The organism is Alteromonas genovensis (genome assembly GCF_010500895.1).
GTDB classification, from domain to species: domain Bacteria; phylum Pseudomonadota; class Gammaproteobacteria; order Enterobacterales; family Alteromonadaceae; genus Alteromonas; species Alteromonas genovensis.
The window spans coordinates 1-57671 of sequence record NZ_JAAAWO010000015.1 but is presented as its reverse complement, the minus strand read 5'-3'; the positions used below and the strand labels follow the sequence as shown (position 1 = coordinate 57671).

Annotated in this window: 58 protein-coding genes (1 of these 58 running past the window's edge); 17 read left to right on the top strand and 41 right to left on the bottom strand. The window is 43.3% G+C overall.

Features of this window, described 5'->3' with window-relative positions:
• From GTQ48_RS16270 to GTQ48_RS16260, 3 genes are all read right to left on the bottom strand, one after another.
• Positions 1-107 carry the beginning of a YiaD family glycine zipper/OmpA-like lipoprotein gene (locus GTQ48_RS16270; protein ID WP_163107610.1) on the bottom strand. 535 nt of this gene lie to the left of the window's left edge, so only the first 107 of its 642 coding nucleotides appear in the window; the start codon lies at positions 105-107; its stop codon lies off the left edge, out of view.
• A gap of 486 nt (positions 108-593) precedes the next feature.
• Positions 594-1796, bottom strand: a complete 1203-nt coding sequence (locus GTQ48_RS16265) for a cyclic di-GMP phosphodiesterase (protein ID WP_163107609.1) — start codon at positions 1794-1796, stop codon at positions 594-596.
• A 46-nt stretch (positions 1797-1842) separates the two neighbouring features.
• Positions 1843-2184 carry an MGMT family protein gene (locus GTQ48_RS16260; RefSeq protein WP_163107608.1) on the bottom strand — a complete coding sequence of 114 codons (342 nt, stop codon included), beginning with the start codon at positions 2182-2184 and terminating at the stop codon, positions 1843-1845.
• Positions 2185-2270: 86 nt separating this feature from the next.
• Here GTQ48_RS16260 and GTQ48_RS16255 point away from each other — a divergent pair, with 86 nt between their 5' ends.
• Positions 2271-2870, top strand: coding sequence for a tRNA-uridine aminocarboxypropyltransferase (locus GTQ48_RS16255; protein ID WP_163107607.1), 600 nt, complete (start codon positions 2271-2273; stop codon positions 2868-2870).
• A gap of 21 nt (positions 2871-2891) precedes the next feature.
• Here the strand turns inward: GTQ48_RS16255 and GTQ48_RS16250 are convergent, their stop codons facing one another.
• From GTQ48_RS16250 to rpmH, 24 genes are all read right to left on the bottom strand, one after another.
• Entirely contained in the window at positions 2892-3827 is a 936-nt protein-coding gene (locus tag GTQ48_RS16250) for a hypothetical protein (RefSeq protein WP_163107606.1), read from the bottom strand.
• Between the two features lie 45 nt (positions 3828-3872).
• Positions 3873-4799 carry a hypothetical protein gene (locus tag GTQ48_RS16245; RefSeq protein WP_163107605.1) on the bottom strand — a complete coding sequence of 309 codons (927 nt, stop codon included), beginning with the start codon at positions 4797-4799 and terminating at the stop codon, positions 3873-3875.
• Between the two features lie 190 nt (positions 4800-4989).
• A complete protein-coding gene (locus GTQ48_RS16240) occupies positions 4990-5403 on the bottom strand; it encodes a F0F1 ATP synthase subunit epsilon (RefSeq protein ID WP_032095253.1) in 414 nt (137 codons plus the stop codon).
• Between the two features lie 58 nt (positions 5404-5461).
• Positions 5462-6847 carry a F0F1 ATP synthase subunit beta gene (gene atpD, locus GTQ48_RS16235; protein WP_163107604.1) on the bottom strand — a complete coding sequence of 462 codons (1386 nt, stop codon included), beginning with the start codon at positions 6845-6847 and terminating at the stop codon, positions 5462-5464.
• Positions 6848-6880: 33 nt separating this feature from the next.
• Positions 6881-7741: a F0F1 ATP synthase subunit gamma gene (gene atpG, locus GTQ48_RS16230; RefSeq protein ID WP_163107603.1), complete on the bottom strand. Its 861-nt coding sequence runs from the start codon at positions 7739-7741 to the stop codon at positions 6881-6883.
• 64 nt (positions 7742-7805) lie between these two features.
• Positions 7806-9347 (bottom strand): F0F1 ATP synthase subunit alpha, encoded by a 1542-nt coding sequence (gene atpA, locus GTQ48_RS16225; RefSeq protein ID WP_032095250.1) that lies wholly within the window; start codon positions 9345-9347, stop codon positions 7806-7808.
• Positions 9348-9360: 13 nt separating this feature from the next.
• Positions 9361-9894, bottom strand: coding sequence for a F0F1 ATP synthase subunit delta (gene atpH, locus GTQ48_RS16220; RefSeq protein WP_163107602.1), 534 nt, complete (start codon positions 9892-9894; stop codon positions 9361-9363).
• 14 nt (positions 9895-9908) lie between these two features.
• The gene (gene atpF, locus GTQ48_RS16215) at positions 9909-10379 is read right to left on the bottom strand and encodes a F0F1 ATP synthase subunit B (protein ID WP_032095248.1); all 471 of its coding nucleotides are present in this window, start codon (positions 10377-10379) and stop codon (positions 9909-9911) included.
• Positions 10380-10424: 45 nt separating this feature from the next.
• Positions 10425-10646, bottom strand: coding sequence for a F0F1 ATP synthase subunit C (atpE, locus tag GTQ48_RS16210; RefSeq protein WP_032095247.1), 222 nt, complete (start codon positions 10644-10646; stop codon positions 10425-10427).
• Positions 10647-10740: 94 nt separating this feature from the next.
• Positions 10741-11574, bottom strand: coding sequence for a F0F1 ATP synthase subunit A (gene atpB / locus GTQ48_RS16205; protein ID WP_032095246.1), 834 nt, complete (start codon positions 11572-11574; stop codon positions 10741-10743).
• Positions 11575-11650: 76 nt separating this feature from the next.
• On the bottom strand, positions 11651-12037 hold the full coding sequence (locus GTQ48_RS16200) for an ATP synthase subunit I (RefSeq protein WP_163107601.1): 387 nt from the start codon (positions 12035-12037) through the stop codon (positions 11651-11653).
• Between the two features lie 206 nt (positions 12038-12243).
• Positions 12244-13122: a ParB/RepB/Spo0J family partition protein gene (locus tag GTQ48_RS16195; protein WP_032095244.1), complete on the bottom strand. Its 879-nt coding sequence runs from the start codon at positions 13120-13122 to the stop codon at positions 12244-12246.
• Between the two features lie 45 nt (positions 13123-13167).
• Positions 13168-13962 (bottom strand): ParA family protein, encoded by a 795-nt coding sequence (locus GTQ48_RS16190; protein ID WP_032095243.1) that lies wholly within the window; start codon positions 13960-13962, stop codon positions 13168-13170.
• Positions 13963-13975: 13 nt separating this feature from the next.
• Positions 13976-14620 carry a 16S rRNA (guanine(527)-N(7))-methyltransferase RsmG gene (rsmG, locus tag GTQ48_RS16185; protein ID WP_163107600.1) on the bottom strand — a complete coding sequence of 215 codons (645 nt, stop codon included), beginning with the start codon at positions 14618-14620 and terminating at the stop codon, positions 13976-13978.
• 31 nt (positions 14621-14651) lie between these two features.
• Positions 14652-16553, bottom strand: coding sequence for a tRNA uridine-5-carboxymethylaminomethyl(34) synthesis enzyme MnmG (gene mnmG, locus GTQ48_RS16180; RefSeq protein WP_163107599.1), 1902 nt, complete (start codon positions 16551-16553; stop codon positions 14652-14654).
• A gap of 704 nt (positions 16554-17257) precedes the next feature.
• Positions 17258-18082 carry an ATP-binding protein gene (locus tag GTQ48_RS16175; protein WP_163107598.1) on the bottom strand — a complete coding sequence of 275 codons (825 nt, stop codon included), beginning with the start codon at positions 18080-18082 and terminating at the stop codon, positions 17258-17260.
• A 6-nt stretch (positions 18083-18088) separates the two neighbouring features.
• The gene (locus tag GTQ48_RS16170; protein WP_163107597.1) at positions 18089-18757 is read right to left on the bottom strand and encodes a DnaT-like ssDNA-binding domain-containing protein; all 669 of its coding nucleotides are present in this window, start codon (positions 18755-18757) and stop codon (positions 18089-18091) included.
• A complete protein-coding gene (gene mioC / locus GTQ48_RS16165; RefSeq protein WP_163107596.1) occupies positions 18754-19191 on the bottom strand; it encodes an FMN-binding protein MioC in 438 nt (145 codons plus the stop codon). The genes GTQ48_RS16170 and mioC overlap by 4 nt, the downstream gene beginning before the upstream one ends.
• A gap of 3 nt (positions 19192-19194) precedes the next feature.
• Positions 19195-20583 (bottom strand): tRNA uridine-5-carboxymethylaminomethyl(34) synthesis GTPase MnmE, encoded by a 1389-nt coding sequence (gene mnmE / locus GTQ48_RS16160; RefSeq protein ID WP_163107595.1) that lies wholly within the window; start codon positions 20581-20583, stop codon positions 19195-19197.
• A gap of 2 nt (positions 20584-20585) precedes the next feature.
• On the bottom strand, positions 20586-21068 hold the full coding sequence (locus tag GTQ48_RS16155) for a YajQ family cyclic di-GMP-binding protein (RefSeq protein WP_163107594.1): 483 nt from the start codon (positions 21066-21068) through the stop codon (positions 20586-20588).
• Positions 21069-21132: 64 nt separating this feature from the next.
• Positions 21133-22791 carry a membrane protein insertase YidC gene (gene yidC, locus GTQ48_RS16150; protein WP_163107593.1) on the bottom strand — a complete coding sequence of 553 codons (1659 nt, stop codon included), beginning with the start codon at positions 22789-22791 and terminating at the stop codon, positions 21133-21135.
• A 10-nt stretch (positions 22792-22801) separates the two neighbouring features.
• A complete protein-coding gene (gene yidD / locus GTQ48_RS16145; protein WP_081926608.1) occupies positions 22802-23071 on the bottom strand; it encodes a membrane protein insertion efficiency factor YidD in 270 nt (89 codons plus the stop codon).
• Positions 23035-23394, bottom strand: coding sequence for a ribonuclease P protein component (gene rnpA, locus GTQ48_RS16140; RefSeq protein ID WP_032095234.1), 360 nt, complete (start codon positions 23392-23394; stop codon positions 23035-23037). Before rnpA ends, yidD begins: the two co-directional genes overlap by 37 nt.
• A 17-nt stretch (positions 23395-23411) precedes the next feature.
• Positions 23412-23546, bottom strand: coding sequence for a 50S ribosomal protein L34 (gene rpmH, locus GTQ48_RS16135; RefSeq protein WP_014290886.1), 135 nt, complete (start codon positions 23544-23546; stop codon positions 23412-23414).
• 589 nt (positions 23547-24135) lie between these two features.
• Between rpmH and dnaA the strand changes: the two genes are divergently transcribed.
• The 4 genes from dnaA (at position 24136) to gyrB (ending at position 30629) form a co-directional block, all read left to right on the top strand.
• The gene (dnaA, locus tag GTQ48_RS16130) at positions 24136-25863 is read left to right on the top strand and encodes a chromosomal replication initiator protein DnaA (protein ID WP_163107592.1); all 1728 of its coding nucleotides are present in this window, start codon (positions 24136-24138) and stop codon (positions 25861-25863) included.
• Positions 25864-25896: 33 nt separating this feature from the next.
• Positions 25897-26997, top strand: coding sequence for a DNA polymerase III subunit beta (gene dnaN, locus GTQ48_RS16125; RefSeq protein ID WP_163107591.1), 1101 nt, complete (start codon positions 25897-25899; stop codon positions 26995-26997).
• 114 nt (positions 26998-27111) lie between these two features.
• Positions 27112-28200, top strand: coding sequence for a DNA replication/repair protein RecF (gene recF, locus GTQ48_RS16120; protein WP_163107590.1), 1089 nt, complete (start codon positions 27112-27114; stop codon positions 28198-28200).
• Positions 28201-28208: 8 nt separating this feature from the next.
• A complete protein-coding gene (gene gyrB / locus GTQ48_RS16115) occupies positions 28209-30629 on the top strand; it encodes a DNA topoisomerase (ATP-hydrolyzing) subunit B (RefSeq protein ID WP_163107589.1) in 2421 nt (806 codons plus the stop codon).
• Between the two features lie 154 nt (positions 30630-30783).
• Here the strand turns inward: gyrB and GTQ48_RS16110 are convergent, their stop codons facing one another.
• From GTQ48_RS16110 to glyQ, 3 genes are all read right to left on the bottom strand, one after another.
• Positions 30784-31242, bottom strand: a complete 459-nt coding sequence (locus GTQ48_RS16110) for an early set domain-containing protein (RefSeq protein ID WP_163107588.1) — start codon at positions 31240-31242, stop codon at positions 30784-30786.
• Between the two features lie 82 nt (positions 31243-31324).
• Complete coding sequence (gene glyS / locus GTQ48_RS16105; protein ID WP_163107587.1) at positions 31325-33403, bottom strand: glycine--tRNA ligase subunit beta; 2079 nt, start codon at positions 33401-33403, stop codon at positions 31325-31327.
• Positions 33404-33405: 2 nt separating this feature from the next.
• A complete protein-coding gene (gene glyQ / locus GTQ48_RS16100; protein WP_032095227.1) occupies positions 33406-34311 on the bottom strand; it encodes a glycine--tRNA ligase subunit alpha in 906 nt (301 codons plus the stop codon).
• A 131-nt stretch (positions 34312-34442) separates the two neighbouring features.
• Between glyQ and GTQ48_RS16095 the strand changes: the two genes are divergently transcribed.
• On the top strand, positions 34443-35039 hold the full coding sequence (locus GTQ48_RS16095; RefSeq protein ID WP_163107586.1) for a DNA-3-methyladenine glycosylase I: 597 nt from the start codon (positions 34443-34445) through the stop codon (positions 35037-35039).
• Between the two features lie 227 nt (positions 35040-35266).
• Here GTQ48_RS16095 and GTQ48_RS16090 read toward each other — a convergent pair whose 3' ends face one another.
• The 4 genes from GTQ48_RS16090 to GTQ48_RS16075 form a co-directional block, all read right to left on the bottom strand.
• Complete coding sequence (locus GTQ48_RS16090) at positions 35267-35719, bottom strand: DUF2489 domain-containing protein (protein WP_163107585.1); 453 nt, start codon at positions 35717-35719, stop codon at positions 35267-35269.
• Between the two features lie 14 nt (positions 35720-35733).
• Positions 35734-36240, bottom strand: coding sequence for a Der GTPase-activating protein YihI (gene yihI / locus GTQ48_RS16085; RefSeq protein WP_163107584.1), 507 nt, complete (start codon positions 36238-36240; stop codon positions 35734-35736).
• 53 nt (positions 36241-36293) lie between these two features.
• On the bottom strand, positions 36294-36926 hold the full coding sequence (locus GTQ48_RS16080; protein WP_163107583.1) for a class I SAM-dependent methyltransferase: 633 nt from the start codon (positions 36924-36926) through the stop codon (positions 36294-36296).
• Positions 36927-37319: 393 nt separating this feature from the next.
• Positions 37320-37943 carry a c-type cytochrome gene (locus tag GTQ48_RS16075; RefSeq protein ID WP_163107582.1) on the bottom strand — a complete coding sequence of 208 codons (624 nt, stop codon included), beginning with the start codon at positions 37941-37943 and terminating at the stop codon, positions 37320-37322.
• A 173-nt stretch (positions 37944-38116) separates the two neighbouring features.
• Here GTQ48_RS16075 and yihA point away from each other — a divergent pair, with 173 nt between their 5' ends.
• Positions 38117-38746 (top strand): ribosome biogenesis GTP-binding protein YihA/YsxC, encoded by a 630-nt coding sequence (gene yihA, locus GTQ48_RS16070; protein ID WP_163107581.1) that lies wholly within the window; start codon positions 38117-38119, stop codon positions 38744-38746.
• 423 nt (positions 38747-39169) lie between these two features.
• Here yihA and polA read toward each other — a convergent pair whose 3' ends face one another.
• A complete protein-coding gene (polA, locus tag GTQ48_RS16065; RefSeq protein WP_163107580.1) occupies positions 39170-41968 on the bottom strand; it encodes a DNA polymerase I in 2799 nt (932 codons plus the stop codon).
• A 409-nt stretch (positions 41969-42377) separates the two neighbouring features.
• Between polA and elbB the strand changes: the two genes are divergently transcribed.
• Both elbB and GTQ48_RS16055 read left to right on the top strand, forming a co-directional pair.
• Positions 42378-43031, top strand: a complete 654-nt coding sequence (gene elbB, locus GTQ48_RS16060; RefSeq protein ID WP_163107579.1) for an isoprenoid biosynthesis glyoxalase ElbB — start codon at positions 42378-42380, stop codon at positions 43029-43031.
• 146 nt (positions 43032-43177) lie between these two features.
• Positions 43178-44629: a TrkH family potassium uptake protein gene (locus GTQ48_RS16055; RefSeq protein WP_163107578.1), complete on the top strand. Its 1452-nt coding sequence runs from the start codon at positions 43178-43180 to the stop codon at positions 44627-44629.
• 25 nt (positions 44630-44654) lie between these two features.
• Here the strand turns inward: GTQ48_RS16055 and trkA are convergent, their stop codons facing one another.
• The 4 genes from trkA to def are packed head-to-tail and all read right to left on the bottom strand — an operon-like array spanning position 44655 to position 48852.
• Positions 44655-46034: a Trk system potassium transporter TrkA gene (trkA, locus tag GTQ48_RS16050; RefSeq protein WP_163107577.1), complete on the bottom strand. Its 1380-nt coding sequence runs from the start codon at positions 46032-46034 to the stop codon at positions 44655-44657.
• A gap of 18 nt (positions 46035-46052) precedes the next feature.
• Positions 46053-47381 carry a 16S rRNA (cytosine(967)-C(5))-methyltransferase RsmB gene (rsmB, locus tag GTQ48_RS16045; RefSeq protein WP_163107576.1) on the bottom strand — a complete coding sequence of 443 codons (1329 nt, stop codon included), beginning with the start codon at positions 47379-47381 and terminating at the stop codon, positions 46053-46055.
• The gene (gene fmt, locus GTQ48_RS16040; RefSeq protein ID WP_163107575.1) at positions 47378-48334 is read right to left on the bottom strand and encodes a methionyl-tRNA formyltransferase; all 957 of its coding nucleotides are present in this window, start codon (positions 48332-48334) and stop codon (positions 47378-47380) included. The genes rsmB and fmt overlap by 4 nt, the downstream gene beginning before the upstream one ends.
• Positions 48335-48342: 8 nt before the next feature.
• The gene (def, locus tag GTQ48_RS16035) at positions 48343-48852 is read right to left on the bottom strand and encodes a peptide deformylase (protein ID WP_032095215.1); all 510 of its coding nucleotides are present in this window, start codon (positions 48850-48852) and stop codon (positions 48343-48345) included.
• A gap of 207 nt (positions 48853-49059) precedes the next feature.
• On the opposite strand from def, the gene GTQ48_RS16030 reads away from it, so the two are divergent.
• The 7 genes from GTQ48_RS16030 to GTQ48_RS16000 all read left to right on the top strand — a co-directional run bounded on the left by GTQ48_RS16030 (position 49060) and on the right by GTQ48_RS16000 (position 54989).
• Positions 49060-50142, top strand: coding sequence for a LysM peptidoglycan-binding domain-containing protein (locus tag GTQ48_RS16030; protein WP_338023347.1), 1083 nt, complete (start codon positions 49060-49062; stop codon positions 50140-50142).
• Between the two features lie 40 nt (positions 50143-50182).
• A complete protein-coding gene (gene dprA, locus GTQ48_RS16025; protein ID WP_163107574.1) occupies positions 50183-51310 on the top strand; it encodes a DNA-processing protein DprA in 1128 nt (375 codons plus the stop codon).
• 1 nt (position 51311) lies between these two features.
• Positions 51312-51788, top strand: a complete 477-nt coding sequence (locus GTQ48_RS16020) for a DUF494 family protein (protein WP_032095212.1) — start codon at positions 51312-51314, stop codon at positions 51786-51788.
• A 100-nt stretch (positions 51789-51888) separates the two neighbouring features.
• Positions 51889-52431 carry a DNA topoisomerase family protein gene (locus GTQ48_RS16015; RefSeq protein WP_163107573.1) on the top strand — a complete coding sequence of 181 codons (543 nt, stop codon included), beginning with the start codon at positions 51889-51891 and terminating at the stop codon, positions 52429-52431.
• 23 nt (positions 52432-52454) lie between these two features.
• Positions 52455-53060: an L-threonylcarbamoyladenylate synthase type 1 TsaC gene (gene tsaC, locus GTQ48_RS16010; RefSeq protein WP_163107572.1), complete on the top strand. Its 606-nt coding sequence runs from the start codon at positions 52455-52457 to the stop codon at positions 53058-53060.
• A complete protein-coding gene (gene hemF, locus GTQ48_RS16005; protein ID WP_163107571.1) occupies positions 53057-53989 on the top strand; it encodes an oxygen-dependent coproporphyrinogen oxidase in 933 nt (310 codons plus the stop codon). The genes tsaC and hemF overlap by 4 nt, the downstream gene beginning before the upstream one ends.
• A gap of 325 nt (positions 53990-54314) precedes the next feature.
• Positions 54315-54989, top strand: coding sequence for an OmpW family outer membrane protein (locus tag GTQ48_RS16000; RefSeq protein ID WP_163107570.1), 675 nt, complete (start codon positions 54315-54317; stop codon positions 54987-54989).
• 160 nt (positions 54990-55149) lie between these two features.
• On the opposite strand, the gene GTQ48_RS15995 is transcribed toward GTQ48_RS16000, so the two are convergent.
• Positions 55150-55581, bottom strand: a complete 432-nt coding sequence (locus GTQ48_RS15995) for a group II truncated hemoglobin (RefSeq protein ID WP_163107569.1) — start codon at positions 55579-55581, stop codon at positions 55150-55152.
• On the opposite strand from GTQ48_RS15995, the gene aroE reads away from it, so the two are divergent.
• Positions 55580-56431: a shikimate dehydrogenase gene (aroE, locus tag GTQ48_RS15990; RefSeq protein WP_163107568.1), complete on the top strand. Its 852-nt coding sequence runs from the start codon at positions 55580-55582 to the stop codon at positions 56429-56431. The genes GTQ48_RS15995 and aroE overlap by 2 nt on opposite strands.
• Positions 56432-56640: 209 nt before the next feature.
• On the opposite strand, the gene GTQ48_RS15985 is transcribed toward aroE, so the two are convergent.
• On the bottom strand, positions 56641-57177 hold the full coding sequence (locus tag GTQ48_RS15985) for a DapH/DapD/GlmU-related protein (RefSeq protein ID WP_163107567.1): 537 nt from the start codon (positions 57175-57177) through the stop codon (positions 56641-56643).
• Between the last annotated feature and the right edge of the window lie 494 nt (positions 57178-57671).

Sequence of the window (57671 nt, the reverse complement as noted above, 5' to 3'; positions counted from 1 at the left end):
AACACAGCGCCAATTGCGGCACCTTTTTGTGTATTGTTCGGATCGGTCGCACAGCCTGCAACGGTGAGTGAAGCAGCAATCATACTTACAGCTAATGTTTTTTTCATAACGTCCTCTTTTTCGCTTGGCGCTGTAATCGTTTATTGAAATAAACGATTAACGTACCTGCCAAGCGCTCTGTTGATTCATCATTATTAGTCGTCATATGAAACTTTTTGTTCACGTCCGACGGTAATAAATTGACTTGTATATAAACTTGCTTATTTACAGTTAGCAGCAATAATTGATCCACTTTCAATTGCTGCGGGCATATACCTGGCGTTTATCGGTTTCCCTAAGTTTGCGTCGCCCCTTTATAGCTAAAGGCTTGACGGCGTATAGGGTTAGATTAAATGAATGAAGCTGAACCCACGATTAACACCGCATTATCACATGGAGGTGTTGCTAGATTCTTGTAAAAAGTAAACATATCTGAATTTTCAACGCACAATCGTTTGTAATCTCTACATACTAACTAACAACTGTTGCTCATTAACAACACCTTACTAGGGCGTATTAAATAAAAAGAGTGGGGGAAGTGGATAATAGCATGCTTAGCCGATAGACACTGAGCGCTCAAAGAAGCTATTCACATCTATCTTGTAGTCTGACGCAATAACCGCTTTTTGAATCTTTAATGAGTTATCGCTTGAGAGGTCAATATCCTTGGGCGTTAAATAATGACTGCTTTTCACTGAATAAAATACTTTAACAATAGGGGAAAGCGGAGAGTCGTTTTGTTTTAGCACCATAGCCAATCGGTCGTTTGACAACAGCACCAGACTTCCCACGGGATAAACGCCTAAGCATTTTATAAATTGCTGTACTAGCGCAACATCTAGCCTTGTTGGGGCATCGTTCATCAATATAGAAAACGCTTTCTGACTGGACATGCCACTCTTATAGACCCGATCAGCAGTTAAGGCATCATACATATCAGCAATGGCCAACATCCGGCCTGCTGTACTTATTTCATCACCTTTCTTACCTGCAGGGTATCCGAGTCCATCTAAACGCTCGTGGTGTTCGCTTATTGCTTGAATTAAGGGCTTTGCCACATCAGTATTCTGCAAGTAATCAACACCGTGATTCACATGACTTTTCATCACGTCCATTTCTGCATCGGTAAGCCTTCCCGGCTTATGTAGAATTTCGTCGGGAATGTTTATTTTTCCTAAGTCATGAAGAAAGCCTGCGTAAGATAGGTCCTGTACTTCTTCTTCAGACATCCCCATAAATGTTGCGAAATTAGCGAGCAGAATAGCAACGTTTAATGAATGCTCGAGAAGGTAGTCGTCTTTTTCACGAATTTTCGTCAAACACAGTAGTGCATCGGGGTTTCTATCTACCGACTCTACGAGTTTATTGGAAAACGCCTTGGGGATACTGGCATCGAAAGGAGTTTCTTTTTTGACATTATTAAGTAAAAGCTGTTGTATTGCTTTACCTTGAGTATGTAGTTTCTCTGCTCTGGTAAGCTCACTCTCTAATGAAACATTCGACTTCTTTGCAGCGCTTTTTTCTGCCAAGTGAGGTGCTACTGAGGAGGACTCATGTTCGCCCTTTTCTGGCACTGGCGTGAATGCTTTATCGGTATCAATAGCAAGTATTCTAACACCTTGCTTTTTAAGCAGCTTTACTACGTCTTGCGAAGTCACTTTACCCTGGTTTTTTACCGCCAACGAGCCTTTCTGTTCAAGAATCTTATGAACAAACATACCCGGCTTTAATTCATCAATACTTATTTTTTTTAGCATTCGTTGTACTGCGCTCTCGATAACTACAAAGGTGTGGCTAAGCTAACTAATACTCTAATTTAGAAAGTACGGTATACAAATCTGGTTGCCAACCGTAATCTTTAATCCTGACTCTGCCATTTTTTACCAACACTCCCTCATCTAAAAGACGTGTACTTTGCTCGTGCGCTAACTCTGAACCTTGAGGAAATGCTATTTTACCATCGGCTCTTAGCACTCGGTGCCAATTGTGTTGACCATCTAATGACCTTAAGCACTTTCCCATTAGTCTCGCTCTTCCTGGCAAACCGCACAAATCAGCGAGTTGACCGTAGCTAACGACGTTTCCCGTAGGGACCAGTGACAGTGTCTTTTCTATTCTTAATTTTACCGTGTTTATCTCTGTCATGTATATTAAACAATCTTCCTAACTACTGTATTTACCGATAAACTACACAGGTGTTGACTTCTATCAAATAGCTGCTTATCAAGACCATGTCAAAAAACTCGCTAAGAATTTACTGCCCGTCATGCAACTACCCACAAACCACCTGTGTGTGTAGCAATATAGACATCGTTAGCGTACCTGTGAATGTGGTCATTTTACAGCATGCAAAAGAACGAGAGCACGCGAAGAATACGGCACGCTTAGTATCATTGTGTATACCAACAGCAAAAATTATCAGTACAGAGGACTCTGAGGCCGTTAATGTGCTGCATAAGCAATGCAATGCAACAAATTCGGCGGTTATTTACCCTAGTGAAGAAAGTATAGCGATAGAAAGTAATTTAGTAACACCGCTTAAGGGTGTAGATACCGTTATTTTTATAGATGGAAGCTGGAAACAAGCTTTTGGTATGATGCAAAAATACAGTTGGCTTCAAACACTACCCGCCTATCATTTCAGTGAAGCACCTAACACTCACTACGCCATTCGGCATACCCGCGTTAGTAACGCGTTATCTACCCTAGAGGCTGTCGCGTACACTTTATCATATGCGTTTAACACCGACGCAGCCCCATTACATAATGCACAGCAAGCGATGCAGCAGCATTGGCAAGGTCCGAAGTCTCATCGTCGTGGTAATGAATAAAACGATAATGATTAAATAGATTTAGTAGGTGAAACTAAACTCTACAACAGATAAAAGAAGCCATGAAAAAGGGAGTGGTAAAAAGCAAAAATTCAAATACACAGCATGACCTCGCGTTAGCGGTGCTTTGTATCTTTCCATTTCATTCAATAATTCTTCTATTTTTCTACTCGCTTTATTAGAATCTGCGCTTTGTATAAGCTTTGTTATTTCCTGTTCATTAGCAGCTATCAATTGCTGCGACAAGGATTTCAAGCGCCTAATTAGCTGCAGCATGGGCCACAGAACAATCAAGGAAAAGCTCGTACCAAAGATAAAGATTACCGTTAAGTCAGATACATGTACGGGTTGATTAATCCAAAATACAGGCATTATCGCCATCGCAAATAATGAAGTAAAAGCTGTGGTTAATCCAAACGTAAGCAAATTTTGTAGCACTGAAATTTGTTTTGATAGGCTTTCTCTCTCTACTACCTTCGACAGGGTTCTTAAATATTGGCTATTGGTTAAAATTTGAAGGCAGAATAGAGAGGTAAGCACCCAGAAAGGAATAGCGGTAACAGCGATAAAAAACACCTCTGGTTCATTTATACGCGTGATTACACCTTCTGCAACCATATAAACAATAGGCATAATAAACCCAATCGATGTTGACCAGATTAGATGCTGTTTAAACTTTCGAGATATTTCGCTGCGATGATAATAGAAACTTTGGTACTGCCGATTCATCTCTAACATTTTATCTAAGTTCTGCGCCACTTTTCTATGAATATAGCGCAGAGCAAATAAGAAATAACAAGTCAATAAGCTAATACCTAGTGCAGTATTGAAGTCTCGCTGAGCATTTACGGATGGAATGGGAATACTGATAGTACCCACGAGTATGTGTACTGTTATTAGCACACAAAGCAGTGCAATAGGGTAAAGAATTAATGTGATATTTTGTGATTTCATCATTGGAAAAGCAGCACCACTACAGATTAATGCTACGTTGTTGCCTTTTTAACTATTGAAAATATGAACTGCAAGCCAGAAAAGTAATATGAGGCTAAGACTGGCAATATACTTTTTAACTTCAAGTAAACCTTTCGCACTTGAGCTTTCACTATTAGTGTCAATGGTATCAGCGCTTACTGAACCAGAAAAAATCCGACTACTATAGCCTGATTCATCAAATTTGTCTGAATTACGTAGTTTCTGTTCATACCAATAACAGTATAACTTCCAAGTTTTTTTTATGGGTCCGCAAATCACCAAGATAAAGAATATAAAGAAAATGAGTAACTCACTTACCATCATTTCTCTATGAATATAAAGCAACGGTATTACTAGCGCTAAGTAAATCAGTTTTGATATGTACGACATACCGAGCTTTACGATTACAAACAATCCATTTATATGGTCAGTCTCATTTGAGACATTTACAAGTACATCCTTTTTAAGATAATTGAGGTTAGAGCTTATCTGTACAATTGCTAAACCTAAAAAGAAGAAAAAGACAACAGTATTCATTAGATAAGCATATTGATGGAGGGTAGGCGGTGCTGACAATAGGTTTTCTACAAAAACCAAAAATGTAACTAAGATACATGCGACGACTAATGCGTTGAAAGCATCAAGTTTGTATCTGCTTCTTAGTTGTTTTCTCTTGAAACTAAATTCGCTCAATCGGTTAGTCTTTATCAATAATGATATCAATGCGCTAATTACATTTAAATTGTTAAACTTTAAACACAACCAAAAGTAGCCGCTACCTAAACTCATCAACAAGCCAAATGAAAAATTCGTACGCAAAAATTCATCAGTTTCAGTAGTGTTAAAACCGTAAGCCGTAAAAAACTGGAAGAAGATTAATACTGAAACAACCAAGCATGGAACTAGTGCAATCAGGAATATGTTTCTCGTACTGCTGTCAGGGATTAAATTCATTGTTTATTCAAACGTCTTTTCACTTTTTAACACAACCGTACTCTGGAATCGTCTAAGAGCAGACTTAAACGATACGCTTAAGACATAGCACCTGACAATAACAATATTTGCAATAAAAAATAAATACTTACTCTTTTTTCAAGAAACAAAAAACCCGCCTATTGGCGGGTTTTTTCATATAACTGCTCGCTTATTTACGTAACTTCTGAATAAGACGAAGTTGCGCGATTGCTTCAGCTAGCTGGTGAGCTGCCTCTGCATAATCGAAGTCAGCGCCTGGGTTGGCGATGTGCTCTTCTGCACGTCGTTTGGCTTCTTCTGCTGCCTGCTCGTCAAGATCTTCAGCTCGAACCGCGGTATCAGCCAGTACGGTAACGTTACCAGGCTGTACTTCAAGTACACCACCAGCAACATAAATTACTTCTTCTTCACCGAACTGTTTAACCAAACGCACCATACCAGGTTTTATAGCAGAGATAAGTGGCGCGTGACCTGGGTGTATACCCAATTCACCTTCGCTACCTGTCACTTGAATCGTTTCTACAAGACCAGAAAAAATTTGTTTTTCTGCGCTTACTACGTCCAAATGTACTGTCATTGCCATGTGAACCTCCTGATTAGGTACGTAAGCATTATAAGGGCTAGCGTAGCTAGCCACCTAATTATGCTTTATTGGCTTTCTCTCGCGCTTCTTCGATAGAGCCAACCATGTAGAATGCTTGCTCTGGAAGATCGTCGTATTCACCATCCAGGATACCTTTAAAGCCACTGATTGTGTCTTTAAGAGATACATACTTACCTGGAGAACCTGTGAATACTTCTGCTACGAAGAAAGGCTGAGATAGGAAACGCTGAATTTTACGAGCACGTGATACCACTTGCTTATCTTCTTCAGACAGTTCGTCCATACCTAGAATCGCGATGATGTCTTTCAGCTCTTTATAGCGCTGAAGAACAGTCTGTACGCCACGCGCAATATCGTAGTGCTCTTGACCGATTACTAGTGGGTCAAGCTGACGAGATGTTGAATCTAGAGGGTCTACCGCTGGGTAAATACCTAAAGATGCAATGTCACGTGAAAGTACTACCGTTGCGTCTAAGTGAGCAAATGTTGTCGCAGGTGACGGATCCGTCAAATCATCCGCAGGTACGTATACCGCTTGGATTGAAGTGATTGAACCAGTCTTCGTTGACGTAATACGTTCTTGAAGCACACCCATCTCTTCCGCTAGCGTAGGCTGATAACCTACCGCAGAAGGCATACGACCTAGAAGTGCTGATACTTCAGTACCTGCTAGTGTGTAACGATAGATGTTATCTACGAAGAATAGTACATCACGACCTTCGTCACGGAACTTCTCGGCCATTGTAAGACCAGTAAGTGCTACGCGAAGACGGTTACCTGGAGGCTCGTTCATCTGACCGTACACCAACGATACTTTATCAAGTACGTTAGAGTCGTTCATTTCATGATAGAAATCGTTACCCTCACGAGTACGCTCACCAACACCGGCGAATACAGAGAAACCACTGTGCTCGATTGCGATGTTACGGATAAGCTCCATCATGTTAACGGTTTTACCAACACCGGCACCACCGAACAAACCAACTTTACCACCCTTAGCGAATGGACAAACCAAGTCGATTACTTTAATACCTGTCTCAAGTATTTCTACTGAGCTAGACTGATCTTCGTAGCTAGGCGCTTCACGGTGAATAGACATACGCTCTTCTTCACCAATTGGACCTGCTTCGTCGATTGGGTTACCCAATACGTCCATGATACGACCTAGTGTGGACGTACCCACTGGAACCATAATTGGGCCACCAGAGTTTTCTACTGAAAGACCACGACGTAGTCCATCTGTTGTACCTAGTGCGATGGTACGAACAACACCACCACCTAACTGCTGTTGCACTTCCAGGGTTAAACCTGATAAGTCACCTTCGGTAACTCGTAGTGCGTCATAAACTCTTGGAACCGCATCTTGTGGAAACTCAATGTCCACAACGGCGCCAATGATTTGGACGACCTTACCTTGACTCATAATTTGTCCTCGTTATCTCTTTTAAACCTTTGCCTACACCGCTGCGGCACCGCTAACAATCTCACTAATTTCCTGTGTGATTGCAGCTTGACGCGCTTTGTTATATACCAGTTGCAGATCATCAATAAGATCGCCGGCATTGTCGGTTGCTGCCTTCATGGCAACCATTCGCGCAGCTTGTTCTGACGCTGCGTTTTCTACAACACCCTGGTACACCTGAGATTCAATGTAACGAACCATTAGTGATTCCAAAATTTCTTTTGGATCCGGCTCGTATATGTAATCCCAACGATGTTGATATTCTTCGTCTTTTGACTTTGGCAAAGGCAATAACTGATTGCTCACAGGTTTCTGTGTCATGGTGTTAACGAAGTCATTGAAAACCAAGAATACTCGGTCAATCTTGCCTTCGTCGTACGCCTTAAGCATAACGCGTACAACACCCACTACATCACTCACTGACGGCTTATCACCCAATCCTGACTCGGCTGCTAGCAAGCTACCGCCAAATCGATTGAAGAAACCACAAGCCTTCGCGCCTAATGCAGCGAAATCTACTTCAACACCCTGATCACGCCATTGTTTAACGTTCTGAGCGACAAGCTTAAATTCGTTGGTGTTTAAACCACCACATAAGCCTCGGTCAGTGGAAACCACAATATAACCAACACGCTTGACTTCACGCTCTTCCAAGTAAGGATGGCGATACTCAAGGTTACCGTTAGCAATGTGACCAATCACTTTTAGCATGTTTTGTGCGTACGGACGGCCGGTGGCCATACGTTCCTGCGCCTTTTTCATTTTAGACGCAGCAACCATTTCCATTGCACTGGTAATTTTTTGAGTATTTTTAATACTCCCAATCTTACCTTTTATCTCTTTACCGCTGGCCATGACTATCTCTCCGATTACTCAACGTGTTGCCGGCGATGCTATTACACATTACCGGCTGCATTGATTACCAAGTTTGTGTCGCTTTAAAACTAGTTAATGCGTCATTCAACTTAGAGGCAATCTCGTCGTTGTAGTTACCTGTTTCGTTGATAGTCTTCATAAGGTCAGCGTGCTCGCTGTTCAAATACGAGTGAAGAGAGGCTTCAAAATCTAAGATTTTGTCCAGCTCAACGCTCTTTAGAAACCCTTTTTCTACCGCGAACAGGGATGCACCCATATCAGCAATTGAAAGTGGAGCATATTGCTTTTGCTTCATCAGTTCGGTAACGCGCTCACCGTGCTCAAGTTGCTCACGAGTCGCATCATCAAGGTCTGAAGCAAACTGCGAGAACGCAGCAAGTTCACGATACTGTGCAAGTGCTAGACGAATACCACCACCTAGCTTCTTGATGATTTTAGTCTGTGCAGCACCACCAACACGAGATACCGATACACCCGCGTTTACGGCTGGACGGATACCTGAGTTGAACAAGTCAGTTTCTAAGAAGATCTGACCATCAGTAATCGAGATTACGTTTGTAGGTACGAATGCAGATACGTCACCAGCTTGCGTTTCGATAATTGGAAGCGCAGTTAATGAACCTGTTTTACCTTTCACTTCGCCTTTGGTGAAACGTTCAACGTATTGATCGTTTACACGTGCAGCGCGCTCTAATAGACGCGAGTGAAGATAGAAAACATCACCTGGATAGGCTTCACGACCTGGTGGACGCTTAAGTAGCAATGAAATTTGACGATAAGCAACAGCTTGCTTAGACAAATCATCATATACGATTAATGCATCTTCACCGTGGTCACGGAAAAACTCACCCATTGTACAACCAGAATACGGCGCTAAGTATTGAAGCGCAGCAGATTCAGAGGCAGAAGCAGCAACAATAATTGTGTGCTCTAACGCTCCGTGCTCTTCTAGTTTACGTACAACGTTTGCAATAGTTGATGCTTTTTGACCAATCGCCACGTACACGCACTTAACGCCTGTACCTTTTTGATTGATGATAGCGTCAATCGCCATTGCAGTCTTACCGCACTGACGGTCACCGATGATCAGCTCACGCTGTCCACGGCCTACTGGCACCATCGCATCAACAGATTTGTAACCTGTTTGGATTGGCTGGTCGACTGGCTGACGTTCAATTACGCCTGGTGCAATTTTTTCAACAGGTTCAAAACCCGCTGCTTCAATTGCGCCTTTTCCATCGATTGGCTCACCTAGTGTGTTAACAACACGACCAAGTAGAGCGTAGCCTACCGGAACTTCAAGAATACGACCTGAAGATTGTACTTTATCGCCTTCTTTCAGGTCCGCATATGGACCCATAACAACAGCACCTACTGAGTCACGCTCAAGGTTTAGTGCCATTGCGTAGCGGCTTCCTGGAAGCTCGATCATTTCACCTTGCATTACATCGGCAAGGCCATGAATACGGATAATACCGTCGGTTACTGCGACGATAGTACCTTCATTGCGTGCTTCACTGCTTACATTGAACTGTTCAATTCTTTTCTTGATCAGTTCAGCAATTTCAGTGGAATTAAGTTGCATGCTCTTATCCCCGTTATGCTTGCAACGCGTCTGCTAGACGGTTCAATTTCGACTTTACGGAACCATCAATTACTGTATCACCGGCATTTATTACCATTCCAGCGATCAGGGCAGGGTCCACGTTACAATTAAGCTTCACTTTACGTGCCAAACGTTTTTCCAACGACGCAATCAGTTCAGATTGTTGTGCGTCAGTCAGCGCTGAGGCTGACGTTACGTCAACTTCTATTTCTTTGTCATAATCTGCTTTAAAAGCATCAAATAACGCAGAGATTTCAGGCAACGCGGCTAAACGTTTATTTTCGGCCAGCACCTTCATCAGGTTTTGACCGTATTCATCGAGTTGCTCACCACAAACACTCACAAAAATGTCCGACAGCGTGTCAGCGGCAACGGCACCAGTTAATAACTCGTGCATTTCATCGTTAGCAGCAACTGCACCGGCGAAGGTGAGCATTTCTTGCCATTTTGCAACAGCACTTTTCTCGACGGCAAAATCGAAAGCGGCTTTAGCGTAAGGACGAGCAACGGTTGTCAATTCAGACATGGCTCATCTCCTTCTCAAAGCTCAGCGACAAGTTTTTCAACAATGTCGTTTTGTGCGTTAGCATCGATTTCACGTTGTAAGATTTGCTGCGCGCCAGCAACTGCTAATGCAGATACCTGCTTGCGCAAATCTTCTTTGGCACGATTGCGTTCAGCTTCAACTTCGGCATAACCAGACGCGATAATTTTTTCGCGTTCTGCATGGCCTTTCTGCGTTTCTTCGTCAACCAATTGGTTGGCGCGCTTTTTGGCCTGCTCGATAATTTCAGCTGCTTGCGCTTTCGCGTCTTTCATTTGCTCAGTGGCTTTCGCTTGAGCAAGTTCTAAGTCTTTCTCTGCGCGTTCAGAAGCTTCAAGCCCATCGGCTATCTTCTTTTGACGCTCTTCAATCGCTGCAATCAGCGGTGGCCACACATATTTCATGCAGAACACCACGAACACAGCGAAGGCGATTAATTGACCTATAAAAGTGGCGTTAAAATTCAAAATCGCCCCTCCTCTTAAAGTTCGCTAAAAAAGTGGTTAGTAGAATTAGGCACCAACAGCGAACAATAGGTATAGAGCGATACCAACACCGATCATTGCGATGGCATCGATAAGACCCGCTACGATGAACATCTTAACTTGTAGCTGAGGTGCTAGTTCAGGTTGACGAGCAGCAGATTCTAGGAATTTGCCACCAAGTAGACCGAAACCAATAGCGGTACCTAGGGCACCAAGACCAATCAGTAGTGCAGCAGCGATGTATAACATTTACGTCTCCGATTTTAAGTTAAATTTAAAGTTAAAAGTAAAACTCTGTAAAAACGGCGCCAATTTTCCAGGTTTAATCAGCGCTCGTTAATGCTTAATGTTCTTCACACGCCAAGCTTAAGTACACGATGGTCAACATCATGAAAATAAACGCTTGTAGTGGAAGTACCAAAATATGGAATACAGCCCACATGAAATGTAGTGGAAGCTGGAAGTAACCGATAGTGGCTATCAAAATAAAGATTAGCTCACTAGCATAAAGGTTACCAAACAAACGTAGCGCAAGTGATAACGGACGCGCTAACAGTGTTACTGTCTCAAGAATAAAGTTTATCGGGATAAACGCAGGGTGTCCGAAAGGCTGCATTGTCAGTTCTTTCATGAAACCGCCAATCCCTTTCATCTTGATTGAATAGAACAAGATTAAAATGAATACGCCTGTTGCCAAGGCAAAGGTTAGATTCAAGTCAGTGGTTGGTACTGCTTTGTTATAAACGTCGTGCGGGTCCATACCAAATGCGGCTTGGCCAATTAACCCAGATACCCAAGGGATAAGGTCAACAGGGACTAAGTCCATTAGGTTCATCAATAAAACCCAGACGAAGATAGTCAGCGCAAGGGGTGCAATAAGTGCACTACGTCCATGGAAGGTGCTTTTCACGTTGTCATCAACAAACTCGACAACCAACTCAACGAAAGCCTGCATTTTGCCAGGTACGCCAGTGGTTGCTTTTGACGCAACGCTTCTAAAGATAATTAGAAAAAGTAAACCAAGTCCAATTGACCATGCCAGTGTATCGACATGCCATGCCCAAAAACCAGCATCAGAACACGCTTTGTTAAAAGCGATTCCATTGTCAGTTGAGCACATGGTGGCATTGGTCAAGTGGTGCTTGATGTATTCTGAGGTAGTGTATTCAGATGCCATTGTTTAACCCAAGTTGTAAAGTGTAAAAATTTAGTAACTGGTTATTGTGTTTCTAACGGTTGCGCTCATGTCGTTGTTATTCTTTCGAACCGTAATGAAACATTGCTAGCGCGTGGCTAACGGTTGTAATCACAAATGCCATAAACAAAACAAGTGGCACAACGTGTAAAAATCTAAATGCAATTACAAATAAAATAATTGTCAGCGCCAATTTCATTTTTGAACCTTGGCTAAAACTGCGTGCAACAAGTTCATTTTTACTCGCGCCAGCGTAACGAAACGCAAATGCAGTAAAAACTATTTTCGGCAAGATACTGATTAAGGCACCTGTCGCGGCTGAACTAGCCGTTATTAATCCGCCAACAAGCGCTGCTAATACAACCATTATGGCGGCCGTGACAATTTGAAAAAGTAGCCCTTTTTTGGCGAGGGTTAACCCGCGTTTCGCTAACTTGTTTGTCACACTATCTCGCTGCTTGTTCACGTCTTACAAAAAGCGTCAGAAGTATACTGTTTTACCGACAATTTTCAACAGTACAACGCTTTTTGAAAGTTATTCTGAAAATTTCCTATTGCTATAACCGGAAAGGAGAGTGTCCGTTGTTGTTAACAAACCTCATCTCTAAGGCAAAAATGCCACGGTAAACAATAATACAAAGACCTACCAACCTATTGAATTTTAGAAATAATTCCATCTAATTGCTCTAAATCACTAAAGCTAATTGTCAGTTTTCCTTTGCCCTTCGCATTGTGGTCTATATTCACCTGCGCGCCTAAATTTTCTGAAAGTCGCGTCATAAGGTTTTGAACATCGGGATCAATTTTCTTTTCCGGCTTGGGTTTTGCGGGCTCTAAAAGCTTTTTCACTAGCTTTTCAGTGTCTCTTACCGTTAGTCCTTTACCTGATACAATTTGTGCGGTGTCAGATTGAGTGTCGCCATCTAAGGCAAGTAATGCCCGTGCATGACCCATTTCAATATCGCCGTGCTCAACCAACGTTTTTACATCGTCGTTAAGATTATTCAAACGCAATAAGTTAGATACCGTTGTACGAGATTTCCCAACCGCTTCAGCCACTTCTTGGTGGGTCAATGAAAACTCACTCATTAAACGGTCTAACGCCTGCGCTTCTTCCATTGCGTTTAAATCTTCACGCTGAATATTTTCAATCAGCGCAATGGCAACAGCGGCCTCATCAGGCACGTTTTTAATTAGGCAAGGTACTTCATCAAGCTGCGCTAGTTGGGATGCACGCCAACGACGTTCGCCAGCTATAATTTCAAAGCGATTTTCATCCACTTTACGTACAACGATAGGTTGAATAATACCCTGGGCACGAATCGATGATGCTAATTCTTCTAGCGCATCTGGCGACATGTCTTTACGAGGCTGATATTTTCCAGGTACCAAAAATTCGATGGGAATTTTACTTAACTCACCGTTCGTTGATACAACCTCTGCGGCATCCTGTTCTCTTTGAGACGATGATTGGCTAGTAGCAAGAAGCGCATCTAACCCTCGGCCAAGGCCTCTTTTACGTGCTGACATAGTGTCCTCTATGGCATGTGCTGATAGGTAGCAGCTTATTTTTGTTTAACTCGCTTTTGCCTGAGAAGGCGAAGTTTTGTCCCTGCGTCGCAGAATTTCACCAGCAAGTGCTAAATAGGCTTTAGCGCCGGTCGACGACTTATCGTAGTACATTGCTGGCGTTCCAAAACTTGGGGCTTCAGCAAGACGAACGTTTCTTGGTATCACCGTGCGATATACCTGCTCACCAAAATGACGTTTTAATTGCTCTGAAACATCGTTAGCAAGGCGATTTCGAGGGTCGTACATAGTACGCAAAACACCTTCGATCTTCAATTCAGGATTCACAACAGATGCAAGTTTCTGGATGGTATCCATCAATGCAGTTAATCCCTCAAGGGCATAATATTCGCACTGCATAGGAACCATCACAGAATCTGATGCCGCTAATGCGTTAACAGTGAGTTGGTTAAGCGACGGCGGGCAGTCAATAAAGATAAAGTCGTAATAATCGATAACGGGTTTTAGCGAGTTGCGCAGGCGCACTTCTCTGGCAAACATTTCCATAAGTTTAATTTCAGCAGCAGTCACGTCGCCGTTTGCTGCAATGAGATCGTATTTACCAGAGGTATTTTTAACGATGACCTCATCGATGGGCTTTTCTTCGATAAGTAGCTCGAATGCCGTTGCATCGACTTCATATTTGTCAACGCCGCTTCCCATTGTCGCATTTCCTTGAGGATCAAGGTCGATAAGCAAGACTTTTCGCTTAGTCGCCGCCATGGAAGCTGCAACATTTACCGCTGTGGTTGTTTTACCCACACCGCCTTTTTGATTCGCGATTGCGATTACCTTTGCCACACTAAATCCTGTTTTAACGTTGCTGTGTCTTTCTCAGCCAAACTAAATGTCTTTCTCCATCCAAATTCGGTACTGTGATGTTTTCAGTGTTCACAACTTGAAAGTGATCACTTACTTCATCTATCTCGCTTTGTGGAAATTGACCTTTTAGTGCTAAAAACTGCCCATCTGAATCTACCAGATGTTCGCACCAGTGCAACATATCTTTTAGCGATGCGAAAGCGCGACTAAGTACAATATCGTATGGCTTGTCGCCAACATGATTTTCTACACGGCTGTTGACGGGCGTTACATTGGTGAGTTTGAGCGTATGCACGCATTGTGTCATAAAGCGAACACGTTTACCCAAACTATCTAACAGCGTAAAGGTTTTATCTGGAAACGCTATGGCTAAGGGCATTCCCGGTAACCCAGGTCCGGTTCCCACATCAATAATATTCTCACCGGTTAAGTGCGGCACAATGGCGAGTGAATCTAAAATGTGTTTCACCATCATTTGCTTTGGGCACCTCACGGAAGTGAGGTTATAGGCTTTGTTCCATTTATCGATAAGTAAAACAAATTCAACAAGTTGTTGTTGCTGATTATCGGCTAAATTGAGTGAAAGGGCCTCGAGTCCAGAGGCCAATATACAATGCAAATCTTGCTGTGTAGTCATCAAAAGGATTCTGTCTTGATAATGAGCGCGGTTAGGCGCTGATTTTTTCGTGTTTTCTTAGCATGCCATGTTTTTTTAGGTAAACCAGAAGCAGCGATATCGCCGCTGGTGTGATACCTGAAATTCGCGACGCTTTACCTATTGTCTCAGGTCGAGCCTCGGTAAGTTTAGTAATAACTTCATTGCTAAGACCAGAAATTTTACTGAAATCCATATCACGTGGAAGCAGAGTATTCTCGTGGCGCTGTGCTTTGGCTATTTCATCCATCTGACGCGCAATATACCCTGCGTATTTAATTTGGATTTCTACCTGCTCAGCAGCTATCGGATCGGTAAGTCCAGGTCCAACGCTTTCAATTTCCATTAACTGAGCATAGGTCATCTCAGGGCGACGAATTATTTCCTCTAAGGAATGTTCACGACTCACCGGTGTCTTTAACATGGTGTTAAGTTGAGGTGTTGCAACGTGATCTTTGTGTATCCACTGACTACGCATACGCTGAGTCTCAGTTTCAACGGCTTCCATCTTTTCGTTAAACTTAGCCCAACGCGCATCATCAACTAAACCAATTTCTCTTCCACGGGCCGTCAGACGACTATCTGCATTGTCTTCTCGCAGTAATAGTCTGTATTCAGCACGGCTGGTAAACATGCGATAAGGTTCTTTGGTCCCCATCGTAGCCAGATCATCGATAAGCACACCCATGTAAGCCTGATCCCGACGCAAGATAAGCGGGTCCTTTTGCTGAACTTGAAGTGCAGCATTAGCACCAGCCACTAGTCCTTGGGCACCGGCTTCTTCGTAGCCAGTAGTGCCATTGATTTGGCCGGCAAAAAATAGTCCATCAATAAATTTGGTTTCCAGGGTTTGTTTGAGATCCCGTGGATCAAAGAAATCATATTCAATAGCGTAACCGGGTCTAACGATATGCGCATTTTCAAAACCTTTGATAGAGCGAACAAGGTTCATTTGAATATCGAAAGGTAAACTGGTTGAGATCCCGTTTGGATAAACTTCAATACTGTTCAGTCCTTCAGGCTCAACAAAAATCTGATGCGAGTTTTTATCTGCAAATCGCGTAATTTTATCTTCAATGCTAGGGCAGTAGCGAGGCCCTATTCCCTCGATATTTCCAGTGAACATTGGAGAACGGTCTAATCCGCCGCGGATAATGTCATGGGTTTTTTCGTTAGTGTGAGTGATATAACACGGAATTTGTGTTGGATGCATATCACGGTTACCCATAAACGAAACAACCGGAGTAGGGTTGTCGCCTGGTTGAGCTTGCATAACTGAAAAATCAAGGGACCGTGCATCAAGTCTTGCGGGTGTACCTGTCTTTAAGCGATCTACTCGAAATGGCAGTGCTCGCAGTCGGTCAGCCAATGCGATAGACGGCGGATCGCCTGCTCTACCGCCGCGATAATTTTCTAACCCAATGTGGATAGTACCACCTAGGAACGTACCTACCGTTAGAACAACAGTTTGCGCTTTAAACTTTAAGCCCATTTGGGTGACAACGCCGCATACGCGATCGTTTTCGACAACCAAGTCGTCTACGCTTTGCTGAAATAACGTGAGGTTAGGTTGATTTTCGACAATGCTGCGGATCGCATTTTTGTAAAGCGTCCGATCCGCCTGAGCGCGTGTTGCTCGTACGGCAGGGCCTTTGCTTGAGTTCAACGTTCTAAATTGAATACCACCGTGATCGGTAGCCAGTGCCATTGCTCCGCCTAAAGCGTCGATCTCTTTAACCAAGTGACCCTTACCAATTCCACCGATCGCAGGGTTGCACGACATTTGGCCAATGGTCTCGATATTGTGAGTAAGCAAAAGTGTATTTGCACCCATGCGTGCAGCGGCTAGAGCGGCTTCTGTGCCTGCATGACCACCACCTACAACGATGACATCAAATGCTTGAGCATAAAACATGGTGTAAACCTCACTGAAAACTATCGATAAACCAAAATCTTTTATTCAGCTTTTGCTGAAAAAAGGGCGCGTATTTTAGCTGACTTATTACTTAAAGAAAATGATTAAATTTTCCTCAAACTAGAGGTTTGAAAAAGTGTGATCGGCTTTAATGATCTTAAGATCTCTTTTAGATATGTTTTATATTTACTTTTATTAAGATCGGCAAGATCTGTGGGTAACCGATCAAAACACATTTAGATCATCGTCTTACGCGATCAATAACTTTGGGAAACACAGCTATATAACACCCTATTGATCTTGTGTATAAACACCCTACTTATCCACACAAGCTAATTTCAAAAAAGTTATTCTTTTTACGATCAGAGCTTATACACAGGGCGTTGTAGGATCCTATCCACAGGCCTGATCAAGATGTGATCCAGCTGGGGATAAAATGTTTGCTAATTCGACATTGGGATCGCAGGATCGAGCAAATACAAGGTGTTCAAAGGGATCTTCCTGTGGAGGAGATCTTTCCACAATTTCCCTATGGATCATCCGATCGCTTGATCCCATTATTATAAAAATAATTGCGTCCACAAAAAATATTTATCCTTTTTTATAATTTTAAGGCGTAAAAACAAAAAAAAGACAACTGAGATGAACCCTCTGTTGTCTTTAATTTGAAATATATTGATTGTAACGGCGTTACTCTAATACGATTAACGCACCTGGTTTGGTTGGTACCTCGGTGTGGCTGAAGAGCTTTCTTCTTCATGATCAGCCGTTAATTCATCGCGCCTGCTAGGTCCCTGAAAACGCACCTTATAGGTATCGTATTCTCGTATAGACTCGAAGCAATAGCGCCCTAGCGCATTCTCTAGTTCTGCAAGGTTATGGTTGGTAATAAGAATACAGTTTTTCTTATTCACCAGTCTTTGACGTAAAAGATTACCAAACCAGCTTTGTGCGTTCTTTTTTAAGATGCTTTCGTTAACGCATACTTCATCGAGGATCAGCAAGTCAACGTTAAGAAGTTCGTGATGTATCTCTCTAAATCGTTGGCCTGCATTATCTGAGGCTGAAAAATCGAAAGAGAAATTTCGCATCTCCAAAATAGTAGAAAGCTGCCTGTACAACACAGATATTTCGTATTGGTCGATAAGCTGATGCGCAATTGCACCTGCAATATGTGATTTACCGCGCCCATAATCGCCGTAGAAAATCATCATGTGAGAGCCGCTTTGACGCCACGCAGGGTCATCATGTGCCGCGATAAATGACTGAGCAATGGATACCGCTTCTATTACATCATCGCTATCTTCAACGAGGTTAGAGAAGGTCCACTTAGGATTGAGATCGGAGCGCCCGTGTATGGCCTCCACACGCGCTTTCTTGCTGCGCTGCTGTAGTTGCGAGATCTCTTCATTAGCCTGCGCTTCATATTGCTTACGCAGCGTTTTGTAGTCGATGTATTCGTTATCCGGATCGACGGGCTTATTCAACGCCTTGGCTAAATTTGCGATTTTATCTGTAATGCGATCCATATTGAATTAACTCTTTTTTGATGAGGCGTACTTGGCGACTAACTTCTTAGCATTATCATCCGCTTCTATGCCTGCTGCAACTTTCACTTGCTGACTTCCCACAACTTTTGTTGCAGAGTAGCCAGACGCCAGTCTCTTACGCTTAATATTGTTAGCAAATTTTTGCGTCCACTGAAACTCACTAAATATAGAGCTAGGTCGCCCTAACCAGTACGCTACGAATTCTCCGATATCATTATCGTCAAAGGTTTTGTCAATAATGCCCAGTAAGTTCGCCATTTCTTTAAATAGGGCGCTGTTTGGTTTCCAGTCTTGGGTCATAGCGGTGTGCTGTTTGTGCAGCACATCAAAATCTGAAACAGGTTCGCTCAGTAAAGGCAGCAGTAATGTTTTGCCATTAATACTGCGCTCTAAGTCGATATCAAGGGGGAGGGTAACTAGGCCCACTTGTTCTAGCTGTTTTAGCAGGCTATTGATTTGTCTTCCTCGTAAATAGTGAGGCTCTTTGCTGTCACCGTTAAGTAGTGCTAGCAATGACTTATAATCAATAGCCGATGAAGACGTGGTAGCGGTGTTGGCATTTGTGCGCAGGCCCAGCATGTACAGCACGCGACAGTCATTGGAAATGGGAGACTGCAGAACCGTTAGTTCAGCTTGGGTAAGAGGTTTACTCATGCGGGGTCTAGTACGCCTTCAAACCATTCACTGGCGATGTCTTCTGGGATTGGATGCTCAAGCACATCAACATGAAGCGCTGGCGTATTAAGGGTACCGCCACACTCCGTGATGAGTGATTCCATGGTTTTAGCACCATAACAGAATGTGTCGTAGCTTGTATCGCCTAATCCCACAATATAGGCACTGACTGAGGACAGGTCAGTAGTTTTTAACTGCCCTGCAAAGGGCTGTATATTGTCGGGTAGTTCGCCAGCGCCGTGGGTGGAGGTACACACTAACCAGTGCGCCGATGTAGATATATTGTCAAGATTAGGCTCAAGGTGAATAGTGTAAGTAAAACCCTTTTGCTTTAATGTTTCTGCAAGGGCGTCTGCAACGTATTCCGCAGCACCTAACATTGTGCCAACTATAATTTCAAAGTGCTTAGTCATTAACTATTTACCAATACAAAAAGAAGAAAATATCTTTCCAAGAAGATCATCAGAGGTAAATTCACCCGTGATTTCGCAAAGTGCCTGATGGGCTAACCGCAATTCTTCGGCTAAAAGTTCACCCGCCATTGCATCATGCAGCTGTTGCTCTCCCGTTGTCACGTGATTATTTGCTTGGTCGAGTGCGTCAATGTGTCTACGGCGAGCAATAAATTGACCTTCGGTCGTCGTATCGAACCCCATGGTGGTTGCTAAATGAGACTTTAACGTATCAACGCCATCTCCCTGTTTAGCAGACAAATTGATAACAGAGATATCGCCTTGCTGGGTGGCAACGGTACTTTGGCCTACATCTAAAGTGCTTAAATCGGCTTTATTTCTTACTACAGTAACCGGAATACCTAGGGGTAAACGCTGCATAAACTCCGGCCAAATTTCGAACGGGTCGATGATAGATGTGGCCGTTGAATCTACTACAAAGAGAACGTGATCAGCATCGCTTATCGCTTGCCAGGCACGTTCAATACCAATTTGCTCTACTTTGTCGGGGCTTTCTCGCAGACCCGCCGTATCGATAATGTGAACGGGCATACCATCAATATGAATATGCTCTTTTAATACATCTCGGGTTGTACCGGCAATGTCGGTGACTATGGCACTTTCTCTACCTGCCAGTGCATTCAGTAAGCTTGATTTACCAGCATTGGGTCTACCGGCGATAACCACCTGCATACCTTCGCGTAAAAGAGAGCCTTGCTTTGCTTGCTCTCGCACTGAAGCCAAGCTTTGAACAATGGCTGAGAGGTCCCCAGACACTTTGCCATCAGAAAGAAAGTCTATTTCTTCTTCAGGAAAATCAATCGCCGCTTCAACATACATGCGAAGGTGAATAATTTGGTCGGATAAGGTTTGGATTTGTGTTGAAAACTCACCTTGAAGGGAGCGTAATGCACTGCGAGCAGCCTGTTGTGAACTTGCGTCTATTAAGTCAGCAATGGCCTCTGCCTGAGCTAAATCGAGCTTATCATTGAGAAAAGCTTGCTCGCTAAACTCGCCAGGATTGGCTAATCGAGCACAGCCTGTAGCGAGTACAGCGTTAATAAGCATGTCCATAACAACTTGACCGCCGTGCCCTTGAAGCTCAAGTACATCTTCGCCAGTAAATGAGTTAGGGCCCTTAAAGAAAAGCGCGATGCCTTGGTCTATGACGGTTTTTTTACTATCAATAAACGAAGTATAGGCAGCTTGTCTAGGTGTGAGTTCACAAGGCACTAACGCGTGTGCGACTTCTTTCGCCTTTGGGCCTGACACGCGAATAATTCCCACACCGCCTCGTCCTGGAGCCGTTGCCTGAGCAGTAATAGTGTCCGTTGAGAAGGTGAGTGAATCCATAATTAATCGCGAAAATTCTTAAATTGAAACGGTTGACCAAGGTCAGAAGATTTAACCAATGCCATTACTTGTTGAAGGTCGTCGCGTTTTTTACCCGTCACGCGCAGCTCTTCACCCTGAATCGCAGTTTGAACCTTAAGTTTGGCATCTTTAATCAGCTTAACGATTTTCTTCGCCATAGGCTGCTCAATACCCTCTTTAAACGCAATGGTTTGGCGATAGGTTTTGCCATGGGCATCAAAAGGTTTTACGTCTATGGAAGACGTATCCACATTTCGTTTTGAACAAGCCGTTCTAAACATGCTTTCCATTTGCTGAAGTTGAAATTCAGCCTCTGCTTTCATAACAACGGTTTTCTCTTTGTAATCAAAGCTAGCTTCAATTCCGCGAAAATCGAAACGCGTAGAAAGCTCTCTGCTTGCGTTTTCCGTCGCGTTTCGCACTTCTTCCATATTTATTTCTGAAACAATATCGAATGATGGCACAGTAAATTCCTCGTTAGACAAAACAGCCCGCTTAGGCGGGCTGTATAATTAAACAAACAATATGTTATTTATTGCTTATGCCCCGCTTCTCCATGGAAGCATAGATCATTTTGGCTTGAACCAGTGTGATGACATTACTCACCAACCAGTATAGTACCAGACCTGCAGGGAACCATAAGAAGAACACACTCATCATCACCGGCATCCACTGCATTATTTTTTGCTGCATAGGGTCGGTAATGGTAGTGGGTTGCAATTTTTGTAGTAAATACATGCTTGCACCAGTTAATACTGGCAACACAAAGTAGGGGTCTTTAGTCGATAAATCGGTTATCCATAGCACAAAGTCTGCGTGGCGAAGTTCAACACTTTCCATTAATACCCAATACAGGGCTAGGAAAATAGGCATTTGTAAAAGCAAAGGTAGACAGCCACCCATAGGGTTTACTTTTTCTTTGCGATACAACTCCATCATCGCTTGAGACATTTTTTGTCTATCGTCGCCAAAGCGGTCTTTAAGCTGCTGCATCTTAGGGGCTAAGTTACGCATACGGGCCATTGACTCGTATTGCTTTTTGGTTAGCCAATACATAGCGCCTTTAACCACAATAGTGATGAGGATGATTGCAACACCCCAGTTATTCACAAGGCTATGTAAGAAGGTAAGCAGTGAAAACAACGGCTGAGAAATCCAAAATAGAATGCCGTAATCAACAGTTAGGTCTAGACCTCGCGCTATTTTTGCAAGGTTATCTTGGTCTTTAGGACCCATATAGAGCGTTGAGGCAATTGTTTTAGTCTCACCGGCGTTGATGGTCTCGGCAGGTGAAAGCACACCAATAACTGCAAACTGATTATTAATATTGCGAGAATAAAGGGTGTTGGTTTGTTCTTGAGAAGGAACCCATGCAGACACGAAGTAGTGCTCTAGCATTCCCACCCAGCCAGCTTTAGTGGTTTTGCGAAGGTTTTCGTCTTCTATTTCATCAAAAGAATACTTATCGTATCTATCATCTTCTGTAGAGAATGCCGCACCGCGATAGGTCGGCATAAACATATTACCGTCGTCTTCAAAGTCCATAACCTGCTTTAGCTGGGCATATGGCTGAACGTTTGCAGCGGTGCTCGTTGCGTTTTGCACATCATAACTTACGTTCACATCGTAGTGGCCTTGGGTAAACGTAAAGGTTTTAGTAATTGAAAGACCCTGACTATTCTTCCATGTTAATGGGACCACTAAGGTATCGCCATTAAGCTGATAAGCGGATTGCTGTGCGGTATAAACGGGTCTGCCAGTTGCGCTAGCATCTGGGCCTTGCTTACCAATTAATCCACTTTGCGCAACGTACAACCCCATGCCCGAACGCAATAAACTGTAAGGCTCATCAGAACCCTGAGTCACTGGAAATTTTATTAGATTTGCAGAGATAACATCGCCGCCTAATAAATCGATACGCACATCTAGCGTGTCAGTTTTTACCTCGATAATGCGATTTGTGTTTTGCGTTTGAGCTATGGCTTGTGCAGCAGGTACACTATCGCTAGTAGGAACATCTTCACTTTGTGCTTCGTCAAAAGAAGGTACACCTTGATTTGCTTGTTGCGTCTGTTCTTGCTGAACAGGATTTATAGGCTGTGGCCCATAATCTTTTTGCCAAGCTTGCCATAGCAAAAAGGTAACTAGCGCTAGGCCAATTATCAGAAAACTGCGTTGCGATTCCATATAGGTCTCTTTATTTTGAGTGTTTATCTTGTTGTTTTTCTGGTACCGGATCGTAACCCCCGGCATGCAAAGGCTGACATTTTAATATGCGTTTAAACGATAACCAACCGCCTTTTACTAATCCGTGTGTTTTTAGTGCGTCTATAGCATACCAAGAACAGGACGGATGGAAACGACATCGTTGGCCTAAAACAGGCGAAATAAACCATTGATAAAACTTTATCAATGCCAAGGGAACTGCAATTAAGAGTTTCCGCAACGCTTGTTTAATTTTTTCCATAGCTTTTCTAAAGTTGCAAAAACTTCTTGGTTGCTAAGATTGTCGGCACCTGACTTACCTATAACGATAATATCTACATTTGGTAAGTGATGTTGTTTGTGTCTAAAACTTTCACGTACAAGTCGTTTGAGCCTATTTCTATCATGGGCTTTACGGACGCGTTTTTTCGCTATGGTAATACCGAGTCGCGAATTATTATGAGAGTTTTTTCTAGCTAGAATAGTAAAAGAGGGAGATACAGCTGGGGTTGCGTTATCAAACACATAAGTAAAGTGGGAGGGAGTCAACAGACGCAACTCCCTTGAAAAATTATTTTCGCCCACTTTTGGCGTCTTTCTAATTAAGCTGAAAGACGAGCGCGGCCTTTTGCACGGCGAGCTGCTAGTACTTTACGACCATTTTTAGTCGCCATACGAGCACGAAAACCGTGAGAACGCTTGCGCTTAAGATTGCTCGGTTGAAATGTTCTTTTCATGACCAAAGTCTCACTTATATTTAGTTACAAACATAGGCGTTTTTTGGTAACACATTATTTCATTATTAAAACAATGTGGAGTTATCACCAGAAAAGCCCATCGAAAAAGGACGCTGAATTCTAGAGATCTCGGGGGCTTGTGTCAATGCATAATGTAGCTTTTGGGGAGAATAATTGAACAATTTTTACTATTTTTTATTGAAATGAGTTATTTAAATTCATTAAGGCTGTGAATAACCCACTTTTCTAGCATAGGTTATCCACAATAGGGTGTGTACAATCATGAATGTGGGGATCAGATCAAGGGCTTTTATCTTATTTTTAGGTGTAAGAAAGTCTAAAGTAAGTTCGTTTTGATCTAAATGAAAAGATATTAATTTACAACGAGTTATCAATTTGATCGTGGCGATCTTCTGAGATCGGGATTTACTTTTTGTTGATAAAATAAGATAATCCACAGACTAGAACGATAATTTACTTTCTCGCGATTATTCAACATACCTTCTAAGAACGTTCACGGCTTCCTCTTACGCGATGTCGACACTACTCTATTTGGTTTTTCGCGAGCAACGGGAGCTAACAACGTACCATGTCCTTATGGAACCAATGTCTTGAACGCCTGCGTCAAGAACTACCGACGCAACAATTCAGTATGTGGATTAGACCGCTTGTTTGTGAAGAACAAGAGGGATATGTAGCTCTTTTTGCGCCGAACCGCTTTGTTTTAGATTGGGTGAGAGATAAATATTTAGATAATATTACGGGTCTTCTTCGTGAGTTTGCAGGTGAAAGTGCACCACAATTGCACCTTGAAGTAATGAATCGTCAACGAGTCAACAACTCGTCGCAACAGAATTCTGCTTCTTCATCAGGTATGTCTAAGTCTGCACCACGTCAGAACGCTTATCAGCACAGCGCGCAATCTCAGCCCGGTTCTAATCAATCAGGTTCTATACAACAAGAGCATTCTCAGTCTGCGTCGCAACCGCAGCAATCGTCAGCTAATCAGAGTCCGACTTCTCATAACCCTTATAGTCACAGTAATACGAACCAACATCATTCCCCGCAGAATATTGGTGGTTTCTCTAGGGGCAATGATTTTGCCGATAATAACTCTGGTGATAAAAGCTTCGGTGATAGAAGCTCTGGAGATAGCAGTTCTGGGGATAGGAACAGCAGTATAAATGCAAACAGCAGCCGTAGTTACCATGAGCAAAATAGAGCAGCTAATCAAGCGTCTGCGCCTCGTACTCAGCCATCGCCCAGGGTAGTACCTATTCCCGAGGCAATGAAGCATAAGAGCAATATCAACCCAACCTATCAATTTGATAATTTTGTTGAGGGTAAATCAAACCAACTTGCTCGTGCGGCCGCTACGCAAGTAGCGAATAATCCTGGTGGTTCATATAACCCACTGTTTATATATGGTGGCACCGGCTTGGGTAAAACTCACTTATTGCATGCAGTAGGTAACGGTATTGTTGCAAATAATGGTGACGCAAAGATTGTTTACATGCACTCCGAACGATTCGTGCAAGACATGGTGAAAGCATTGCAGAATAACGCTATCGAAGATTTTAAGCGTTTCTACCGCTCTGTTGATGCTCTGCTTATTGATGATATTCAATTTTTTGCCAATAAAGAGCGATCCCAAGAAGAGTTCTTTCATACCTTCAATGCGTTGTTGGAAGGAAATCAGCAGATCATTTTGACATCGGATCGTTATCCCAAAGAGATCGATGGCGTTGAGGATCGCTTAAAATCTCGGTTTGGATGGGGCTTGACCATTGCGATCGAACCGCCAGAACTTGAAACACGGGTTGCGATCTTAATGCGTAAAGCTGCAGAGAATCGCATTCACCTCCCTAATGAAGTGGCATTCTTTATTGCGAAACGATTGCGTTCTAATGTTAGGGAATTAGAAGGGGCATTAAATCGGGTTATTGCCAATGCTAATTTTACCGGTCGACCCATTACTATTGATTTTGTCAGAGAGGCATTGCGTGATCTCCTCGCTTTACAAGAAAAGCTTGTAACTGTTGATAATATTCAGAAAACCGTGGCAGATTATTATAAGATAAAGGTAGCTGATATTTTATCTAAGCGAAGAAGTAGAAGTGTTGCCCGTCCTCGTCAAGTTGCAATGGCGCTGGCCAAAGAGTTGACCAACCACAGCTTACCAGAACTCGGTAATGCCTTTGGTGGAAGGGACCATACTACGGTACTCCATGCGTGTAGAAAAATAGAGCAGCTAAGAGAAGAAAGTCATGATATAAAAGAAGACTATAAAAACCTCATTAGGACATTGTCTTCCTAAATAATACGACCTTAGAGGCGAGATAGCACTGCGATGAAATTTACTATAAGCCGCGAACAGTTTTTACAACCCCTCCAACTCGTGTCTGGTGCTGTTGAGCGTAGACACACGTTGCCTATTTTATCTAACGTACTGATTAAAGTTAGCGAAGGCGCATTGTGGTTAACCGGTACAGATTTAGAGGTTGAGCTTATTTCAAGCATTAAGCTTGAATCTGAATTTACCGAAGGGGAAATTACCGTACCTGCCAAAAAGCTTTTTGATATTATTCGTGGCATTTCTGAAGGTACTGATATTCACTTCTCCATCGATGGCAGTAAAGCACTCATTAGAGCTGGCCGCGGTCGTTACACTCTATCCACTTTGTCTGCCAGCGACTATCCAAATTTGGAAGACTGGGAAGGTGAGGTTGAGTTCGAACTGTCTTGCAGTGACCTTAAACGTCTAATCGATTCGACTAGTTTTTCAATGGCGCAGCAAGACGTGCGCTATTATTTGAATGGAATGTCGCTAGAGACCGAGGAAAATGTCATTCGCACAGTGGCGACAGATGGCCATAGATTAGCGCTTTGTCGTCTTAACTATGAAACTGCATTACCGGCACGCCAAGTCATTATTCCTAGAAAGGGCGTATTAGAAATTTCTCGGTTAATCTCTGACGATGATAAATCGTTAAAGGTGCAGATTGGTGCCAATCATCTTCGTATATTTTCAAATGACTTTATTTTTACGTCAAAATTAGTAGACGGGCGTTTCCCTGATTATCGTAGGGTACTTCCTCAAAATGGCGACAAAGAAATTATTGCCAGCAAAGCGGTGTTAAAAGAAGCTTTTTCACGCGCAGCAATTCTATCGAATGAAAAATTCAGAGGCGTTCGCTTAAATCTTGCTACTGGCGAGCTGAAAATTACGGCCAACAACCCAGAGCAAGAAGAGGCTGAGGAAAACGTAGACGTGCAGTACGAAGGCGATGACCTTGAAATTGGCTTCAACGTTGCGTACCTCATTGATGTATTGAATTCTTTAAATTCAGATATGGTTAAGGTTAGCCTGTCTGATTCAAATGCGAGTGCGTTAATTGAAGATAATGCCGATGACGCTGCGCTTTATGTCATCATGCCTATGCGTTTGTAGCATTGCAGAAAGTAACAACATTAATTTAAGGCCTACAGCATTATTTTAATTGCTATCGATAGAGCGGTGCATTGGTTATCAATGTATCGCTTTTATTCCCTTTAGAGTTCTATTATGAAATTGGACCAGGTCCAAATTGCGAACTTCCGTAATTTGACGTCTATTAGTTTCTCCCCGTCTCCTTCTTTAACTATCATCCAAGGTGTTAACGGTAGCGGTAAATCGTCTCTTATAGAGGCGCTTTATTATCTTGGGTTTGGCCGTTCTTTTCGCACCAACAAACACAGCGCTGTCATTCAACACGATAAGAATGAGTTTAGTGTATTTGCATCGTGTCATAACGAAAATGGTGATAAGCAAAAGATAGGGTTTCAGCGAACAAGGGGAGACCAATTTACCTGTAGTATCGATGGTGAACATTCTAAAAAGCTTTCAGATTTAGTGAGCTTGGTACCTATTCAATTATTCACGCCGCAAAGTACTGACCTCATTATAGGCTCTCCTTCTGAAAGACGTCGGTTTTGTGACTGGGGATTGTTTCACGTGAAACATGAGTTTCAGTCGGTAGCGAATCAATACGCCAAGTTCTTAAAGCATAGAAATGCACTACTAAAACAGCAGGCTAATCTATCTGCTCCAGAAAACCAGTATTGGGAAAGTCAATTCGCGTTGTTAGGCGAAAAACTTACTGAGATTAGAGAAAAGTACCTGCGGTCATTGACACCAATATTTGAAAAATACGCTAAAGAATTCTTACCAACCTTTGAGGTAAAACTGAGTTACTATAAAGGATGGGAAAAAGATGCGTCTTTATCAGAAAGCCTAGTTAAAAAGAAAGAGTATGATGGTAAAATAGGACATACTTCTTCTGGGCCGCACAAAGCTGATGTTAAGCTTAAAGTGAATGGTGTTAATGCCCAAGAGCTGTTATCCCGAGGTCAGCTTAGAATGGCTGTCGCGGCGTTACAAATGTCACAAACAGAATTATTTAATACCACTACAAATAGAAAAAGTATTTTTCTGTTAGATGACGTCGGTGCAGAACTAGACGCCGATAAAAGAGAACAATTTATTGACGGGTTATTAAGGATGGACACGCAGGTTTTCGTTACTGCAATTGAGTCCACTCAACTCGAATTTATACAAAAATACAACGAAAAGAAAATGTTTCACGTGGAACATGGAAACGTGAAAGAGGAGTAAAAGCTAGTATGTCAGAAGAGAACAACTACGACTCGTCCAGTATTAAGGTACTTAAAGGATTAGACGCTGTAAGAAAACGTCCGGGTATGTACATTGGTGATACCGATGACGGCACCGGTTTGCATCACATGGTTTTTGAGGTGGTCGACAATTCAATTGACGAAGCACTTGCTGGTCATTGTTCTGAAATTGTCGTGCTTATACACAGCGACGGTTCTATTTCTGTATCTGATGATGGCCGCGGTATACCAACTGAGCTTCATGAAGAAGAGGGTGTTTCTGCAGCCGAAGTTATCATGACGGTTCTACATGCTGGCGGTAAGTTTGATGATAACTCATATAAAGTTTCTGGCGGCCTTCACGGTGTTGGTGTTTCTGTTGTAAATGCACTTTCAAGCCGACTCAAGTTACGCATCCGTCGCGGCGGTAAAGCCCATGAGCAAGAATATAAGCATGGTGTTCCACAAGAACCATTAGCAGTAACTGGCGATACAGATAAAAGTGGAACTATGATCCGCTTCTGGCCAAGCGAAGAAACATTCACCAATACCCTTTATCATTACGATATTCTTGCTAAACGTTTACGCGAACTTTCATTCTTGAATTCTGGCGTATCGATTAAGCTGAAAGACGAAAGAGACGGTAAAGAGGACCACTTCAAATACGAAGGTGGTATCAAAGCGTTTGTCGAATATCTCAATGATAAAAAGACAGCTATTCACCAAAAAGTGTTCCATTTTAGTGCTGAACGGGAAGACGGTATTAGCGTTGAAGTTGCTATGCAGTGGAACGATAGCTTCCAAGAAAATGTATTTTGTTTTACCAATAATATTCCACAGCGCGATGGCGGAAGCCATTTAGCCGGTTTTCGTGGCGCCTTAACACGTACGTTAAATAACTACATGGAGAAGGAAGGGTTAAACAAGAAAGCAAAGACTAACGCCAGTGGCGATGATGCTCGAGAAGGTCTAACCGCTGTCATTTCTGTGAAAGTCCCTGATCCTAAGTTTAGCTCGCAAACAAAAGATAAACTGGTTTCTTCAGAGGTTCGTCCTGTGGTTGAATCAGCGATGAATGAAAAGCTTGCAGAGTTTCTTTTAGAAAACCCCTCTGAAAGTAAAATTATCGCGAACAAGATAATCGATGCTGCTCGCGCTCGTGAAGCAGCTCGAAAAGCCCGTGATATGACTCGTCGAAAGGGCGCCCTAGATTTAGCAGGTCTTCCTGGTAAGCTTGCTGATTGCCAGGAAAAAGACCCAGCATTGAGTGAGCTTTATATCGTGGAAGGTGACTCTGCTGGCGGTTCAGCCAAGCAGGGCAGAAACAGAAAAAACCAAGCTATTCTTCCGCTTAAAGGTAAGATTCTAAACGTAGAAAAAGCGCGCTTTGATAAAATGCTATCTTCTCAAGAAGTGGCAACGCTGATTACCGCTCTTGGTTGTGGGATTGGACGTGATGAATACAACCCTGAAAAGTTGCGCTACCACAGCATCATTATCATGACGGATGCGGATGTGGACGGTTCTCATATTCGAACGCTGCTACTGACTTTCTTCTACCGTCAAATGCCAGAAATTATTGAGCGTGGGTACGTGTATATTGCTCAGCCACCACTTTATAAAGTGAAAAAGGGCAAGCAAGAACAGTATTTGAAAGATGATGATTCATTAACAAATTACCTAACGTCCATAGCGGTAGATGGTTCTTCATTACACACTAGTTCTGATGACCCAGGCATTTCGGGTGTTGGTCTTGAGAACCTTGTTAAGCAGTATCAAGCCGTGGAAAAAATGATTAATCGTATGAAGCGATTAATGCCACAGTCTATGCTTTATAGAATGCTATATACGCCAACACTTGACGTCCAAGATTTGAAAAATGAGGACGCGCTAGAAAACGTCGCTAAGCACTTTGTTGCTCAGCTTACTGAACGCGAGAACGATGGTGCGACGTACAGTTATGAAATTAGACGCGATCAAGAGTTAAGCGAATATTACATTACTATTATTATGCGTATGCACGGTATCGACTACGAGTATATTATTGATAGAGAGTTTATTGATTCTAACGAGTATGCACGTTTACGTGACTTGAACCTTGCTATCAACGATATGATGGGATCTGAAGCTTATATTCAGCGTGGGGAGCGTAAGCAACCCGTAGACTCATTTAAAGCAGCTCTTGATTGGTTAATGAATGAAGCTAAACGCGGTCAGTACATTCAGCGCTATAAAGGTCTTGGTGAAATGAATCCGAGCCAATTATGGGAAACTACAATGGACCCAGACAGCCGTCGCATGCTTCAAGTTACCATTGAGGATGCTATTAGCTGTGATCAATTGTTCACGACGCTAATGGGCGACCAGGTTGAACCTCGTAGAGAGTTCATTGAAGCGAATGCACTGAAAGTTGCAAACCTTGACGTATAGGTTGTTGGTTTAACCCTAGTCAAAAAGTAACACCGTTTGCTAAAGCAAAGTACTTCAGCTTTAGATGGCGTTAAAATAAAAAAGGCGATTTATTAAAATCGCCTTTTTTTGTGAAAAAAAGAAATAGATAAGCTGGTGAAAGAAAAAGCCAATGCTATATTTGAGTCACTTTAAGTGCCACTTCTTTTGAGCCAGCGTGACGAATAACAAAGCGATACATACCAGTAGATGATGGAGTGAATTGAAGGTTCTCTGAGCCTTGCTCACAGGCTAAGTAAACTGTTGTGCCTAACATTACAGGTTGACCTTTGTACTTGCCTCCACAGCTTTGTGAAGGCGTCCAATTAGCATCAGATAATCTGAAGTCGTAAGGTTGCCCATCTGCAATTAACTCAACATCAACTGACCATGCTGCTTCATTGTTATCAACCCCTTTACGGGTAAATTTATAGCTAGGGTCGGCTTCCCACCAATTAAAAACCCCTCTGAGATACATATTCTCAAACTCTATAGCAGGTGATGAAGATGGGAGCTCTGGAATGCTAAACCCACCTTTGCTTGAACACGCTGAGAGTGAAAGACAACACAATAAAACTGACAATAACTTTTTCACTAATACTCCAGATATAAAAAAGCCCAACAGAGTCGGGCTTTTAATTTCACTTTACGAGATATTGTTATCTCATAAATTTAGCCTAAGACTTCGCAAGTATAGAAATATCTGCGGTAGTAAGGAAAAGTTGCCTTAAAAGCGTCAACAACGCAAGTCTGTTTTTCTTAACCGCATCGTCTTCTGCCATGACCATAACGTTATCGAAGAAATCATCAATAGCGACACGCAGCGTTGCAAGAGTGGTAAGAATAGCCGTGTAATCTTGCGAACCAAGCGCATCACTCACTTTCTCTTCTGACTCAGTCAGTGCTTCAAATAACGCTTTTTCTGATGTTTCTGAAAGAAGGGCATCATTAATGTGTACTGTAGCGTCAATATCGACATGTTGCTTTGCCAGAATATTCGCTACGCGTTTATTTGCTGCCGCTAGAGCTTCAGACTCATCTAACGATTTAAATAGAGCCACAGCATTAATTCGCGCAAGGTAGTCAGCTGGCTTAGTAGGGCGTCTTGCCGCGACCGACTGAATAACATCAATCGCTATCTGCTTATCCTGAAGTAATGCTGTAAAACGACCAAGGACAAAATCTACAACCTGTGAGTGTGCTTTGTCATTTGAAAGTTTTTCTCCATAAACTTCAATTGATTTTGTTACTAATGTAGTTAAATCAAGTGGAAGTGATAACTCTGTGATAATACGCAGTACACCAATGGCTGCACGGCGAAGGGCAAATGGGTCTTTGTCACCTTTAGGCAGCTGGCCAATACCAAATATACCAACTAAGGTATCTAGCTTATCAGCAAGCGCTACCGAGGCGCTGACGCCGTTACTCGGAAGAGTATCACCGGCGAAACGAGGCATATACTGTTCATATAGGGCTTGTGCAACGTCAGAGTGCTCATTGTCGTTTAAGGCATAGTATTTTCCCATTACGCCCTGTACGTCTGGAAATTCCATAACCATGTTAGACATGAGGTCTGCTTTAGCTAGCAGTCCGGCACGAGTCGCATGTGCTTCGTCTGCATTTATTTGTGCTGCAATAAAGCCTGACAGCACAGAGATGCGCTCTGATTTTTCTTTAAGCGTACCGAGCTGCTTTTGAAATAGCACGGTGCCAAGGCTATTAAGACGGCTCTCTAAGGATACTTTTCTATCGCTGTTATAGAAGAACTCAGCATCAGCTAGGCGAGGGCGGATAACCTTTTCATTGCCTGAAATGACCTGAATAGGATCGCTACTTTCAATATTACTCACAAATAGAAAGGTATTCACCAAGTCGCCATTGGCGTCAAGAAGAGGAACATATTTTTGGTCGTCTTTCATCGTATAGATGAGCGCTTCTTTTGGTACCGCTAGGAAGCCCTCATCAAACCCTGCCTGCATCACCACTGGCCATTCAACAAGTGAAGCAATCTCTTCCAATAAAGCTTCATCATAGTCCGGCTTTAGGGATAACGCTGCAGCAGCGTCTTCTAACTGTTGACGAGTTTTCGCTTTACGCGCTTCAAAGTCTGCAATGACATATTGCGACTCAAGAGCCGTTGCATAATTATCAGCATGATCAAGCTCGAATCGAGCTTCGCCGTGGAAGCGGTGTCCCTGTACGGTTCTGCTACTTGCTAAACCAAGGGTGCTGATATTGATAACTTCGCTGCCATAAAGTACGCAAAGCGTATGGACAGGGCGAATGAATTGCGTGCTATGACTACCCCATCGCATAGGCTTTGGAATAGGTAGTTTGCTTATGGCCTGATTGACTAAACCCTCAAGAAGGGTACTTACACCTTGACCTGGAACGTGTGCCTTATACAGCAACCATTCGCCTTTGTCTGTGACCAGACGCTCTGCATCAGCAACGTCAATTCCATTGCCACGTGCCCAGCCTTGTGCCGCTTTAGTGGGGTTGCCATCTGCATCGAAGGCTGCGCTTACCGCTGGGCCTCTTTTTTCAACGACTTTATCTTCTTGACCTTCTGCCAAGTCAGAAACATAAACCGCTAAACGCCTAGGCGCGGCGAACCAGCTTACTGAACCAAAAGGAAGGTTGGCAGTGGTAAGTGCTAATTCAAACTGTTGAGCAAATGCTTCACCAAGTGTTTTAAGTGCCTTTGGTGGTAGCTCTTCAGTTCCTAATTCAACTAAACAATTTTCCGTACGCACGCCTATGCCTCCTTGTTGCAAAGCGGAAAGCCTAATGCTTCGCGAGCTTGGTAATAACTTTCAGCACACGCCTTTGCTAACGCACGTACTCGTAGAATGTAACGCTGCCTTTCAGTTACTGATATAGCGTGACGAGCGTCTAGTAGATTAAACGCTTGAGACGCTTTCATAACCTGTTCGTAAGCCGGCAAAGGAAGATTGTTTTCAATCAAAATCTCGCTCTGCGCCTCACATTCATCAAACGTTCTAAACAATGCCTCTACATTGGCATGTTCAAAATTATACGTTGATTGCTCAACTTCGTTTTGATGGAACACATCTCTGTAGGTCACTTTACCAAGAGGGCCATCTGTCCACACGAGGTCGTAAATACTGTCTACGCCCTGCACGTACATGGCTAAACGTTCTAAGCCGTAAGTGATCTCTCCGGTAACAGGCTTACACTCGATACCGCCAACTTGTTGGAAATAGGTAAACTGAGTGACTTCCATACCATTTAGCCACACTTCCCAGCCTAAGCCCCATGCGCCAAGTGTTGGTGATTCCCAGTTGTCTTCAACAAAACGAATATCATGTACAAGTGGGTCGAAACCTAATTCTTTCAAAGATCCCAGATACAATTCTTGAATATTATCAGGTGAGGGCTTTAGCATCACCTGGAACTGATAGTAATGCTGTAGGCGATTCGGGTTCTCACCATAGCGACCGTCTGTAGGTCGACGACATGGCTGAACATAAGCACTGCTCATTGGCTCAGGACCTAACGAGCGTAGGAATGTCATAGGGTGAAATGTGCCTGCACCCACTTCCATATCTAAAGGCTGTATTATTACGCAGCCTTGACGCGCCCAGTAGTCTTGAAGCGCTAGGATTAACCCTTGAAAGGTTTTAATATCGTATTTCTGCATACATCCGCTGCTTATTAGTTAGCTGTCATAAAAAAGATGGCTTAGTATACAATTTGTGACGCGGAGTATGTAGGTGTAACGGGTGAAAAAAAGCCTAGAAAGCCGGTATTACAACAAGGATTTAATATTTGATGGCAAGTAACGCAGTAAAGCGGTGTGCGTGGGTGACTGATGACCCTATTTACCAGGCATATCACGACAATGAGTGGGGCATACCAGAAACCAATAGTCAGGCGTTATTTGCTAAATTGTGCCTCGACGGCCAACAAGCCGGCTTATCCTGGCTTACCATTCTTAAGAAGCAAAAAAACTACGAGCGCGCTTTCTATAATTTTGAGCCAAGCGCTATTGCCCAAATGACTGAAGACGACGTAGAAAGGTTAATGCACGATACCGGTATTGTGAGAAACAGACTAAAAATTAAGTCTATCATTCGAAATGCAAAAGCCTTTTTGGAGATAGAAAAGTCGCAGCCTTTTAATCAGTATATTTGGCAATTTACAGATGGAAAGACACTAGTGAATAATTGGCAGTCTCATGACGATGTTCCAACGTCGACAGAAGAGTCTAAAGCAATGTCAAAAGCATTGAAAAAGGCGGGCTTTAACTTTGTTGGTGAAACTATTTGTTATGCATTTATGCAGGCAGTTGGAATGGTGAACGATCATGAGACAGGATGTCATTGCTATGAAGCAACCTCAAAGCTTGCCATAAAGAGTGTGACGTAAGGCTTCTACAGTAAGGGGGGCTACGTAAGGAATGCTCATCTCGTAAGAGATACACAGGCTTTTTAGTTGAGCAGTTCAAACAAGCTGCTAAAAATAAAAATGAATTCCTCGGGCACAAAAAAAGCAGTATACCAATACTGCTTTTTTAGAAGACGCGCTTTCGCTAGTCGGTGAATTGCCAGCTAAGTACTTGTATAGCCATAACTAAGTAGGTATACAAAGAATACTCACGCAATTGACTCACAGTATTGTTTGAGTTTAGGTAACTCATCTAACACTTTCGACTCGTATTCAGATTCTATCTGCTCTCTCGCCTGGTCTTGCTTTCTACGCTCTTGCTTTGACAGCTTTTGTCGTGCTTCTAACACGGCAAAACCACTTATCTCTACAAACAAGGCATATGTATGTGGATAGGTTGCTTTAAAATCTGGTGGTTCGTTCAGCGGTAACGCGTTGAGTAAGTTAACAATACGTATAACGCCCTCAGATAAGTCGCATTGCTGCTGCTCCATCGCCTTTGCGATAAGTATCACGCTTTCAGTTATGCTGCTTATACGTGAATTCTTGGCCTTATCCTGTCGAATACCCTGCTGTTTAAGCAAAAATAGCAATTTACCTGCGTAAACACCAAGGCCTAAAATAACTACTAGTGCTACACCAGTTAGTACTACCCACAGCATTGAAATATCCCGTTCTAGTTCTTAAAGTCGTCAATCTTAATAGCGTCTAACTTATCAAACGGATCGCTCTCTTCTTCATCGTCTTCATCGACAATGCCAAGTAGGTCGCACAGTACGCGATGTCGAGCCATTTTTTCATCAACGTAACGCTGCTGTTCTCTAGTAAGCTTTTTATCTGCATCTAGGTTATCTAACAAATCGGCAAGACGTTGATCTGCTTCTAAAGCGGCAAGCTCTTGTGCAGGCGTAGCATACTTTTTCTTTTCAGTAGGCGTTGGTGCAACACCTTTTTCCTTAACTAATGCAATAGGTTTCTTACTGCCTAAACGCGGATCTTTCTTTTCGCTACTTTTTCCGCCACCCGCTTTGCCTTGCTCTACATTATGGCGACTGCCTGCTGGCTTGCCTTTATGTTTTTTAGGACGTGGAGTATCAGATTTTCGATTTTCGCTAGGCTTAAAGTCTGGATCCTTACGAACGCCGATAAGGCCAACTTTACGGGATTTTTTTGAACGTGACATATATTCCAAATAAGAGAATGTGTAAAAGACTTCTCTATTATAGCGCGAATTGCTTAAAGCTTCCTCATCAAAACGACATCACTACTGGGGAATTTGATATCAAAACCATCACGTCGAGCAAGATAAGAAAAGGTACGTTCACTGAAAAAGCTCACATGCGTTGGGTCGTTCTTATAATGCCACGTTGCAAAACGTTCTTTATCAATCACTCTTTTTGTCATAATGGCCAGAATACCATTAGGATTTAGCATGCTCGTTAATATGGACCACTCTTTTGCGGGGTGGTGGAAGTGTTCTATCGCTTCGGTACATGTAATGACGTCAAAGCTGCGGTTTAACACCTCCTCGAAGGGGGCATAGAAAGGATCGTAAATGTCGACATTTAATCCTTCACCTTCCAACATTTTTGCAAGTACCGCTGCTGGGCCACATCCAAAATCCAATGCTGTTTCGCCAGTATTTATAAGTGATAGAAGAGGGTTTATAAGTTTACGTAAAAACTGTTTATAACCATCATCGTCAAAACTGTTTTCGTGTTTATCGTATTCACTTTTCTCGGTATATGCACTAGGTAGAAAGTCGGGATGTACAAATACAAGATAACATTCACTGCATTGTAAATACGGTCTTTTCTTGTCTGTAAAAAAAGGAGTTACAGCGGAGGTAGAGCACAGAGGACATCGCATAGGATTTTAGTGAAACGCTGTTATTACTTCTGTAAGAGATATTACCAAATAAAAGCCCAGGAAATAAAAAGAAAAAAAGGCGATGGTTTGCACCATCACCTTATTTTGAATGAGTGTCAGATGACACCTCTCCCGTTATTTACACATCTTTGTGTTATATGCTTCCCTAGCTGTGCTCCCCTTATTGTTTTTTTTAGCAGAGCGCTATTTTTGTTTTTGGCCTTCTTGGCGCTTTATCCAATCTTCCGTGGGGTATTTTATTATTATTCTTGTTATTTAGTTTGTAAGCCTACAAGGGCAACAACAAACTACGCCGTTAGATTACACTAATAATTCTAAAATACAACTTTTTAAGTAACAAAATTTTAACAACAAAAGAGGTTTTTTAAAAACTTAATGTAAACCAGAGACATAGTTCGACAATATCTCGATATCTTCATCGGTTAATTTCATGGCGATGTCGCGCATCATGCCATTCATACTGTTATGACGCTGACCTGACCGAAATGATTTTAATTGAGAAGCAGTATAGGTTGCGTGTTGGCCACTGATATCGGGGAAGCCTGATAGTGATGAACCATTACCTTGCGGTCCGTGACACGCGATACATGCAGTAATACCACGCTCTTCGTCACCACCTTGGTACAATGCTTTTCCAGCTTCGATGTATTGTTCTGCTGTTTCACCTGGCGTCGCTTCTTGACTAGAGAAGTACGCAGCTAAGTCTTCCATATCTTGTGTAGAAAGAGGTGCGGCCATACCGTTCATCACCGCATTGTTACGGCCTTCTTCGCCACCTGTTTGCGACGCAAGCTTAAACTCGGTAAGTTGTTTAACGAGGTACTTTTCATGTTGCCCAGCTAGCTTAGGGTTCATGTCAATCATACTATTGCCATCAGGGCCGTGACAGGCAGCACACACCGCTGACTTCGCTTTGCCCGCTTCCGCATCGCCTTTTGCTACAGCTGTAGCGCTAAGACCCAGTGACATACAAACCAACAAACACAGTTTTTTCATAAATAATCTCTTAATGGTTCCAACGGCTCACGTTAGATACGTGATATAATCCGTATTTTACACATTTAACGCGTCAGAAAAACCTATTCCATGATAAATCTAAGGGTTTTGGTCTGTTTTAACATTAAAAAGCTGTAAACCAGACGTTATGACGCATGTGGAGGTAAGTCTAGATGTCGTATTACACCAAAGCAAAGTTCTTTACCAGTGCACCTGATATTCGTCATTTGAAAGATGATTCTGGGATAGAGGTTGCATTTGCCGGTCGCTCAAATGCCGGTAAGTCCAGCGCGCTAAACACGTTAACCCGCCAAAAAAACTTGGCAAGAACAAGTAAAACGCCAGGAAGAACGCAGTTAATCAACGTGTTCGAGTTGGATGACAATTTACGTCTAGTAGATTTGCCCGGCTATGGCTTTGCAAAAGTACCTATGGCCACCAAGCTTAAGTGGCAGAAGTCACTTGGTGAATATTTGCAAAAACGCAAATCACTCAAAGGGCTGGTTGTTTTAATGGATATTCGTCATCCGTTTAAAGATTTAGACCAAGACTTAATTCATTGGGCTGTAGACGCTGGTATTCCAGTACTTGCGCTACTGACAAAGGCTGACAAACTTAAATCTGGTAAGCGCAAGGCTCAGTTATTAATGGCACAAGAGGCGGCATTAGCGTTTATGGGCGATGTTACCGTTAATACGTTTTCTTCCTTAAACCGTCACGGTTTGCCTGAACTTGAGCAGATGCTTGATAAGTGGCTTGGTCGCACTACTTCTGACGATGATGAAGCTGTAGCTGCTGAATAAAAAGCAAAAAAAATGCCTCGCTAAAAAACGAGGCATTGAATGAGAGAAAACACATAAAAACCGAAGATATAGAGTGGGTGAAAAACGAAAAGTTCAGAATAAGCAGCAAATAATTAAACATGCTAATTCAGCCTGCGCTTTCGTTACTACCAGAATTTCTTTGTGGCACCTTTTATTTGTGGCACCTTTTATTTGTGGCATTTTTCAACAGGCATAAAAAAACCCCGGTAAATGACCGGGGTTAAAGCAAAGGTTTGAAAACAGCTTTCTCACCTCTGTACCCTACATTGGCAATGTTACAACAAGAGCACAAAAAGGCAAGTATAAATTGTAATTTAATTACCAAATATGGATAATTTACATACGACTTAATTAATTAAGCTGTAATCAAATTACTGAATTGATCAAAGCGTCTGTGCCCAATTAATGAGCTTCATCCCAGTTTTCGCCAATACCTACCTCAACATCCAGCGGCACATTTAGCGTTGCAGCACTTTCCATAAGAGTTTTTATGGTGCTGACATAATCATCAATTTTGTCTTCTTTTATTTCAAATACCAGTTCATCGTGCACCTGCATCATCATAGTGACGTCGTCGCTGGCGTTTTTCGCAATCCAATCGTCCACTTTTATCATGGCCATCTTTATGACGTCAGCCGCTGTACCTTGCATTGGTGCATTGATAGCCGCTCTCTCAGCCCCTTTTCTTCGCGCTCCATTGCTTGCTTTAATATCTGGTAGATACAACCGTCGGCCAAACACAGTTTCAACGTAACCTTTCTCTTTTGCGCTCTCTCGGGTGCTGTCCATATAATCGAGTACACCAGGGTAGCGTTCAAAATACAGGTCCATATATTTCTGTGCTTCGTTGCGTGGAATATTAAGCTGTTTGGCTAACCCGAATGCGCTCATGCCGTATATCAAACCAAAGTTAATGGCTTTAGCGCTTCTACGCTGCTGCGTGGTAACGTCATCAAGGGCAATGCCGAATACTTCGGCCGCGGTTGCTTTATGTATATCCTTTCCATTCGCAAACGCATCAAGTAAGCCTTTGTCTTTCGACAGGTGCGCCATAATACGAAGCTCTATTTGTGAGTAATCGGCTGCGACTATCTTGTTGCCTTTTCTTGGCACGAAAGCTTGTCTAACGCGGCGACCGGCTTCATTTCGAATAGGAATATTTTGTAAATTAGGATCGGTAGAGGATAGGCGACCTGTTGCTGTCACTGCTTGATGATACGACGTGTGAACTCTGCCAGTACGGTGGTTAATCATTTTCGGAAGTTTATCGGTATACGTATTTTTGAGCTTGGTTAACCCTCTGTACTCCATAATTTTCTGAGGTAGTGGATATTCTAATGCCAGTTCTTGTAACACATCCTCAGAAGTTGAAGGCGCACCTTTTGGCGTTTTCTTAACAATAGGCAACGACATCTTCTCAAAAAGAATATGCTGCAGCTGTTTTGTCGACCCTAAGTTAAATGTTTCGCCTGCTTCTTCGTGAACTTCTTTTTCTAATTCTGCAATGCGGGTTGCCAGGTCTTGGCTTTGTTGACTCAACTGTTGGCTATCAATTAACACGCCCTGTTGTTCCATGCGGGAAAGTACACATGCTAGGGGCACTTCAACATCTATAAGCAGACGCTTTAACGAATCAATTGGCTCAAGCTTCTCCCAAATAGCATGGTGAAGACGAAGGGTAATATCGGCATCTTCTGCCGCGTATGGTCCAGCTTCGTCTAAGTTAATTTGATTGAACGTAAGTTGTTTAGCACCTTTACCGGCGATGTCTTCAAAATGAATCGTTTTATGGCCTAAGTAGGCAAGTGCTAACGAGTCCATATCGTGTCGCTGCGCCGTGCTATTGAGCATGTAACTTTCTAGCATGGTGTCAAAGCCAATTCCATTAAGCGTAATGTCATAATTGGCCAGTACATTCTTATCGTACTTAATATGCTGGCCAACTTTAATGGAAGATGGAGACTCTAGGATAGGCTTGAGCGTTTCAAGAACATAATCTCTAGATAGCTGATCTGGTGCATCTGGGTAGTCATGGGCCACAGGCACATAGGCAGCTTTGCCCGGCTCTATACAAAAAGACACACCAACAATTTCAGCATCCATATAGCTGAGGCTCGTGGTTTCAGTATCAAATGCAAACAGCTTTGCTTGTTTTAGCTTTTCCACCCATGCGGTAAATTGTTCTTCTTTAAAAACAACCTCATATTGAGAGCGATCGATTTGCGCATCGTCTGAGAAAACGCTTTCTGATGCATCAACAGAAGAGTCAGACGCGTCGTTTTTAGATGCATCGGATGGTTGGGTATCGCCCGCACTTAGAAGTGCGCTAACCTCTGAATGCCATCGTTTAAATTCATATTCTGCGAATAGGTCGCGCAGGGTTTCATTATCTGCCGACGTTGGCATTAACGCTTCTACATCGTAATCCAGATCTAAATCTATACTGATAGTTGCTAACGTATATGACAGCCTAGCTTGCTCTTCATATTCCGACATTTTAGACGCCATGGTTTTGCTGCCTCGAAAAGACAGATCGGCAATTTTATCCAAGTTCTTGTATATCTCATCGATACCACCGATGCCGTTAAGCAGCGCTTGAGCGCTTTTGTCACCAACGCCCGGCACGCCTGGAATATTATCTACTTTGTCGCCCTTCAATGCTAAGAAATCAATAACCAGCTCGGGAGGAATACCAAACTTGGTATTAACGCCCTCAATATCCATTGCCTGATTTGTCATGGTATTAATAAGTGTGACATGTTGATTGACCAACTGCGCCATGTCTTTGTCACCAGTACTGATAACAGTATCTATGCCTTTCTCGGTTGCGTGTTTAGCCAGTGTGCCGATAACGTCATCGGCCTCAACACCCGATTCAACAATTACCGGTAGCCCCATTGCTTTAATAATAGTGTGCAGAGGTGCTATCTGACTTCTTAGCTCGTCCGGCATAGGAGGGCGATTCGCTTTATATTCAGCGTAAATATCGTCTCTAAATGTTTTACCTTTTGCATCAAATATTACCGCCATATGGGTTGGGTTATATTGTTTGATAAGGCTCTTGAGCATATTTACTACGCCGTAAATGGCGCCGGTATCTTGCCCTTTAGAGTTTGTTAGCGGCGGCAGCCCGTGAAAGGCTCGAAAGAGATAAGAAGAACCGTCAACGAGGATAAAAGGAGACTTTTTAGATTCAGGCATAGAGGATAACTTTCCAACATAGATAATGATCGCAAGGATGCCACAGGAAGGGAAAGATCGCCATATAGGGCTGACAGATAACTAGGATAGTGGGCTGTGGATAACTTTGTGATCTAAATATTCAGACACACTGATCCAATTGATCTCATAAAAATAAAAGATCAAGGCTGAATGCAAGAAAAATAAGGGAATGAAGCAATGATGAGAACACAGCATACCTGCTACAGAACATTCCATTTTATGTGGATAACTTGGTGTACGTGATATTTCGTTTAACCAAATCAGCGCAATAATGTAGCATAAGAATTTACAAAGCATATACGTAATGTTAAGAACTTTTTTAAAAAGTTTGGTTGTTTTATAGCCAAAAATTGCATAAGTCATGAACGACCTAGTCTGGAGGAAAAATATGAAGCAAGTTGCTGTGATTCTAAGTGGAAGTGGTGTCTATGACGGCGCAGAGTTACAAGAAGCCGTACTCACTTTGCTTGCTATTGAATTAGAAGGAGCGTCGTATCAGTGCTTTGCGCCAAATGTAGACCAGCTACATGTAATCAATCACTTAACCGGCGATGTGGTTGAGGGCGAGACCCGAAACGTATTGGTTGAGTCAGCGCGCATTACACGAGGCGACATAAAGCCGTTAACTGAATGCAATGTCGATGAATTTGATGTGTTAGTCTTACCCGGTGGGTTTGGCGCTGCAAAAAACCTATGCACGTTTGCTGTGGAGGGTGCCGACTGTTCATTTAATGAAGATGTGTTGACGGTATGTCAGGCATTTGCAAAAGCCAGAAAGCCAGCCGCCTATGCATGTATTGCTCCTGCACTTGCTGCAAAAGTCTACGGTAACGGCGTAAAACTGACTATCGGCAATGACAAAGGTACGGCAGAGGGGCTAAATGCACTTGGTGCTTCCCACGTTGATTGTGATGTAGATGACGTTGTAATCGACAATGAGGTAAAACTGGTGACTACGCCAGCTTACATGCTTGCAGAAAATGTGTCACAAGCTCACCGCAGTATTTCAAAAATGGTACAAACGGTACTTGGAATGAAGTAACCGAGAAAAATTAGAAACAGGGGGAAAACAAATCGTTTCTCCCTAAGTCATATAGCCCTATAATCGGCGATATAGCGTATTTCGTTTTCTGTTATTTATTCGCGACTTAACATCGTAAGCCATCATAAAAAGAAAGGCATAATAAAATGCACTACCGTGCCATCGTTCGTATTCTAGGGTTACTCATTGCGTTATTCAGCGTCACAATGATACCCCCCGGAATTGTGTCTCTTATTTACCAAGACGGTAGCGGGCTTCCATTTACGCTTGCGTTTATCCTATGCGTCGTGGGTGGTATGGCGTTGTGGTACCCCAACAGACAACAGAAGAATGACCTACGAGCCAGAGAAGGCTTTTTGATTGTGGCACTGTTTTGGTCGGTGCTGGCGAGTGTTGGTGCTATACCTCTGATATTGCTCGAACAGCCTAGCATGACGGTGACCGACGCGTTTTTCGAATCGTTTTCTGGATTAACCACAACGGGCGCTACAGTAATAGAGGGTATCGATTTTCTGCCGCATTCTGTTCAGTTCTATCGTCAGCAGCTTCAATGGCTTGGTGGAATGGGGATCATTGTACTGGCCGTTGCGATACTGCCTATTTTAGGTGTTGGTGGTATGCAGCTATACCGTGCTGAAACACCTGGTCCGGTAAAAGACAACAAAATGACCCCGCGTATTGCTGATACTGCAAAGCATCTTTGGTACATCTATCTATCGATTACGATTGCGTGTGCCGGTGCATATTGGCTTGCTGGAATGAATGTGTTTGATGCCATATGCCATGCGTTTTCTACCGTCGCAATTGGCGGGTTTTCAAACCACGATGCCAGTTTAGGCTATTTTTCAAGCCCAATGGTCAATGTGGTGTGTACGGTATTTCTACTTATTGCAGCGCTTAACTTTTCGCTTCACTATGCTGCGGTAAGCTCTCGCTCTATGCGAGGCTACTTCAAAGACCCTGAGTTCAAAGCCTTTTTTATCATCCAGGCTTCGCTTATTTCTATCTGCTTTTTAGTTCTCACGCTTTCTGGGTATTACAGTTCGGCGGAAACGGCTCTTGATCAGGCAATGATTCAGGCAGTTTCAATCAGTACTACAGCAGGTTTCGCCACCACAGATTTCTCGGTGTGGCCTACGTTCCTGCCTATAATGCTGATTTTTTCGAGCTTTATAGGAGGGTGCGCTAGCTCAACGGGGGGCGGGCTAAAAGTGGTTCGCGTTTGTTTGCTGTTCTTACAGGGAAGGCGTGAAGTCGATAGGCTTATCCACCCCAAGGCTGTCTATGCGGTTAAGTTTGGTGACAGAGCCATGCCTGATAAGGTAGTAGAAGCGGTGTGGGGATTCTTCTCTGCCTACGCCATTGTGTTTGTACTTATCATGATAGGGTTGATAGCCACTGGCTTAGATAATTTAAGTGCGTTTACAGCAACAGCAGCAATGCTTAATAACCTTGGGCCAGGCCTAGGCAGCGTTGCGGCAAACTATGCAGATGTGACTGATGGCGGCAAGTGGCTACTTGTATTAGCGATGGTATTTGGACGTTTAGAAGTATTCTCGTTGCTTGTGCTGTTCTCGCCTACATTTTGGCGAAGCTAAGCCAGTACTTTAAAATCAACATGCCTTAGCCAAAGAAAAACGCGCTGGGCTGAAACAGCTTTTCCACATCGCCGATATACTTCTTATCAACTAAGAATAGAATGATGTGATCGTTAGCTTCAATTTTTGTATCGCTGTGGGCGATAATTACTTGGTCGTCTCTGACTACCGCACCAATGGTTGTACCTGGCGGCAATTTAATATCGCCAATTTGCTTGCCAACGACCTTAGATGTATTTTCATCACCATGGGCAATAGCCTCTATTGCTTCAGCTGCTCCTCTACGCAGTGAGTAAACGTTCACTATGTCTCCACGCCTTACATGGGTGAGAAGCGCTGAGATAGTTGCTTGCTGGGGAGAAAAGGCAATGTCAATTTCACCGCCCTGTACCAAATCCACATAGGCGCCGCGCTGTATCAGCACCATTGCCTTTTTTGCGCCCATGCGCTTGGCGAGCATGGCAGACATAATATTGGCTTCATCATCGTTGGTAACGGCGATAAAAGCGTCGACCTGTTCTATATTTTCTTCGCCGAGTAACTCTGGATCTGATGCATCACCGCTAAACACGATGGTTTTATCCAGGTGTGCTGCGAGGTATTTGGCTCGTTCTGGACTAAATTCGATGAGCTTAACGTTGTGGTTATGCTCTAGCTTTTTCGCCAACCCCGCGCCAATAAGCCCGCCACCTGCAATCATGATGCGTTTATAGCTAGACTCAAGCTTTTGCAGTTCACTCATTACGGCGCGTATGTGCTTCGTTGCAGCAATAAAGAATACTTCATCATCTGCTTCTATTACCGTGGTACCTAATGGGCGTATGGGGCGTCCACGGCGGTATATAGCCGCTACTCGTGTTTCTACATTAGGCATGTGGTCTTTAAGGGCCGACAGGGCATGTCCCACCAACAAACCGCCATAATAGGCTTTTACAGCAACAAGACTTGCTTTGCCTTCAGCAAATTCTACAACCTGAAGTGCTCCAGGGTAGTCAATTAATCGTTTAATGGCTTTGGTGACTAGCTGTTCGGGAGCAATGATGTGGTCAACGGGAATGTCTTGCTGTTTGTAGAGTTGTGCTTGATAAATGATGTATTGCTCAGAGCGCACCCGGGCAATTTTCGTGGGGGTTTTAAACAGGCTGTAAGCAACCTGACACGCTAGCATGTTACTTTCATCACTGTTAGTCACAGCAATAAGCATATCGGCGTCTTCTGCACCCGCACTGCGCAGCACGTCTGGATGAGAGCCTACGCCAGTGACTACCTGCAAATCGAGTCTATCTTGGAGTGAGCGAAGAATACTGGGGTCAGAGTCAATAACCGTAATCTCGTTATTTTCACCCACCAAATTTTCGGCTAGTGTTCCACCGACCTGACCCGCACCCAAAATGATGATTTTCATCGTTATTACTTAGCCTTATTACACCGATTCGCCAGACGACTTTACCAGCCTCGCATAATAGAAACCATCCATTTGTTGTTCGCCAGGTAGAATTTGGCGACCCGGATTTTCACTGGTTTCTGTTTTAATAAGAGGCACTAATGTTGCGTCATCTGTTTCTGCTACAAAGCGTTTAATTTGATCTTTGTTTTCTTTTGGCAAAATGGAACAGGTGGCATACAGCATGGTTCCACCAGGTTTTAATGTTGTCCAAAGTGCGTCCAGTATCTCTCGCTGTAAAGCCGCTAAGTTGTCTATGTCACTGGACTTTCTAAGCCATCGAATATCTGGATGACGGCGAATAACGCCGGTAGCAGAGCAGGGAGCATCTAACAAAATACGATCGAACGGTATTCCATCCCACCACTTTGAAGGATTGGTTGCGTCACCTTGCTTGATGTCGACGTTATGTTTCAAGCGAGTCATATTTTCATGCACTCGTTGCAATCGTTTTTCATCAGCATCTAATGCCAAACAGTAGGACAGTTTTGGCGCTCTTTCGGCAATATGACCTGTCTTTCCACCTGGTGCTGCACAACAGTCTAGAATTCTTTCCCCATCTTGTGGATCTAAGTAGCGAGCGGCTAATTGTGCGGCGCCATCTTGAACAGCAAAAAAACCTTTGTCGAAACCAGGCAGTGCAGTTATATCTTCACGAGACGTCAGTATAACGCCATCAGGGTGGGATTCACTTAACGAAAATTCAATATCGGCCTGAGTTAACAGCGTTGCAAATTCATCACGTTCAATCTGCTGGGTGTTTACCCTTAGCCATATAGGCGCCATTTCATTAGTTGACTGGCGTACGGTATTGGCATCACCTTGGTATGCACTTTCTATGGCTTTATAAAGCCATTTAGGCATTCCGCTATTGATAATTGGATCGTCAATACCCTTATCGATGAGTTCTTCACGTTGAAAGTTTCTTAGTACTGCGTTTACCAACCCTTTTAAGCCAGTGCCTCCCAAGTACGATGCTGCTGCGACAGTTTCTCCAACAGCGGCATGCTTACTGACTCTCGAAAAGGCGAGTTGGTATAACCCCAGCATAATAAGGTGCTCTATCACTTTTTTGTTGCCCTTTAGAGGGCGGTCGAGCAATGTTCTTAGCCAGTGTTGAAGTACGGGAAGTTTTCGCATTACACCCAGTGACATCTCTTGAAGCCACGCATTGTCTCTAGCGTTATGTCGTCGCTGCACACGCTCTAGGCAGTCTCGAGAAGACTTACCTTGCTCTAGTATTTGATAGATAACCCATGCGCAATCTGCACGCAGGTTCTTTTGTTTAGGTAGGGGAAGGGGCTTCACTTATCGCTCTCTTGACGCAATGAGCGGCCTGTTTCAAACCACGCTTTACGTGCGTTAGTAACATCAGCTGCTGGCAAGGGTTTTTTACCTGGAATTTGCAGAAGCGTAATTGTGAGCGCGTCTTTCCCTGTCGCTACGGTTATACCCTCTTTGCCGGAATTAACAATAGTGCCGGGAGGGGCGTCATTGATAAGCGGTTCGACATGCGCCGCCCACACTTTAATATTTTGTTCTTCTACCTTCATCCACGCCACGGGCCAAGGATTGAACGCCCGAATATTTCTTTCAATTTGCTCTGCGCTGTCTTCCCATTTAATCAAGGCTTCTTCTTTAGACAGCTTTTTCGCATGGGTCGCAAGCGCATCATCTTGCTTTTGAGGAATTAGCGTTTCAATGCTATTTAACACATCGACAAGGGCTTTAGGGCCAAGTTCAGCAAGTTTGTTGTACATGGTCGCGCTTGTGTCAAGCGGTGTAATAGGTAACGTGGCTATGTGCAGCATGTCTCCGGTATCTAGCCCTTCGTCCATTTGCATAATGGTAACGCCTGTTTCAGCGTCACCTGCCCAAATTGCCCGCTGAATTGGTGCTGCACCGCGCCATTTAGGTAAGATAGACCCGTGAACGTTAATACAGCCTTGTCTGGGCGCATCTAAGATTATTTTTGGCAGTAACAATCCGTAAGCGACAACCACCATAATATCCGCATCAAGTGCGCAAAGCGTTTGCTGCGCTTCGTCATCTTTTAAGGAGGCTGGTTGGTAAACGGGTATGTTGTGCTCTTGGGCTAATTGCTTTACCGGACTTGCAGTGAGCTTTTTCCCTCGACCGGCAGGGCGGTCTGGTTGCGTATAAGCGGCGATAATATTGTGCTCACTGTCAATCAATGCCGACAAGTGTTTAGCTGCAAAATCCGGTGTACCGGCAAAAATAACGTTAAGTGGCGCTGTCACGATTTTCCTTAAGCTTTCGCTGCTAATCTGGCTTCTTTTTCAAGCTTTTTGCGAATACGCTGACGCTTTAGCGGCGAGAGATAATCGATGAAAAGAGTGCCTTTCAAGTGATCGAGTTCATGCTGTATGCAAATTGCTAACAGACCCTCAGCTTCTAATTCAAATGCGTCACCATTTTCGTCAAGCGCCTTCACTGTGATAGCTTCTGCACGCTCAACTTTTGCATAGTTGCCCGGCACAGAAAGACAGCCTTCTTCGCTTATGGTTTCGCCTTCTTTGCGCGTAATTTCAGGGTTAATGAAAACTCGTGGCTCATCTTGCTCTTCCGATACATCCATAACCACTACTCGAACGTGACGATCGACCTGAGTCGCCGCAAGGCCAATACCCTTTTCGTCTTTCATCGTTTCGAACATATCAGCAACGAGTTGCTTAATTTCATCGTTAACGTCATCTACCGGCTTAGCTACCGTGCGAAGACGCTCATCTGGAAAACTTAATACGTCTAATATTGCCATTTGTCGCTTACTTTGCCTTTTCGCTGTATAAATTCATATACGATCTATTTACCAATGCACTTTACAGTGCAGATTTACTTACTATTCTAACGTATAACACAGACTATGGTGCAGTTTTTTGCTCAAGTCCTTTAAGAATACGTGTAACTGTCGATATAGTGGTATTGTCTTAAAAAGCAACAATAAGTGACAGTGAATCTTTTGCAGGTGGTTAATTTGAAAAAGCGATTATACAAATACGGGCGAGTAATGTTGGCTGCAGCTCTGGCAATTCTTGCGCTACCTGTACTCGCGCTGCAGCTAAAAGACAGTGCACCGCAAACTTATACCGTAGAGCGCGGTGACACGCTGTGGGATATTGCTAGCATCTTTCTTAACGAGCCTTGGCTATGGCCTGAACTATGGCGAACCAATACGCAAATCGATAATCCCCACTTAATTTATCCTGGTGACGTTATTGTGGTTGGCATGATAAATGGGGAGCCAGTGCTTTCCATCGCCAGAGAGAAACCCTTAGTTTCACTTTCTCCTCAAACAGAAAAACGGGTGAAACCCTCGCCCATTAATACATTGGCCTGGAGCGAGATAGCACCATTTATTAATCAGCACACCATAGTTGATAAAGACAGTTATGAGGTTCTACCGCGAGTGCTTGGCAATAAGGACGCAAATGTTCGGTTTGCCGCCAATAATCTCGTGGTCAGCGAGCCTCAATACAATACCCCAGACCAGTTACGTATCGTAAGAAAGCAATCTATTATAAAAAACCTTGATGGCCGCGAGCTGGGCGTTCAAATCTCACACGTTGCAGATGCGTCAGTGTTTAAAGAATCGATAAGCGATGACTCAATGCTGTTGTCGCTAACCGCCTCGACACAAGAGACAAACCTGGGTGATAAGATTTTTAACGGCGACTTTTCTCATGAGAAAAGCCTGGTGCTTAAGCCCGCGAAGGCTCAACGAGGCTTTGTCGTTGGCGACCTGCACGACCATGATTTACTCGGTAAATACGACGTGGTGATTTTAGATTTAGGTAACACTGAGGTAGAGCCGGGCACCGTAATGGGTGTGTACGCGAAAGGGCCATCAATTATTAACGATGAATTGCCAAAATATACAAACAAATCAGACATGCAAAAAAGTAGAGACTGGTTTGCTAACACCGTTGAACAACCCGCACTCAAGGTGGGAGAGATCATCATTTACAAAACCTTTAATGCGGCAAGCTATGGTTTGATCACGCGGGCGAACACGGGTATTCAACGCGGCTTTATTGTTGCTCACCCCTAACGTTGTGCTGTAAACATTGCCGCACCGACTTGGAGCGGCAATGCATCACAATTCTGCATCTATTTCAGCACAATCAATGGCGTGGATACGTCTGGCCTCGGCATACAGCGTCGCTACAAAAAAATGGCTGACGTTACTTAGTGAGCTTAACTGCAATCCAGAAGCGCTTCTTACATCAAAAAGCAAAGCCTCTTTTCTAAAAAGCGCGCCAAAAACTGCAACCCATTTATTCGACAAAATTTCTGAACAATCAGTCAAAAAAGCACTGATGTGGTTAGATGCAGAAACAGAGCGACATATAATAACGTTCGGGTGTTGTGAGTATCCAGAAATGCTCAAAACGTTAGATAGCCCTCCGCTTGTTCTTTTTGTCATTGGAAATCCGCTGCTCTTGCAACAGCCTCAAGTAGCAATGGTAGGGAGCCGCCGTGCTAGCCATCAGGGAAAAAGCATCGCTGAAGATATGGCAACAGCACTTGCTGATGCAGGAATAACGGTGACCAGCGGCATGGCGCTGGGAATTGATGCCGCAGCCCATAAAGGTGCGCTTAAAGGACTAGGCAAAACAGTCGCCGTAATGGGAACAGGCCCAGATACAATTTACCCCTATAAGCACAGGCCATTACATGCTGATATAATTAATGCTGAAGGCGCTGTAATCACAGAGTTCTTCCCCGGTGTGCCCGCTAAAGCTTGGCATTTCCCAAGAAGAAATAGATTAATTGCTGCAATATCGCTTGGAACGCTGGTGGTTGAGGCAAAAATTAAAAGTGGCACCTTGATTACGGCGAATTTGGCCGCAGATCTAGGGCGAGATGTTTTTGCCATTCCCGGAAGCGTATATCATTCTTATTCTGAGGGTTGCCATTGGTTAATCCAGCAGGGTGCTAAATTAGTGACTAACGTCAATGATATCTTTGACGAACTTGCTATAGAGCCCTTGTGCACGAGGAATATCGTTAATGTTGAGAATGAAAAAAGTGAAGTGAATAGCTTGGCAACTGACAAATTATTAGCTAGTGTGGATTACGACGTTACCGCAATAGATGTTATAGCGCAGCGCGGCTCCATGCCTGTACAGCAGGCAATGGCATTATTATTAGAATACGAGTTGTGCGGTTTAGTAACTGCTGTCCCTGGCGGTTACATTAAATTGAGGGGCAAATAAAATGTTCGATATCCTCATGTATCTGTTTGAAAATTTCATCCATAGTGAGACTGAAATTCGTGTCGATCAAGACGAATTGACCGACGAGCTCGTGCGCGCAGGTTTTCATCACGATGAAATATATAAAGCGCTTGCATGGCTAGAAAAGCTAGCCGCCCTGCAAGAGACAGACATCAAGCCTTACTTTTGCAAAGGGATTAATACAAGCTTAAGTCGAATCTATACCCATGAAGAGCAAATGCGCTTGGACGTGGAATGTAGAGGATTTCTGATGTTTCTTGAGCAAGTGAATGTGCTCGATGCATCTACCCGTGAAATGGTGATAGACCGCGTTATGGAAATAGATTCTAACGAGTTCTGTTTAGAAGACCTAAAGTGGGTGGTATTGATGGTTCTATTCAATGTGCCGGGTAAAGAAAAGGCCTATGCGCAAATGGAAGATTTACTCTTCGAAGAACCAGATGGTGTTTTACATTAATCTACATGCGTTATTATTACTAGGGCTCTCTTTGCAGGCACGGTGCTTACAATGCCTGCTTAGCAAAGGGAACGCTTCAAAGTGTGTGTTATAAACCATCATGTCTAAAATTGACCACTCGTTATTTTCTGCTCATGAGCACGCATTAGAAGAAAGCTTTGGTGACTGCCCTGAATGCGGTAAGCCACTTCATATAAAAAATAGTAAAACCGGCCCTTTCATAGGGTGTACCGCATATCCTGAGTGTCACTTCAGTAAACCGTTACATGACAATCAAACCGCTCTACTCAAAACGTTAGACGGCGTAACGTGTCCCGACTGCCAATCAGAGCTTGGGATTAAAAAAGGCCGTTATGGCATGTTTATCGGTTGCACTAACTTTCCTTCGTGTCACTTTATTGCCCCGTTGAAGCAGCAGGAAGAAACCCAAGTTCGATGCCCTAAGTGTCAGTCAGGCGAACTAATTTCTCGCACCAGTAAGTTTGGAAAGCAATTTTTTGCGTGCAATCATTATCCTAAATGCCGATATGTGCTAAATTTCCAGCCAGTCAATGAGCAATGTCCAGAGTGTGGTTGGGGCGTATTGATTGATAAGAAAGGTCAATATGTTTGCCCTCAACCAACGTGCGGCTTTAAACAATAATCACCATCTAGAGATAACTATAAATGTCTGATACCCAAAAAGGGCAAGTGGATATATACAATCCAGTTGAGGTCGAGCAGACCACGGCTGATCCTGTTGTGGAAGCATTTCACGCTGGTAAGTTACTGGTTTACCCAACTGAAGCCGTTATGGGCATTGGATGTGACCCCGATAATAAAGAAGCCGTGGAGTTACTGCTTCAAACTAAGCAACGTTCTGTTGAGAAAGGCGTTATTCTTATAGCTGCCAACTATAGTCAGCTACTGCCTTACGTAAATGACGAGGCGGTATTACAGCACAGACGTACTGACATCTTTTCAAGTTGGCCAGGTCCTATAACGTGGCTGCTGCCAAAGTCAAAGGCGGCACCGCACTGGATTACAGGCTCGCACGATAAAATAGCAGTGCGTGTGACTAATCATCCATTGGTTGCGGACTTATGCAATAAGGTTGGTAAGCCTATTGTATCTACAAGCGCAAATTTGGCAGGAGAATCACCTACACTTTCTATCGAAGAAGCAAGAAGCGTATTTGAAGACAGTGTTACTTACGTAAATGGTGAAGTCGGTGGCAATAAAAAACCAAGTACAATTAGAGACGGTGATACGGGAGAAATAATAAGATCATGAAGCCAGCACAATTACTTGATGGTAAAAAGGCAGCCGATGTTATTGAAGCAGTTAAAGCGTATTTATTAAATCTTCAAGACACAATTTGCCAAACCATAGAGTTGGCCGATGGAAAAGGGCAATTTACCGAAGATAGTTGGGTGCGAGAAGAAGGCGGCGGTGGCCGTTCTCGCGTGATGAAAAATGGGGCTGTAGTGGAGCAGGGCGGTGTGAATTTTTCACACGTTTTTGGTAGTCAAATGCCTGCATCTGCAACCGCTAATCGACCTGAGCTAGCCGGCAGAAATTTTCAGGCAATGGGCGTATCACTCGTCATTCACCCGCATAACCCTTACATCCCTACTTCTCATGCCAATGTACGATTCTTTATAGCCGAGAAAGAGGGTGAATCGCCAATATGGTGGTTTGGTGGTGGATTCGACCTAACGCCCTTTTACCCGTTTAAAGAAGACGTGCAACACTGGCACGATACCGCTAAAAAACTCTGCGCGCCTTTCGGTGAAGACGTCTACCCAAAGTACAAAGAGTGGTGCGATGATTACTTCTACTTGAAGCACCGCAACGAGACTCGTGGTGTAGGCGGGCTCTTTTTTGATGATCTTAATGCATGGGGGTTTGACCAGTCTTTTGCCTTCATGCAAGCAGTGGGTAATGGCTACATTGATGCGTATGTGCCCATTATTGAACGACGTAAAAATACGGCATACGGTGAAAGAGAGCGTGATTTCCAGCTATACCGACGAGGGCGCTACGTTGAATTTAACTTAGTATTCGATCGTGGCACGCTGTTCGGTTTGCAGACAGGAGGAAGGACAGAATCAATTTTGATGTCGATGCCCCCATTAGCTCGCTGGGAATATTGTTATTCACCGTCACCAGGCAGCGCAGAATCGAAACTTACCGATTGGTTAAAGCCAACGAATTGGTGAGCATCCACGGCGTAGGGTTGAGTGCGGGCTGAGTGTCAAATGGAGTCTTTGACCGACTTCCAGAACAGCTAAAGCCGCACGGTACCGACCTGCGGCTTTATTTTTTAGTCTCGTCCTTCTCTAAATTACTCGCTTCCCTAGCGAGTTAAGTAACCTGAATCCCTGTTAAAGTAAGAACAAAGCGGTTCATCTCCAACGATTGATCTATATCAACCTGCGCTGCTATGTTCATTCAGCGAGCTAGGTATATTGCGCTAGATCAATTCCTTGTGTTCCAAAGTGGGTAAAGTGGCGTCATCTTATTTAAACACACGAGAGACACACAATGCGTACACATACTCTTTCAGCACTTTGTCTTACTTTGGCAGCTATTGCCCCTTTTGCTAATGCTCATCAGCAAGGTGATTTACTTGTTCGCGGTGGTTTAACGACAGTCGCACCCGACGAGTCTACTTCAAATATTTTAGCGGGTGGCGCAGACCTAGGCGTTGCCCTAAATATCGGTAACGACACTCAGCTAGGTCTCAATATCGCTTATTTTATTACTGATAATATTAATATTGAATTACTAGCGGCCACGCCCTTTAAGCACGATGTCGAATTTTCGGTACCAGACCCACTAGGTACAGGTAACCAACTTGGTGAAGTCACGCACTTACCTCCCACCCTTACCGCAAACTATTATTTTAATGATGCCAGCTCAGCGTTTCAGCCTTATGTAGGAGCGGGTATAAACTATACCTTTATCTTTGATGAAGAATTTACATCGGCTAACAACAACGCTGGATTAAACGATTTATCCCTTGATAATTCTTTAGGGTTATCAGCACAAGTGGGTATGGATTATATCGTTGATGACAAGTGGCATGTGAACGCAGCGGTGCGCTTTATTGATATCGATACTGAAGCAACTTTTAACGTGGGCGATGCAAGCGGTGCGGTGGAAGATATTGAAATTGACCCTTGGGTTTACACTATATCTGTGGGCTATACCTTTTAGGAAGTATTTTTAATGCAACCCTTGCAGCAGCATTCAAAGTAAAAGCGTGGGTTTTTAAAGCGAAGCATTGCACTACGACAAAGCCGATAAGAGCCTCATCAATGAAAGAAGACTTGCGCGTTATCATTAGGTCAATACGGCCTATTGATAACGCGCTTTTTTATTCTGAATTGATCATATGTTCTGCTAATTGGTCTAGCGACTGAAGCAGCTGATTGGCGAGCAAAATATCATCGGTGGTGGCAAACATTGCCTTTCTCATGCAGTACATCCACTGTGCTTTTAAATTTGGCGTGACAGAAAACGGCAAATGTCGAGCTCTTAATCTAGGATGACCAAATTGCTGTTGATAATCATCGGGCCCTCCCATCCATAAACTTAAATAGAGAAAGAAAACATGCCGAATTTTATCGAGAGGCATGGGGTGCATAGCCAATAACTCTGATGCTATCGGATCGGTCTCCATGGTATCGTAAAACCGGTTGGCTAATTCTCGAACCTTATCTTCTCCACCTAAGCGATAATATGGTGTAGTCTCATTAACCTTATTGTCGCCTTTTCGTTTTGTATTAAAGAAGTCACGTATTCCCATGAAAAAATTCGCCGTATTTGGAAACCCTATTGAGCAGAGTTTATCACCAACCATTCATCAAATGTTTGCTCAGCAGTGTGATGAAGCCATTTCATATGAAAAAATATTAGCGCCAGAGGGTGGCTTTATCGCAAAGGCGAGGTCTTTTTTGTCACAACCAGACGCTGTAGGCTGTAATGTCACCATGCCGTTTAAGCTAGATGCATTCAATATGGCGGTGGTCGACGATCAGGCTGCGAAAGATGCCAAAGCAGTAAACACACTGATGAAGGTGTCTAATGGCAGTAATGAAACTAATGCAAAAAACAATATAAAAGGCTTTAACACCGATGGAATTGGACTGGTAAACGACCTTTTAAATAATCATATCGAGCTTAAAAATAAAAGAGTGCTGTTAATAGGGGCCGGTGGTGCGGCGCGAGGCGTGATATCACCTTTGATAGAAGCCTCTATTGCGCAATTAACTATTGCCAACAGAACCAAGGAGAAAGCACAGCAGGTGGCAGATGAAACCGGGCACTCCAATATAGAGGTTGTCGCATTAGAAGATGTTAGCAATGTAAGACCCCATATTATTATTAACTCTACTGCGGCTAGTCTGGATGGCGAGTTACCTTGTGCTATGTCTCTGTCGTTGTTGGAAGAATGCGATGTGGTGTACGATATGGTTTATAAGAACTCTCCAACAGTGTTCATGCGAGAGGCAAGGTCTCAGGGCGTACCAAAAAGTTTAGACGGGTTGGGTATGCTAGTAGAGCAGGCAGCTGCCGCCTTTACTATTTGGACTTCAAAGCAACCAGACACCAACGCTGTGGTGACAAAGTTGCGAGAACTTATAGAGAATTCGTAGAAAGTCTTAAAAGAGTGAAATACATAGCTTTAATGCGACGTTTCTATATATCGCGTCTACAAAACGTTTCTATTAAATGCTGTGATACAAAATAGAGACATTACAAATGTGGTTCACTCTTTCTCAGCTAATACTGTTACAAAGCGTACTTATAAAAGGGCGTTTGCTGAACGCCCCTTTATACAGATACTTGTCTGTGCTGTAGCTACCTAGAGGCTATCTTCTATATACTCGTCTTTTAACATAACGTAATTAATCGCAGACTGTTTTAAGAAGGCCGACTCACTGTCTTTTAATGGACGTTTCTTTTGCATAGGGTTGCCGACATAAAGATAGCCACTTTCTAATCGCTTATTAGGGGGCACTAAAGTCCCTGCGCCGATGAACACATCGTCTTCGACAACGGCTCCGTCCATAATAATCGCACCCATACCAACGAGAATTCGATTTCCCAACTGACAGCCGTGCAGCATACATTTATGTCCCACGGTGACGTCATCTCCAATAATAAGGGGAAACCCCTCAGGAAATTGCGTCGTTCGGCGAGTAACATGAAGTACCGAACCATCTTGGACATTCGTTCTCTCGCCAATCTGTATCTTGTTTACGTCTCCTCTAGCGGCGACCAGCGGCCAGATACTGCTATCATCACCAAGCGTTACATCACCAACCAATACTGAAGAGTCATCAATATAACAGCGCTCTCCTATATTAGGCGCAACTGATTTATATGTACGTAATGCCACAATACTTATCCTTTCTTAAAACGTAGGGGTGTAGAACTAAACTAACTATGCGAACTATAGATATAGAATAATCGCTATTTCACGTCATTTATACGTTATAAGTCGTATTGCCGTTATATAAATATTCCCCTCGGCACGCTAATTGGTTTACCTCAATAACAGAATAACGGTAAAAACAGAGCGAATATTGCGCGTTGTGTGGGATATTTGAGCGAGCAGACGAAATATGACAGTTTTTTGAAAATACTTGTTGACGTGAGCGCTCAGATCCCTAAAATGCGCATCCGCTTCGGGGGAAAAGCAAAACGACTTACCCAGCTCTTAGCAAGAGAAGCAAGTCTTTACTAACCGTTAAGGCCAGTAAAGGCGGGAGTTTCGAAGTTAGCCTTAAGAAAATAAATTTTCAAAAAGTGTTGACAGCAAAAACTTCCAGCGTATAATGCGCACCTCACTCAAACGGAGTGAGTCACCAAGAAGCAACGGCTTACGGTGAG

Bases quoted from the DNA above. Each gene is read 5' to 3' on its own strand.
- GTQ48_RS16075 (WP_163107582.1), bottom strand. From the start codon at position 37,943: ATGAAAAAACTGTGTTTGTTGGTTTGTATGTCACTGGGTCTTAGCGCT.
- aroE (WP_163107568.1), top strand. From the start codon at position 55,580: ATGAAAAAATTCGCCGTATTTGGAAACCCTATTGAGCAGAGTTTATCA.
- GTQ48_RS16245 (WP_163107605.1), bottom strand. From the start codon at position 4,799: ATGAATTTAATCCCTGACAGCAGTACGAGAAACATATTCCTGATTGCA.
- trkA (WP_163107577.1), bottom strand. From the start codon at position 46,034: ATGAAAATCATCATTTTGGGTGCGGGTCAGGTCGGTGGAACACTAGCC.
- mioC (WP_163107596.1), bottom strand. From the start codon at position 19,191: ATGACTAAGCACTTTGAAATTATAGTTGGCACAATGTTAGGTGCTGCG.
- dprA (WP_163107574.1), top strand. From the start codon at position 50,183: ATGCATCACAATTCTGCATCTATTTCAGCACAATCAATGGCGTGGATA.
- yidD (WP_081926608.1), bottom strand. From the start codon at position 23,071: ATGGAAAAAATTAAACAAGCGTTGCGGAAACTCTTAATTGCAGTTCCC.
- dnaA (WP_163107592.1), top strand. From the start codon at position 24,136: ATGTCCTTATGGAACCAATGTCTTGAACGCCTGCGTCAAGAACTACCG.
- GTQ48_RS16260 (WP_163107608.1), bottom strand. From the start codon at position 2,184: ATGACAGAGATAAACACGGTAAAATTAAGAATAGAAAAGACACTGTCA.
- atpA (WP_032095250.1), bottom strand. From the start codon at position 9,347: ATGCAACTTAATTCCACTGAAATTGCTGAACTGATCAAGAAAAGAATT.
- dnaN (WP_163107591.1), top strand. From the start codon at position 25,897: ATGAAATTTACTATAAGCCGCGAACAGTTTTTACAACCCCTCCAACTC.
- mnmE (WP_163107595.1), bottom strand. From the start codon at position 20,583: ATGGATTCACTCACCTTCTCAACGGACACTATTACTGCTCAGGCAACG.
- GTQ48_RS15995 (WP_163107569.1), bottom strand. From the start codon at position 55,581: ATGGGAATACGTGACTTCTTTAATACAAAACGAAAAGGCGACAATAAG.
- GTQ48_RS16000 (WP_163107570.1), top strand. From the start codon at position 54,315: ATGCGTACACATACTCTTTCAGCACTTTGTCTTACTTTGGCAGCTATT.
- atpD (WP_163107604.1), bottom strand. From the start codon at position 6,847: ATGAGTCAAGGTAAGGTCGTCCAAATCATTGGCGCCGTTGTGGACATT.
- GTQ48_RS16015 (WP_163107573.1), top strand. From the start codon at position 51,889: ATGTCTAAAATTGACCACTCGTTATTTTCTGCTCATGAGCACGCATTA.
- GTQ48_RS16090 (WP_163107585.1), bottom strand. From the start codon at position 35,719: ATGCTGTGGGTAGTACTAACTGGTGTAGCACTAGTAGTTATTTTAGGC.
- polA (WP_163107580.1), bottom strand. From the start codon at position 41,968: ATGCCTGAATCTAAAAAGTCTCCTTTTATCCTCGTTGACGGTTCTTCT.
- GTQ48_RS16170 (WP_163107597.1), bottom strand. From the start codon at position 18,757: ATGAGTAAACCTCTTACCCAAGCTGAACTAACGGTTCTGCAGTCTCCC.
- GTQ48_RS16095 (WP_163107586.1), top strand. From the start codon at position 34,443: ATGGCAAGTAACGCAGTAAAGCGGTGTGCGTGGGTGACTGATGACCCT.
- yihA (WP_163107581.1), top strand. From the start codon at position 38,117: ATGTCGTATTACACCAAAGCAAAGTTCTTTACCAGTGCACCTGATATT.
- GTQ48_RS16240 (WP_032095253.1), bottom strand. From the start codon at position 5,403: ATGGCAATGACAGTACATTTGGACGTAGTAAGCGCAGAAAAACAAATT.
- GTQ48_RS16020 (WP_032095212.1), top strand. From the start codon at position 51,312: ATGTTCGATATCCTCATGTATCTGTTTGAAAATTTCATCCATAGTGAG.
- elbB (WP_163107579.1), top strand. From the start codon at position 42,378: ATGAAGCAAGTTGCTGTGATTCTAAGTGGAAGTGGTGTCTATGACGGC.
- GTQ48_RS16195 (WP_032095244.1), bottom strand. From the start codon at position 13,122: ATGTCAGCACGTAAAAGAGGCCTTGGCCGAGGGTTAGATGCGCTTCTT.
- GTQ48_RS16250 (WP_163107606.1), bottom strand. From the start codon at position 3,827: ATGATGAAATCACAAAATATCACATTAATTCTTTACCCTATTGCACTG.
- atpG (WP_163107603.1), bottom strand. From the start codon at position 7,741: ATGGCCAGCGGTAAAGAGATAAAAGGTAAGATTGGGAGTATTAAAAAT.
- GTQ48_RS16255 (WP_163107607.1), top strand. From the start codon at position 2,271: ATGTCAAAAAACTCGCTAAGAATTTACTGCCCGTCATGCAACTACCCA.
- def (WP_032095215.1), bottom strand. From the start codon at position 48,852: ATGGCAATATTAGACGTATTAAGTTTTCCAGATGAGCGTCTTCGCACG.
- gyrB (WP_163107589.1), top strand. From the start codon at position 28,209: ATGTCAGAAGAGAACAACTACGACTCGTCCAGTATTAAGGTACTTAAA.
- atpH (WP_163107602.1), bottom strand. From the start codon at position 9,894: ATGTCTGAATTGACAACCGTTGCTCGTCCTTACGCTAAAGCCGCTTTC.
- mnmG (WP_163107599.1), bottom strand. From the start codon at position 16,553: ATGTTTTATGCTCAAGCATTTGATGTCATCGTTGTAGGTGGTGGTCAT.
- GTQ48_RS16055 (WP_163107578.1), top strand. From the start codon at position 43,178: ATGCACTACCGTGCCATCGTTCGTATTCTAGGGTTACTCATTGCGTTA.
- tsaC (WP_163107572.1), top strand. From the start codon at position 52,455: ATGTCTGATACCCAAAAAGGGCAAGTGGATATATACAATCCAGTTGAG.
- GTQ48_RS16175 (WP_163107598.1), bottom strand. From the start codon at position 18,082: ATGGATCGCATTACAGATAAAATCGCAAATTTAGCCAAGGCGTTGAAT.
- atpE (WP_032095247.1), bottom strand. From the start codon at position 10,646: ATGTTATACATCGCTGCTGCACTACTGATTGGTCTTGGTGCCCTAGGT.
- GTQ48_RS16265 (WP_163107609.1), bottom strand. From the start codon at position 1,796: ATGCTAAAAAAAATAAGTATTGATGAATTAAAGCCGGGTATGTTTGTT.
- hemF (WP_163107571.1), top strand. From the start codon at position 53,057: ATGAAGCCAGCACAATTACTTGATGGTAAAAAGGCAGCCGATGTTATT.
- recF (WP_163107590.1), top strand. From the start codon at position 27,112: ATGAAATTGGACCAGGTCCAAATTGCGAACTTCCGTAATTTGACGTCT.
- yidC (WP_163107593.1), bottom strand. From the start codon at position 22,791: ATGGAATCGCAACGCAGTTTTCTGATAATTGGCCTAGCGCTAGTTACC.
- atpB (WP_032095246.1), bottom strand. From the start codon at position 11,574: ATGGCATCTGAATACACTACCTCAGAATACATCAAGCACCACTTGACC.
- GTQ48_RS16080 (WP_163107583.1), bottom strand. From the start codon at position 36,926: ATGCGATGTCCTCTGTGCTCTACCTCCGCTGTAACTCCTTTTTTTACA.
- rsmG (WP_163107600.1), bottom strand. From the start codon at position 14,620: ATGACTACACAGCAAGATTTGCATTGTATATTGGCCTCTGGACTCGAG.
- rpmH (WP_014290886.1), bottom strand. From the start codon at position 23,546: ATGAAAAGAACATTTCAACCGAGCAATCTTAAGCGCAAGCGTTCTCAC.
- yihI (WP_163107584.1), bottom strand. From the start codon at position 36,240: ATGTCACGTTCAAAAAAATCCCGTAAAGTTGGCCTTATCGGCGTTCGT.
- glyQ (WP_032095227.1), bottom strand. From the start codon at position 34,311: ATGCAGAAATACGATATTAAAACCTTTCAAGGGTTAATCCTAGCGCTT.